At 71.4% G+C, this 57283-nt stretch carries 50 protein-coding genes and 2 pseudogenes (1 of these 52 cut by a window edge); 13 read left to right on the top strand and 39 right to left on the bottom strand.

Going from position 1 to position 57283, the window contains the following annotated elements; translation table 11 throughout:
* A protein-coding gene (locus tag Sri02f_RS32285; RefSeq protein ID WP_109004869.1) for a gamma-glutamyltransferase family protein crosses the window boundary here: on the bottom strand, window positions 1-969 show its 5' portion. 861 nt of this gene lie to the left of the window's left edge; only the first 969 of its 1830 coding nucleotides appear in the window; the start codon lies at window positions 967-969; its stop codon lies off the left edge, out of view.
* 303 nt (window positions 970-1272) lie between these two features.
* Here Sri02f_RS32285 and Sri02f_RS32280 point away from each other — a divergent pair, with 303 nt between their 5' ends.
* On the top strand, window positions 1273-1659 hold the full coding sequence (locus tag Sri02f_RS32280) for a hypothetical protein (RefSeq protein WP_109004868.1): 387 nt from the start codon (window positions 1273-1275) through the stop codon (window positions 1657-1659).
* Between the two features lie 9 nt (window positions 1660-1668).
* Here the strand turns inward: Sri02f_RS32280 and hypE are convergent, their stop codons facing one another.
* The 17 genes from hypE to Sri02f_RS32200 form a co-directional block, all read right to left on the bottom strand.
* A complete protein-coding gene (gene hypE, locus Sri02f_RS32275; protein WP_109004867.1) occupies window positions 1669-2748 on the bottom strand; it encodes a hydrogenase expression/formation protein HypE in 1080 nt (359 codons plus the stop codon).
* Window positions 2741-3868 (bottom strand): hydrogenase formation protein HypD, encoded by a 1128-nt coding sequence (gene hypD / locus Sri02f_RS32270; protein ID WP_109004866.1) that lies wholly within the window; start codon window positions 3866-3868, stop codon window positions 2741-2743. Before hypD ends, hypE begins: the two co-directional genes overlap by 8 nt.
* Entirely contained in the window at window positions 3865-4170 is a 306-nt protein-coding gene (locus tag Sri02f_RS32265; protein WP_109004865.1) for a HypC/HybG/HupF family hydrogenase formation chaperone, read from the bottom strand. Before Sri02f_RS32265 ends, hypD begins: the two co-directional genes overlap by 4 nt.
* Window positions 4171-4201: 31 nt before the next feature.
* On the bottom strand, window positions 4202-6598 hold the full coding sequence (hypF, locus tag Sri02f_RS32260) for a carbamoyltransferase HypF (protein ID WP_109004864.1): 2397 nt from the start codon (window positions 6596-6598) through the stop codon (window positions 4202-4204).
* Window positions 6595-7362, bottom strand: coding sequence for a hydrogenase nickel incorporation protein HypB (gene hypB, locus Sri02f_RS32255; protein WP_109004863.1), 768 nt, complete (start codon window positions 7360-7362; stop codon window positions 6595-6597). Before hypB ends, hypF begins: the two co-directional genes overlap by 4 nt.
* A 3-nt stretch (window positions 7363-7365) precedes the next feature.
* A complete protein-coding gene (gene hypA, locus Sri02f_RS32250) occupies window positions 7366-7764 on the bottom strand; it encodes a hydrogenase maturation nickel metallochaperone HypA (protein ID WP_109004862.1) in 399 nt (132 codons plus the stop codon).
* Window positions 7765-7907: 143 nt separating this feature from the next.
* The gene (locus Sri02f_RS44180) at window positions 7908-8012 is read right to left on the bottom strand and encodes a DUF6893 family small protein (RefSeq protein ID WP_370745891.1); all 105 of its coding nucleotides are present in this window, start codon (window positions 8010-8012) and stop codon (window positions 7908-7910) included.
* Between the two features lie 11 nt (window positions 8013-8023).
* Window positions 8024-8575 (bottom strand): hydrogenase maturation protease, encoded by a 552-nt coding sequence (locus tag Sri02f_RS32245; protein WP_109004861.1) that lies wholly within the window; start codon window positions 8573-8575, stop codon window positions 8024-8026.
* On the bottom strand, window positions 8572-10002 hold the full coding sequence (locus tag Sri02f_RS32240; RefSeq protein ID WP_109004860.1) for a hypothetical protein: 1431 nt from the start codon (window positions 10000-10002) through the stop codon (window positions 8572-8574). Before Sri02f_RS32240 ends, Sri02f_RS32245 begins: the two co-directional genes overlap by 4 nt.
* Window positions 9999-10694 (bottom strand): DUF6084 family protein, encoded by a 696-nt coding sequence (locus tag Sri02f_RS32235; RefSeq protein WP_109004859.1) that lies wholly within the window; start codon window positions 10692-10694, stop codon window positions 9999-10001. The genes Sri02f_RS32240 and Sri02f_RS32235 overlap by 4 nt, the downstream gene beginning before the upstream one ends.
* Entirely contained in the window at window positions 10691-11347 is a 657-nt protein-coding gene (locus Sri02f_RS32230) for a DUF5947 family protein (RefSeq protein WP_109004858.1), read from the bottom strand. Before Sri02f_RS32230 ends, Sri02f_RS32235 begins: the two co-directional genes overlap by 4 nt.
* Window positions 11344-11880 (bottom strand): NifU-related iron-sulfur-binding protein, encoded by a 537-nt coding sequence (locus tag Sri02f_RS32225; protein ID WP_109004857.1) that lies wholly within the window; start codon window positions 11878-11880, stop codon window positions 11344-11346. The genes Sri02f_RS32230 and Sri02f_RS32225 overlap by 4 nt, the downstream gene beginning before the upstream one ends.
* On the bottom strand, window positions 11877-13658 hold the full coding sequence (locus Sri02f_RS32220) for a nickel-dependent hydrogenase large subunit (protein ID WP_109004856.1): 1782 nt from the start codon (window positions 13656-13658) through the stop codon (window positions 11877-11879). The genes Sri02f_RS32225 and Sri02f_RS32220 overlap by 4 nt, the downstream gene beginning before the upstream one ends.
* 114 nt (window positions 13659-13772) lie before the next feature.
* Entirely contained in the window at window positions 13773-14846 is a 1074-nt protein-coding gene (locus Sri02f_RS32215) for an NADH-quinone oxidoreductase subunit B family protein (RefSeq protein ID WP_109004855.1), read from the bottom strand.
* Window positions 14847-14948: 102 nt separating this feature from the next.
* Window positions 14949-16691: an enoyl-CoA hydratase-related protein gene (locus Sri02f_RS32210; protein WP_109004941.1), complete on the bottom strand. Its 1743-nt coding sequence runs from the start codon at window positions 16689-16691 to the stop codon at window positions 14949-14951.
* Between the two features lie 275 nt (window positions 16692-16966).
* Complete coding sequence (locus Sri02f_RS32205) at window positions 16967-17224, bottom strand: hypothetical protein (RefSeq protein ID WP_109004854.1); 258 nt, start codon at window positions 17222-17224, stop codon at window positions 16967-16969.
* Window positions 17211-17522 (bottom strand): DUF6400 family protein, encoded by a 312-nt coding sequence (locus tag Sri02f_RS32200; RefSeq protein WP_109004853.1) that lies wholly within the window; start codon window positions 17520-17522, stop codon window positions 17211-17213. Before Sri02f_RS32200 ends, Sri02f_RS32205 begins: the two co-directional genes overlap by 14 nt.
* A gap of 282 nt (window positions 17523-17804) precedes the next feature.
* Between Sri02f_RS32200 and Sri02f_RS32195 the strand changes: the two genes are divergently transcribed.
* Entirely contained in the window at window positions 17805-18473 is a 669-nt protein-coding gene (locus Sri02f_RS32195; RefSeq protein ID WP_109004852.1) for a hypothetical protein, read from the top strand.
* A gap of 88 nt (window positions 18474-18561) precedes the next feature.
* Here Sri02f_RS32195 and Sri02f_RS32190 read toward each other — a convergent pair whose 3' ends face one another.
* From Sri02f_RS32190 to Sri02f_RS32150, 9 genes are all read right to left on the bottom strand, one after another.
* Window positions 18562-20100, bottom strand: a complete 1539-nt coding sequence (locus Sri02f_RS32190; protein WP_167467664.1) for an NCS1 family nucleobase:cation symporter-1 — start codon at window positions 20098-20100, stop codon at window positions 18562-18564.
* Window positions 20101-20271: 171 nt separating this feature from the next.
* The gene (locus Sri02f_RS32185) at window positions 20272-21291 is read right to left on the bottom strand and encodes a TIGR03842 family LLM class F420-dependent oxidoreductase (RefSeq protein WP_109004850.1); all 1020 of its coding nucleotides are present in this window, start codon (window positions 21289-21291) and stop codon (window positions 20272-20274) included.
* Window positions 21292-21302: 11 nt separating this feature from the next.
* Entirely contained in the window at window positions 21303-22706 is a 1404-nt protein-coding gene (hydA, locus tag Sri02f_RS32180; RefSeq protein WP_109004849.1) for a dihydropyrimidinase, read from the bottom strand.
* A gap of 94 nt (window positions 22707-22800) precedes the next feature.
* Complete coding sequence (locus tag Sri02f_RS32175; RefSeq protein WP_109004848.1) at window positions 22801-23643, bottom strand: nitrilase-related carbon-nitrogen hydrolase; 843 nt, start codon at window positions 23641-23643, stop codon at window positions 22801-22803.
* Between the two features lie 181 nt (window positions 23644-23824).
* The gene (locus Sri02f_RS32170; RefSeq protein WP_109004847.1) at window positions 23825-25408 is read right to left on the bottom strand and encodes a PucR family transcriptional regulator; all 1584 of its coding nucleotides are present in this window, start codon (window positions 25406-25408) and stop codon (window positions 23825-23827) included.
* Window positions 25409-25438: 30 nt separating this feature from the next.
* On the bottom strand, window positions 25439-26722 hold the full coding sequence (locus Sri02f_RS32165) for an aspartate aminotransferase family protein (RefSeq protein ID WP_109004846.1): 1284 nt from the start codon (window positions 26720-26722) through the stop codon (window positions 25439-25441).
* Window positions 26719-27561: a nitrilase-related carbon-nitrogen hydrolase gene (locus tag Sri02f_RS32160; RefSeq protein ID WP_109004845.1), complete on the bottom strand. Its 843-nt coding sequence runs from the start codon at window positions 27559-27561 to the stop codon at window positions 26719-26721. The genes Sri02f_RS32165 and Sri02f_RS32160 overlap by 4 nt, the downstream gene beginning before the upstream one ends.
* Before the next feature lie 207 nt (window positions 27562-27768).
* Entirely contained in the window at window positions 27769-29295 is a 1527-nt protein-coding gene (locus Sri02f_RS32155; RefSeq protein ID WP_109004844.1) for a hypothetical protein, read from the bottom strand.
* A gap of 147 nt (window positions 29296-29442) precedes the next feature.
* Window positions 29443-29694 (bottom strand): helix-turn-helix domain-containing protein, encoded by a 252-nt coding sequence (locus tag Sri02f_RS32150; RefSeq protein ID WP_109004843.1) that lies wholly within the window; start codon window positions 29692-29694, stop codon window positions 29443-29445.
* Between the two features lie 32 nt (window positions 29695-29726).
* Between Sri02f_RS32150 and map the strand changes: the two genes are divergently transcribed.
* Window positions 29727-30497 carry a type I methionyl aminopeptidase gene (gene map, locus Sri02f_RS32145; RefSeq protein ID WP_109004842.1) on the top strand — a complete coding sequence of 257 codons (771 nt, stop codon included), beginning with the start codon at window positions 29727-29729 and terminating at the stop codon, window positions 30495-30497.
* A gap of 454 nt (window positions 30498-30951) precedes the next feature.
* Window positions 30952-33510: an ATP-dependent Clp protease ATP-binding subunit gene (locus Sri02f_RS32140; RefSeq protein WP_109004841.1), complete on the top strand. Its 2559-nt coding sequence runs from the start codon at window positions 30952-30954 to the stop codon at window positions 33508-33510.
* Window positions 33511-33513: 3 nt separating this feature from the next.
* On the opposite strand, the gene ggt is transcribed toward Sri02f_RS32140, so the two are convergent.
* On the bottom strand, window positions 33514-35340 hold the full coding sequence (ggt, locus tag Sri02f_RS32135) for a gamma-glutamyltransferase (RefSeq protein WP_109004840.1): 1827 nt from the start codon (window positions 35338-35340) through the stop codon (window positions 33514-33516).
* Window positions 35341-35483: 143 nt separating this feature from the next.
* On the opposite strand from ggt, the gene Sri02f_RS32130 reads away from it, so the two are divergent.
* Together Sri02f_RS32130 and Sri02f_RS32125 are read left to right on the top strand one after the other, a co-directional pair.
* Window positions 35484-36230, top strand: coding sequence for a hypothetical protein (locus Sri02f_RS32130; RefSeq protein WP_109004839.1), 747 nt, complete (start codon window positions 35484-35486; stop codon window positions 36228-36230).
* Window positions 36231-36309: 79 nt separating this feature from the next.
* Window positions 36310-37878, top strand: coding sequence for an alpha/beta fold hydrolase (locus tag Sri02f_RS32125; RefSeq protein ID WP_109004838.1), 1569 nt, complete (start codon window positions 36310-36312; stop codon window positions 37876-37878).
* Window positions 37879-37929: 51 nt separating this feature from the next.
* Here Sri02f_RS32125 and Sri02f_RS32120 read toward each other — a convergent pair whose 3' ends face one another.
* The 6 genes from Sri02f_RS32120 to Sri02f_RS32095 form a co-directional block, all read right to left on the bottom strand.
* A complete protein-coding gene (locus tag Sri02f_RS32120) occupies window positions 37930-38673 on the bottom strand; it encodes an amino acid ABC transporter ATP-binding protein (RefSeq protein ID WP_109004837.1) in 744 nt (247 codons plus the stop codon).
* A gap of 135 nt (window positions 38674-38808) precedes the next feature.
* Entirely contained in the window at window positions 38809-39228 is a 420-nt protein-coding gene (locus Sri02f_RS32115; RefSeq protein WP_109004836.1) for a DUF6278 family protein, read from the bottom strand.
* A 194-nt stretch (window positions 39229-39422) separates the two neighbouring features.
* The gene (locus tag Sri02f_RS32110) at window positions 39423-40202 is read right to left on the bottom strand and encodes an exodeoxyribonuclease III (protein ID WP_109004835.1); all 780 of its coding nucleotides are present in this window, start codon (window positions 40200-40202) and stop codon (window positions 39423-39425) included.
* Window positions 40203-40232: 30 nt separating this feature from the next.
* Complete coding sequence (locus Sri02f_RS32105; protein WP_109004834.1) at window positions 40233-40868, bottom strand: MBL fold metallo-hydrolase; 636 nt, start codon at window positions 40866-40868, stop codon at window positions 40233-40235.
* A gap of 34 nt (window positions 40869-40902) precedes the next feature.
* Complete coding sequence (gene pcaDC / locus Sri02f_RS32100; RefSeq protein WP_109004833.1) at window positions 40903-42231, bottom strand: bifunctional 3-oxoadipate enol-lactonase/4-carboxymuconolactone decarboxylase PcaDC; 1329 nt, start codon at window positions 42229-42231, stop codon at window positions 40903-40905.
* A 32-nt stretch (window positions 42232-42263) separates the two neighbouring features.
* Window positions 42264-42731, bottom strand: a complete 468-nt coding sequence (locus Sri02f_RS32095) for a transposase (RefSeq protein WP_245970904.1) — start codon at window positions 42729-42731, stop codon at window positions 42264-42266.
* A gap of 231 nt (window positions 42732-42962) precedes the next feature.
* Between Sri02f_RS32095 and Sri02f_RS32090 the strand changes: the two genes are divergently transcribed.
* The 3 genes from Sri02f_RS32090 to Sri02f_RS32080 all read left to right on the top strand — a co-directional run bounded on the left by Sri02f_RS32090 (window position 42963) and on the right by Sri02f_RS32080 (window position 46324).
* On the top strand, window positions 42963-43271 hold the full coding sequence (locus Sri02f_RS32090; RefSeq protein WP_245970903.1) for a transposase: 309 nt from the start codon (window positions 42963-42965) through the stop codon (window positions 43269-43271).
* Window positions 43268-44185 carry an IS3 family transposase gene (locus Sri02f_RS32085; protein WP_109004831.1) on the top strand — a complete coding sequence of 306 codons (918 nt, stop codon included), beginning with the start codon at window positions 43268-43270 and terminating at the stop codon, window positions 44183-44185. Before Sri02f_RS32090 ends, Sri02f_RS32085 begins: the two co-directional genes overlap by 4 nt.
* 261 nt (window positions 44186-44446) lie before the next feature.
* Entirely contained in the window at window positions 44447-46324 is a 1878-nt protein-coding gene (locus Sri02f_RS32080; RefSeq protein ID WP_109004940.1) for an N-acetylmuramoyl-L-alanine amidase, read from the top strand.
* 168 nt (window positions 46325-46492) lie between these two features.
* On the opposite strand, the gene Sri02f_RS32075 is transcribed toward Sri02f_RS32080, so the two are convergent.
* The 3 genes and pseudogenes from Sri02f_RS32075 to Sri02f_RS43705 form a co-directional block, all read right to left on the bottom strand.
* Entirely contained in the window at window positions 46493-47989 is a 1497-nt protein-coding gene (locus tag Sri02f_RS32075; protein WP_307721057.1) for an N-acetylmuramoyl-L-alanine amidase, read from the bottom strand.
* A gap of 345 nt (window positions 47990-48334) precedes the next feature.
* Window positions 48335-48676, bottom strand: a pseudogene (locus Sri02f_RS44420) (N-acetylmuramoyl-L-alanine amidase); the annotation flags it as partial.
* A gap of 644 nt (window positions 48677-49320) precedes the next feature.
* On the bottom strand, window positions 49321-49449 hold the full coding sequence (locus tag Sri02f_RS43705) for a hypothetical protein (RefSeq protein ID WP_281261909.1): 129 nt from the start codon (window positions 49447-49449) through the stop codon (window positions 49321-49323).
* On the opposite strand from Sri02f_RS43705, the gene Sri02f_RS43160 reads away from it, so the two are divergent.
* From Sri02f_RS43160 to Sri02f_RS32065, 3 genes are read left to right on the top strand one after another with little or no spacing between them, the layout of a single operon-like run.
* Window positions 49414-49674, top strand: a complete 261-nt coding sequence (locus Sri02f_RS43160) for a transposase family protein (RefSeq protein WP_307721056.1) — start codon at window positions 49414-49416, stop codon at window positions 49672-49674. The two genes, Sri02f_RS43705 and Sri02f_RS43160, sit on opposite strands and share 36 nt — an antisense overlap.
* Complete coding sequence (locus Sri02f_RS43700; RefSeq protein ID WP_307721055.1) at window positions 49566-53759, top strand: RHS repeat-associated core domain-containing protein; 4194 nt, start codon at window positions 49566-49568, stop codon at window positions 53757-53759. The genes Sri02f_RS43160 and Sri02f_RS43700 overlap by 109 nt, the downstream gene beginning before the upstream one ends.
* A complete protein-coding gene (locus Sri02f_RS32065; protein ID WP_245970900.1) occupies window positions 53756-54268 on the top strand; it encodes a hypothetical protein in 513 nt (170 codons plus the stop codon). The genes Sri02f_RS43700 and Sri02f_RS32065 overlap by 4 nt, the downstream gene beginning before the upstream one ends.
* A 131-nt stretch (window positions 54269-54399) precedes the next feature.
* On the opposite strand, the pseudogene Sri02f_RS32060 reads toward Sri02f_RS32065, so the two are convergent.
* A pseudogene (locus Sri02f_RS32060) lies at window positions 54400-55169 on the bottom strand (transposase).
* A gap of 93 nt (window positions 55170-55262) precedes the next feature.
* On the opposite strand from Sri02f_RS32060, the gene Sri02f_RS32055 reads away from it, so the two are divergent.
* The gene (locus Sri02f_RS32055) at window positions 55263-55814 is read left to right on the top strand and encodes a hypothetical protein (protein ID WP_109004829.1); all 552 of its coding nucleotides are present in this window, start codon (window positions 55263-55265) and stop codon (window positions 55812-55814) included.
* Window positions 55815-55968: 154 nt separating this feature from the next.
* Here Sri02f_RS32055 and Sri02f_RS32050 read toward each other — a convergent pair whose 3' ends face one another.
* Entirely contained in the window at window positions 55969-57249 is a 1281-nt protein-coding gene (locus tag Sri02f_RS32050; protein WP_109004828.1) for an IS701 family transposase, read from the bottom strand.
* Window positions 57250-57283: the final 34 nt, after the last annotated feature.

The following is a 57283-nucleotide window of genomic DNA, read 5'->3' as shown; positions in this document are numbered from 1 at the left end:
GTCGCCGTACCAGGCCTCGCGGTCGGCCATGGCGAGCTTGCAGCCCTCGATCAGCAGATGGACGTAGTCGGCGGAGCCCTGGGCGGGCAACTCGGGCGGGAGCAGGGCGAGTTGCTGGAGGAGGGCCGGCCCCTGGCTCCAGGGTCCTGCTTTGCAGACGGTCCAGCCGTTCCAGTCGAAGGCCGCCGGCGTCTCGTACGTCGCGGACCAGGCGGCGAGGTCGGCGGCCGTGAGGGCGCCGGTGTGGCGCGCGCCGCTGGTGTCCAGGGTGGGCCGGGCGGACTGCCGGACGAGCGCCTCGGCGACGAATCCGGTCCGCCACACCTCCCGGGCGGCGTCGATCCGCGCCTCCCGGCCGCCCGCCCCGGCGGTCTCGGCGAGCAGCCGCTTCCAGGTGGCGGCGAGGACGGGGTTGCGCAGCAGCTCTCCGGGCCGCGGCGGCCTCCCGTCCGGCAGGTACACCTCCGCCGACGAGGTCCACTCGGTCTCGAAGAGCTCCCGTACGGCTTCGACGGTCGCGCAGACGTTGTCCACGGGTGCGTGTCCGTGCTCGGCGTAGCCGATGGCGTACTTCAGGACGTCGTCGAGGGACTTGGTGCCGTGGTCGCGCAGCAGGAGCATCCAGGCGTCGAACGCGCCGGGCACCGCGGCGGCGAGCGGTCCCGTCCCGGGCACGAGGTCGAGGCCCAGTCCGCGGTAGTGCGCGACCGTCGCGCCCGCCGGCGCCACGCCCTGCCCGCACAGCACCCGCACCTCGCCGCCGGCCGGGGCGATGAGGACGGGCGCCTCACCGGCGGGCCCGTTGAGGTGCGGTTCGACGACGTGCAGGACGAAGGCTCCGGCGACGGCCGCGTCGAAGGCGTTGCCGTCGTCCTCCAGGACGGCCATCGCCGACTGGGAGGCCAGCCAGTGGGTGGCGGACACCATGCCGAAGGTTCCCTGAAGCGTGGGGCGGGTGGTGAACTGCATCCCTCGCGGCCTCCCCGTGATGCGTCGTCGGAGAACGCGTCACAGTATGCATGAGGCCGGAAAACACCGGGCCGAGCAGCGAGGGGCGGCCTCCGGCGGGCCGCGCGGGGGGCTACAGGGCGATGACCGAGCACCGCTGCCGTCCGCGCGCCGGGTGACCCGTCACCGGCCCGCGTGAGCGGCCGAGAGGCGCGCGATGTGCACTTACGGGCAAGGAAAGGGATGATTTAGACAGCTCGGTGATGCGCAACCGCTCCCGCCCCTCCCCCGCTCCCCACGGACCATGAACAGGCAGGTCGGACCATGTCGAAGAATCCACGTTCGTCCGAGCCACCGCACGGCAAGGGCCCGAGCCGTCACGAGGGCGCCGGACAGCACGGCTGGTCACCCGATGTGGACGAGACCCGTCAGCAGGACAACCCGAGCGCCCGGCGCTCCTTCCATGCGGCGGAGCACGCCGACGACAGAGGCCCGGGCCGGACCAGGTCCGCCGAGGAGACGAAGTCCGTTCCGGGCGACACGGTCAAGAGTCACGGCGCACGCGGCGAGGAGTACGGCGACGCGGACGAGAAGGGCCGCCGCGACACCGGACGCAAGGGCCGCGCCCAGCGCCCCAGCGGCGCCAGGGACGCCTCCGCCACGACCGGCGTGGACCCGCAGGATCCGCCGGCCGGGCGCCGCCGGGGCTGACGGCCGGTATCAGCAGATCCGGGGCAGCTGCTCGCCGATCGGCAGATCGACGACCCGTGTCCCGCCCAGTCCGGTGGCGGCCACGACCATGCCGGGATGCGCCTCGACGGCCTCGCCGATGATCGCGGACTCCGCGCCCAGCGGATGCGCCCGCATCGCTTCGAGGACGGCGTCGGCGTGCTCGCGCGGGACGAAGGCCACCAGCTTGCCCTCGTTGGCGATGTACATGGGGTCCAGGCCGAGGATGGCGCACGCGTTGGCCACGTCCGGCGGCACCGGGACGTCACGCTCCCGGACGACCACCCCCGCACCGGAGGCCTCCGCGATCTCGTTGAGCGCGGCGGCGAGGCCGCCCCGGGTGGGATCGCGCAGCACGTGCAGATCCCGGGTGACGCCGAGCATGGCCTCGACCAGGCCGCCGAGCGCCGCGCAGTCGCTCTGGACCTCCACCCCGAATTCCAGGCCCTCGCGCACGCTCATGACCGCCACCCCGTGCGCGCCGACGGCGCCGCTGACGATCACGACGTCGCCCGGGACGACCCGCTGCGGCCGCAGGTCGACGCCCGCGGGGACGAGCCCGATGCCGGCGGTGTTGATGTAGATCCCGTCGCCGTGTCCGGCCTCGACCACCTTGGTGTCGCCGGTGGCCACCTCCACACCGGCGGTGCGCGCGGCCGCGCCCAGCGCCTCGGACACCCGCCTGACCACGTCCAGCTCGACGCCCTCCTCCAGGATGAATCCGCAGGAGAGGTAGGCGGCGCGGGCGCCGCTCATGGCGAGGTCGTTGACGGTGCCGTTGACCGCCAGGTCGCCGATGCTGCCGCCGGGGAAGAACAGCGGCCGCACCACATAGGAGTCGGTGGAGAAAGCGAGCCTGGCGCCGCCCAGGGAGAGGACGGCGGCGTCGCCCAGCTGGGCCAGGACCTCGCCCCCGAAGGCGGGGGCGAAGATCTGCCGGACCAGTTCGGCGGAGAGGACTCCGCCGCCGCCGTGGCCCATGACGACGCGGGGCCGGTCGCGTACCGGCGCCGGGCACGTCCACGCCTCCAGGTCCAGCACGGGGACGGGGTGATCGGTGGTGTCAGACAACGGGGCTCGCCTCCCGGGCCGCGGTGGTGGGCACGTCCAGACGGCGGTAGAGGTAGTAGGCGGCGCAGGCGCCCTCGCTGGAGACCATGGTGGCTCCCAGGGGGTTGCGGGGGGTGCACAGGGTGCCGAAGGCCTCGCACTCGTGCGGCTTGAGCAGCCCCTGCAGTACCTCTCCGCTGCGGCACTCGGCGGGCTCCTCCGTGCGGATCCCGCCGACCGAGAAGCGGTGCTCGGCATCGTGGTCGCGGTACTTCGGCGCCAGCCGCCAGCCGCTGTCGGGGATCACCCCGATGCCGCGCCAGGCCCGGTCGGTGACCTCGAAGACGTCCTCCAGCATGGCCCGGGCGGCCGGGTTGCCCTCCGGGCGGACGGCACGGGCGTAGGCGTTGTCGACGCTGTGATCGCCGCGTTCCAGCTGGCGCACGGCCCGGCGCACGCCCTCAAGGATGTCCAGCGGTTCGAACCCCGTGACGACGATCGGGACGCGGAAGCGTTCCGCGAGTTCCGGGTACTCCTGCACGCCCATCACGCTGCACACGTGCCCGGCCGCGAGGAAGCCCTGCACCCGGCAGCTCGGCGACGACATGATCGCCTCGATGGCCGGCGGCACCCGGACGTGGGACACCAGCATGCTGAAGTTGCGGATGCCCAGCTTGCGGGCCTGGTGGACCGTCATGGCGTTGGGGGGCGCCGTCGTCTCGAAGCCGATGCCGAAGAACACCACCTCGCGGTCGGGGTTCTGGCGCGCGATCCGCAGCGCGTCGAGCGGCGAGTAGACGACGCGCACGTCGCCGCCCTCCCCGCGGACCTGGAACAGGTCCCGCCCGGTGCCCGGCACGCGCAGCATGTCGCCGAAGGAGCAGAAGATCACCCCCGGCCTGGAGGCGATCTCCAGCGCCTTGTCGATGACCTCCAGCGGGGTCACGCACACCGGGCAGCCGGGCCCGTGGATCAGTTCGACCTCGTCCGGCAGGAGCTGGTCGATGCCGTGGCGGATGATGCTGTGCGTCTGGCCTCCGCACACCTCCATCAGCGCCCACGGCCTGGTCACCGTGGCGTGGATGTCGTCGAGGAGCCGGCGTGCCAGCTCCGGGTCCTGGAACTCGTCGATGTACTTCACTTCCGTACCTCCCGCACCGCGTCCTCGCCCGCTTCCACGGCCGCCGCCTCTTCCCAGGGATCGCCGAACTCCTCCTGGAGCATGCCGAGTTCGGCGAAGAGTTCGAGCGTCTGCCGCGCCGACTCCTCGTCCAGGCGCTGGAGGGCGAAGCCGACGTGGACGATCGCGTACTCGCCGACCTGGAGGTCGGGCAGGTACTCCAGGCACACCTCCTTGACCACGCCGCCGAAGTCGACGGTGGCCATCCGGGTACCGTCCCGGTCCTCGATGTCCAGCACTCTGCCGGGTACCGCCAGGCACATGGGCCTCTCCTCGCTGTCGGTCGCGCGTTGTTCAGTCGGTTGCTCGGTCGGCGGGCGCGGCCCGGGCGGCCACCATCAGCTGGCCCAGCGCCAGGCCGCCGTCGTTCGGCGGCACCAGGCGGTGCCGCAGGACCGTGAAGCCGTCCTCGCGCAGGGCGGCGGCACAGGCCGAGGAGAGCAGCGTGTTGGCGAACACGCCGCCCGTCAGGGCGACCGTGTCCAGCCCGTGCCGCTCCCGGGCCAGCGCGCAGATCCGGTGCACCAGATCGGTCACGCCGCGGTGGAAGCGCGCCGCCACCAGGGCCGGTCCGGCGCCGGCGCGCAGGTCGTCGACGATCGCCGCGAGCACGGGCGCCGGGTCGGCCCGCAGGGCGCCGCCGGTGTTCTCCTGCGCCGCGTGCAGGGCGAAGGCGTACGCGGCGGTGTCCGCGGCGGGTGCGCGCAGGGCGGCGCCCTCCAGCTCGACGGCGGCCTGCGCTTCGTATCCGGCGTGGTGGCACACCCCGGCGAGGGAGGACACGGCGTCGAAGAGGCGGCCCATGCTGGAGGTGGGCACGCAGTGCAGGCCGCGCTCCAACTGCTGTTCCAGCAGCCTCAGTTCGTCGGGCGGACAGGCGCTCGTGCAGGCGAGGTCCGCGGACCGGGCGATCCCGGCCGCCCTCAGGTGGGCCAGCGCCATGCGGTACGGACGGCGCACCGCGGCGTCGCCACCGGGCAGCGGGACGTACGCGAGGCGCCCGAACCGGGTGAAGCCGTCGTAGTCCGCGAGCAGGAACTCCCCGCCCCACACGGCTCCGTCGTCGCCGTGGCCGGTGCCGTCGAAGGCGACGCCGATCACCGGCCGGGCGCCGTCCAGCCCGTGCTCGGCCATCGCGGAGGCGATGTGCGCGTGATGGTGCTGGACGCGCACGACGGGACGGCTCGCCGCGTTGCGGTCGGCCCACCGGGCGGAGCGGTAGCCCGGATGCCGGTCGGACGCCACGGTCCGCGGCTGCACCCCCGTGATGAACTCCAGCTGCTTTACAGCCCGTTCGAAGGCGCGCTGCGTGCCGACGTCGTCCATGTCGCCGATGTGCGCCGACAGCCAGGCCCGGCGGCCCTCCCCCAGGCAGAAGGCGTTCTTCAGGTCTCCCCCGACGGCGAGGGCCGGCTGCACGGGCAGCGGCAGCGTGAGCGGCAGCGGGGCGTAGCCACGGGAACGGCGGATCACCAGCGGCTGTCCGTCGCAGACGCGGACCACGGAGTCGTCGCACGGGACATGGATCGGGCGGTCGTGCGCGAGCCAGGCGTCGGCCAGGTGCGCGAGCCGCTCCAGGGCCTCGGCGTCGTCGGTGACGATCGGTTCGCCGGACACGTTGCCGCTGGTCATGACGAGCAGCCGCGGCCCGTCCGGGTCGCCCGGCAGGCCGAGCAGCAGATGGTGCAGGGGTGTGTAGGGCAGCAGTACGCCGAGGTCGGGACTGCGGGGTGCGACGGCTTTGGCGGGCTGCGGGGCCCCGGCCGTGCACGACGCGTCCGGACGCCGCCTCATGAGGACGACCGGCCTGGCCCGGCCTTCGAGCAGGCTCCGCTCCTCGGGGCCCAGCCGGACGAGGTGGCGGACGTCGTCCGCGGTCCTGGCCATCACGGCGAACGGCTTGTCCCCGCGCGCCTTGCGGCGTCGCAGCAGAGCGACCGCCGCCGGGTCCGTGGCATCGCAGGCCAGGTGGTAGCCGCCCAGGCCCTTCACGGCGAGGATCGCGCCCCGGGCCAGCAGTGCGCGCGCCCCGGCGACCGGGTCCCCCTCGACGGCGCTCGGGGGCCCCGGCCGCCGGGCGGCGAGCAGCCGCAGCCGCGGCCCGCAGGCCGGGCAGGCGACCGGCTGCGCGTGGAAGCGGCGGTCGGCCGGATCGGCGTACTCGCGGGCGCAGTCGGGGCACATCGCGAAGCCGGCCATGGTGGTGTGGGCCCGGTCGTACGGGACACCGGTGACGATGGTGAAGCGCGGGCCGCAGTGGGTGCAGTTGACGAACGGGTGACGGTGGCGCCGGTCCGCGGGGTCGGCCAGCTCGGCGAGGCAGTCCGCGCAGGTGGCGGAGTCCGGGGAGACCAGGGTGCGGGCCGGTCCGTCGGTGCGGGAGGTGAGGATGGCGAACCCGGCGCCGCCGACGGGAGGCAGCTCCCGGTGGTGGACGGAGTCGACGCGGGCCAGCGGGGGCGCCTGGGCGGCGATCGCGTCGCAGAACCGGGCCACCGCCGAGGCGGCGCCCTCGACCTCCGCGACGACGCCCTCCGGGGTGTTGGTCACGTGCCCGGCCAGGGCGAGTTCGGTGGCGAGGCCGTACAGGTAGGGCCGGAAGCCCACGCCCTGCACCACTCCCCGGACGGTGACCAGGCGGCGTAGCGGGGTGTCCTCGGTGACGGCGTCCCGGGCCTGCGGAGCGCTCACGGGTGGGTGTGGGCCATGGTGCCGGCGGCCTCCGGATGCGCGTGGGCGTGACCGTGACCGTGACCGTGGTGGGGCTGCGACCGGGCCATGACGGGCGCATGGACGGGTGCGCCGTCCGCGGCCGCCAGCGCCCGGTCCAGCAGCGCGCCGACTCCCTGTCCCCGGCGCGCCGAGGTCAGGATCACCTCGACCCCCGGGTTGACCTGCTCCACGTTCGCGCGGAACGCGTCCTCGTCGAACTCGACGGCCTGCGCGATGTCGGTCTTGGTGACCACGACGAGATGGGCGAGACCGAAGGCGGTGGGGTACTTGAGCGGTTTGTCCTCGCCCTCCGTCACCGAGGCGAGGGCGACCCGCAGCGTCTCGCCCAGGTCGTAGGAGGCCGGGCAGACCAGATTGCCGACGTTCTCCACGAACAGCAGCCGGGTGCCGTCGGGCAGCCACCCCTCCAGATGCCCGGCGAGCATCCCCGCCTCCAGATGGCACAGTCCGTCGGTGAGCACCTGCTTGACCGGGACGCCCGAACGCGCCAGGCGCGCCGCGTCGTTCTCGGTGGCGAGGTCGGCGCTCAGCGCCGCGACGGGAACGGACCGCTCCCGCGCCCGCAGCAGCTCGCGTTCCAGCAGCGCGGTCTTGCCGCTGCCCGGACTGGACAGCAGGTTGACGACGGCGGTGCCCCGGCCGGCGAGGTGAGCGCGCAGTTCGTGGGCGCTCGCGTCGTTCTTCGCGAGTACGGCCCGGCGCAGGTCGACGACTCGGCACATGGTTCAGCGCTCCTCGGAGATGGGTTCGCGGGTGGGCGCGTCCGCGGGGCCGCCGTCCGCCCAGTGCACGTCGGCGATCTGCAGTTCCCGGCCCGCGAGCAGCTCGGTGTCCGTCCCGTCGCAGACGGGACAGGTCAGCCGGGGTGGCATGCCGACGGCCCATTCGTGTGCGCAGGGCGCGCAGCGGGCCCGTCCCGGCACCGCCTCGGTGACCAGTTCGGCGCCTTCCAGCAGGGTTCCGGCGCAGACCAGTTCGAAGCAGAAGGCGAGCGCGTCGGGGACGACGCCGGCCAGTTCGCCGACCCGGAGCCGCACCGACCGCACCGCCGTGACGTCCCCGGCCCGCTCGGCGGCTTCTGCCACCTGGTCGACGACGGCCAGCGCGACGGACATCTCGTGCATGGTTCTCCGTCCCTGTGCGGCCTGCGTCCGGTCGGCCTTCATTACAGGCGTGCGCCGCCGGGTCGCACGGCCCGGCGCGCCGTCACCGGCCGGCGGGTACGCCGTTCGACGCAACCGCACGGCACACCGACGGCGCCCGCGGTTCACATCCGGCGGATCCGCAGATAGCGCCGCACGTCGGGAAGCACCTCGACGCCGAGGGCCACCAGGGCCGCCAGGGCCGCTCCGCCGATGACGAACTTCTTCATCCCGTCTCTCCTCATGTCGAGATCCCACCGGCCGTGGCCCGCGGCGCGGACTCTCCCGGCTCTCCGCCGCACAGCAGCTCTTCGATCAGCCGGACGGCCTCCGCCACGGCGGCGGACACCGGCGCGCTGAGGCCGATGCCCTCGTCCACCGAGGCCGGTTCGCAGCCGACGACCAGGACGCGGCGGGGCGGCTCGCCGCCGGTCCCGGCGCACAGGGCGCCCAGCAGGGCGAGGACGGTGTCCGGGGTCATCCGGTGGCCGTCCAGCGCGGGCGCGCAGGGCGGCGGGCTCCCGCCGCCCACGTCGTGTTCGATCACGTACAGCGTGCCTGGGGCTTCGCCGCGCGCCGTGGCGTCCGCCAGGACGAGGGTGTCGTAGCCGTCCAGGAGCTGGTACGCGAGATGCACTCCGCGCACGCCGATGTCCACGACCTCGACGTGCCCGGGCAGGTCGCGCTCGGCGAGCCGGCGGGCCGTCTCCACGCCGAAGCCGTCGTCCGAGAGGAAGATGTTGCCGATGCCCGCCACGAGCGCCCTGGGGCCGGCCGGTGGGGAGGAGTTCATGCGTCGTCCTCCAGCGGGGTGACCTCGTCGGGCTGGAAGTACAGGAACCGTCCCTGCTCGCGGCGGATGTCGGCGCCCGGGTCGCCCTCGACGGTGACCGCCAGGTGCACCGCGCCGTCGACGTCGTGCAGCACCGCCTCGACCGTCGCGGTGCGGCCGTGCAGGAAGATGTCCTGCGCGTCGGTGCGGCGCCGGCCCGGGCGCAGCTCGACGCGGCTGCCCTTGCCCACCCGCCGGCCGTCCACGACCACGTGGTCGCGCGCCGGGTCGAAGCCCGCCTCGCTCGCGGGGTCCCACCAGGGTGTGTCCGGGCGCCGCACCCCGTGCTCGTCGGGGAAGCCCTCGTCCGGGGCCGCGGGGCGGGGGCCGGTCGCCTCGCGCAGACCGCGCACCGCCCCGTGCAGGCGCTCCAGGACCTCGGCCGGCATCGAGTCCGCCAGCTCGATCACGGCGGCCGCCCGCTCGTCGGTGCCCCGGGCCTCGCGCTTCTCCTCGTCGGTGAGGGCCGCCGTGCGCAGCGCGAGGATCTCGTCGATCTCGGTGGCGTCGTAGAGCGCGCCGGGACTCTCCGGCGCGATGGCCGGATGGTCCTCCAGGATGATCGGCGAGGACAGCACGAGGTCGGCGCTGCCCCTCTCGCCGGCGAGCACGGGCCAGGTGTGCAGGTTGCGGCAGGCGGCGACCGCGCCCTTCGCCCACTCCGGGGGGTCGGTCATCGACAGGAACGAGCCGGCGCTGAGGGCCATGAGGGTGTGGGTGGCCACCAGGGAGTGCGGCAGGGCCGCGTCCCGGCCGGCGTCACGGCCGTCGGAGGGCGTCCAGTCGCTGGTGTTCTCGACGACGGCGGTCAGCCGCACGGCCCGGTAGGGGCCGTCGAGTTCGCGGGCGGACAGCCGGATCGTCCCGCTGATCTCCTCGCGCCGCCGCAGCAGCCGGCCCACGGTGCGGCCGGCCGCGTCCAGGACCGGTTCGGCGTCCTCCCCGGCGGGGCGGCGGAAGGGATGCGTGACGCCGTCGCCGAGGAGGTCGTCCACCGAGGCGACCACCTCGACGCGTTCCTCGGTCCCCTCGTCCCAGGGCATCAGGACCCGGTCGTCGAGGCGGAGTTCGGCGACCGTGTCGAAGCCGCCGTCCGGGCGGGCCCGCTGCACCGTGCGCCGCCGGGCGTGCAGGAAGCGCACCTCGACGGAGAGGGTCGCGCCCGCCCTCGGTTCCATCAGGCATTCGGTGTGCTGGAAGTCGTGCTCCTCGCACTCGGCGCCCCAGCCGGGCGGCACCAGCACCCCGAACTGCCAGCGCAGCCGGTTCTTGGCCGCCGAGGCGCGGTACGGGTAGAGCACATAGCCCTCGAAGAGGACGGCGTCGGCCACCTGCCGGGCGAGGGCGAACCGCGCCTCCGTCTCGGAGGCGAACGCGGTGACGGTCACGGGTCCGTCCTTCCGGTGGCGCCGGTGAGCGCGCGCAGCGGGTCGCCGCGGGGCGGGTCGGCCGGGCCGCCGTCGTCGTCGAGGAGGGCCTTGAGGGTCGCCTCCCAGGAGGGCAGCGCGTGCCGGGAGCGGTAGGCGAGGAGGGCGTCCATGGTGTCGCGGGGCAGCCGGATCCAGCCGCATCCGGGGAAGTGCTGCTCGACCATCTCCCGCCAGGTCGCGACCGGCATCCGGAAGACCGCCTCCCGGTCCCACGGGACCGGCTCGACCCGGAAACCGCCGGCTCCGGTGAACGCCGTGCCGGAGAACAGCATCAGCAGCGGGACCTCGCCGCCGGTGAGCGCGGTGAGGTAGCGGGTGGCGGCGATGTCCATGTCGTAGGTGCAGGGCACCACGAGGTCGGCTTCGGTCTCGCCGGTGAAGCCGGGGATCATGAGGGAGATCTGGGCGAACTGCACGGGCTGGAGCGTGCTGCCCCAGCGGGAGCGCTCGCCGAAGAGGTCCGCGAGGCCGTCGGCCTCGGCGGCCCCGTAGCCGCGGCGGGCGGGTTCGACGCGGATCTGGCAGCGCAGCGCGAGGGCGTGCACGGGGGTGTCGCCGGACGCGGTGACGCGCAGCCGGAAGACCAGGGTCGGTCCGGCCGCGTACCGGTCGGCGCGCACGCCGGTGCAGGCGAAGGAGAACTCCGTCACGGGCGCACCGCCTCGTCCACGGGCCGGGCGCGCCGCGAGACGTCCGCGAAGAAGGCCTCCAGCGCGGCGCGGGCCTCGGCCCCGCCGTCGAAGCCCTGCCACAACAGGCGCATCCGGCCGACGAGTTCGTAGCAGACGTCGATCGGTACGAGGTGGCACTCGAAGCGTCCTTCGGTGCGGCGCAGCAGCAGCGCCTCCACGTCCGGTTCGAGGAGTCCGGCGAGGGGGCTGCGGCCGAGGGCGGCCGTCCAGGTGGCCGGTTCGAGTTCGCTCTCGGTGGCTCCGGCCGGGCTCGGGTAGAGGGCGACCAGCCGGTCGAGCGCCGCGTTGCGGAACAGGAAGGCGACGCCGACCGGGATCTGCAACGCGTCCCACGCGCTCTCGTCGATGCGGTGGGCGGGGTCGGTGAGGTAGCGGGAGGGGACCGTGCGGAAGCGTCCCGCGGCGGCGCCCGGCTGTTCCATCAGCAGCGCACAGGCGGCGCAGGCGCAGACCAGGGCGCGTTTCTCGGTGTCGACCAGGTGGCGGTGGTCCGCCTGGGGCACGGTCGCCGCGCACAGTTCGCATCGCTCGGGCCGGGGCGTGCGCTCGGTGCGGAACCGGCGCAGGCCCACGGGGTGCGCGCGCCGGACGGACGCCGGGGATGCGCTCATCGGGTCCCCGTGGACGCCGGACCGGTACCGATCTGCAGGAGCGCGGGCCCGGCGGGCGCGGTCCGCACCTCGACGGCGGTGACCTCCGGGGCGAAGCAGGCGAGGGCTGCCCGCGCGGCTTCCCCGGCGCCCGCGCCGGAGCCGCAACCGCAGCCGCCGGCCTCCCGGGCCCGCAGGGTCAGGACGCCGCTTCTTTCGTCGAAGTCGACGATGTCCAGGGCGTGTTCGCGGACGCTGTCCAGAGCCCGGGCGATGCGGGTGTCGCGGTCCTCGGGGTGCAGGTCGTGCAGGACGAGGAGGCTCGCGACGAGTTCGTCGCCGAGCAGGGCGGCGAGGGCGTCGCCCTGCTCGGCGGACACCAGGTGCAGGACGCGGGCCAGGCCGGAGCCGTAGAAGTCCATGAGGGAGCGGACCAGTTCCTCGGCCGCCGTCGCGGCGGCCGGGTCGCTCCCGGCCAGCCGGTCCAGGACCTCCTCGACACGGCGCCCGGTCTGTTCCGCGTCGACGGGTCGCGCCGCCGTCGGCGCGCTCATCCGCCCAGTCCGCTCAGGCCGGTGGGCACGTGCATCGACTTCACCGTCTTGCCGCCGCCGACGTACATGTGGACGCCGCAGGGCAGACAGGGGTCGAAGCTGCGGACGGCGCGCATGATGTCGATGCCCTTGAAGTTCTCCGGGGTGTTCTCCTCGAAGATCGGGGTGTTCTGCACGGCGTCCTCGTAGGGGCCCGGGGTGCCGTAGGAGTCGCGGACGCTGGCGTTCCAGGGGGTGGGCGGGTACGGGTGGTAGTTGGCGATCTTGCCGTCCCGGATCACCATGTGGTGGGAGAGGACCCCGCGGACCGCCTCGGTGAAGCCGACGCCGATCCCCTCCTGCGGCACCTCGAACTTCTCCCAGGTCTGGGTGCGTCCGGCGCGGACCTCCGCCAGGCCCTTCTCGGCGCAGTGCAGCGCGACGGCGGCGGCGTACGCCTGGAAGTAGGTGCGCGCGCGGTTGCGCTCCAGCGCGTTGGACCACTTCGGGATCTTCCACTCGAAGGTGGTCTCCGGCTTGGTCATGGTGCGCGGGAGGTTGATCACCACGCTGTGCCCGGTGGCCTTGACGTACCCGATGTCGACGAGCCCGGACAGGGCGGTGGACCACAGGCGGGCGATGGGGCCGCCGCCGGTGTCCAGGGCGAGGTGGTCCTTGCCGTCGAACCAGCGCGGGGACATGACCCAGCTGTACTTGTCGTCGAAGTCCCGCTTCTGCGGGGCGGGGATGGTGTGCTGGTTCCACGGGTGGCGCGGGTCCACCGGGTTGCCGAGCGGGTCGTGGGTGACGAACTGCTGCTGGCCCTGCCAGTCCTCGTAGTAGGAGCTGCCCAGCAGGATGCGGATGCCGAGGTTGATCTCGGTGAGGTCGTTGGTGACGAGCTTGCCGTCGACGATGATGCCGGGCGTGACGAACATCCGCCGGCCCCAGTCCGTCATGTTGGCGTAGGTGAAGTCGCAGTACTCCGGGTCGTTCAGCGCGCCCCAGCAGCCGAGCAGGACCCGGCGGCGGCCCACCTCCTCGTAGCCGGGCAGCGCCTCGTAGAAGAAGTCGAACAGGTCGTCGTGGAGCGGGACGACGCGCTTCATGAACTCGACGTAGCGCATCAGCCGGCTGAGGTAGTCCGTGAAGAGCTGCACGGAGGCGATGGTGCCGACGCCGCCCGGGTAGAGCGTGGAGGGGTGCACATGGCGGCCCTCCATCAGACAGAACATCTCCCGGGTGTAACGGCTCACCTGGAGGGCCTCGCGGTAGAACTCGCCTTCGAGGGGGTTCAGCGAGCGCATGATGTCGGCGATGGTGCGGTAGCCGTGCTCGGCCGCGTGCGGGGCCTCGGTGCGCTCGGCGAGTTCGAGGACGCCGGGGTTGGTCTCCCTGACCATCTTCTCGCAGTAGTCGACCCCTACCAGGTTCTCCTGGAAGATGTTGTGGTCGAACATGTACTCCGCGGACTCGCCGAGGTTGATGATCCATTCGGCGAGGTGCGGCGGCTTCACGCCGTAGGCCATGTTCTGCGCGTACACCGAGCAGGTGGCGTGGTTGTCGCCGCAGATCCCGCAGATGCGGCTGGTGATGAAGTGGGCGTCGCGCGGGTCCTTGCCGCGCATGAAGACGCTGTAGCCGCGGAAGACCGACGAGGTGCTGTAGCACTCGGCGACCCGCTTCTGCTTGAAGTCGATCTTCGTGTGGATGCCCAGGCTGCCCACGATCCGGGTGATCGGGTCCCAGGCCATCTCCACCAGGCCACTGCCGTCGCCGGCCGCCTTCGTCGTTGCCATCGTCTTTGCCGTGCCCTTCGTTGCGCGGGGGGTTCGGGTGTGGGGTGCGCGAAGCAGAAGCGGGTCAGTCGTGGATCGGTCGCGGGTCACGCGCGGGTCGGTCGTGGCGGGGCGTCACCAGGGCGGCCGGTAACCGGTGGTGATCTTCTCTCCGGTACGGCGCCACCTGGGCTCCTTGTCCACCGTCTTCGCCGTGATCGAGCGCAGCTTGCGGACCACGGCTCCGTAGGCGCCGCTGGCGGTGCTGGAGACCTTGGCGCCGGGGGGCTCGTCCATGAACGGCATGAACTTGTCGGGGAATCCGGGCATGGTGCAGGCGATGCAGATGCCGCCGACGTTCGGACAGCCGCCGATCCCGTTCATCCAGCCGCGCTTGGGCACGTTGCACTTGACGACGGGACCCCAGCAGCCCAGCTTCACCAGGCACTTCGGGGAGTCGTACGACAGGGCGAACTCGCCCTGCTCGTAGTAGCCCGCACGGTCGCAGCCCTCGTGGACGGTCGCCCCGAACAGCCAGGTGGGCCGCAGCTTGTCGTCGAGCGGGATCATCGGCGCGGCGCCGGTCGCCTGGTAGAGCAGATACGTGAGCGTCTCGGAGAAGTTGTCGGGCTGGATCGGACAGCCGGGCACGCACACGATGGGGATGCCGGCGTGGGACTTCCAGTCCCAGCCGAGGTAGTCGGGCACGCCCATCGCGCCGGTCGGGTTGCCCGCCATGGCGTGGATGCCGCCGTAGGTGGCGCAGGTGCCGATCGCGACGACCGCCAGGGCCTTCGGGGCCAGCCGGTCGATCCACTCGCTGGTGGTGATGGGCTGGCCGGTCTCCGGGTTGTCGCCGAACCCGCACCAGTAGCCCTCGGGCTTGATCGCCTCGTTGGGGATGGAGCCCTCGACGACCAGGACGAACGGATCGATCTCGCCCCGCTCCCCCTTGAAGAACCACTCGATGAAGGTGTCCGAGCCGCCGACCGGGCCGCACTCGAAGTCGATGAGCGGCCAGTGCACGGCGATCTTCGGAAGTCCCGGCAGCACGCCGAGCACGATCTCCTCGATGCTCGGCTGCATGGCCGCCGTGAGCGCGACCGAGTCGCCGTCGCAGCTCAGGCCCGCGTTGATCCAGAGAATGTGGATCGTGGGTGTCTCGTCGGCGGGCGCAGCGCCGTCCGTCTTCGCCGTCGCCTCAGTCATGGGACCGCCTCCTGGGGAGGTAAGGGATGAAAGCCTGCATTTCGGGCCGTCGACTTCTTCGTAGCAGCTGTCGGGCCGTGATGGGACGGCAGCGAGGGCCGTTCAGGTGACGTCCGCGGCAGTGGGGTCCGGGCCGGTTTCCGCAACCGCGGCCGGGCCGAGGTGCGGCGGGGTGCACGAGGGCCGCTCCTTGTGGACGAAGGCCCGGCGCAGAGCGTGGTACGGGGCGTCGGGATCGTCGAAGGTCCGCCGCATCCGGGCGAGCTCGCGCTCCCGGAAGGCGGCCAGCGGCGTCGCGCTCTGCAGCCGGTCCAGCTCCGTCTTCTTGGCGGCGATGCGTGACGCGGTCGCCGGCAGCGCCGCCAGCCGCACCGCCAGGCCCCCGACCTCCCGCGCGAACTCACCGGGACCGCTGTCGACCACGCGGTCGACGAGCCCGAGGCGCAGTGCGCCCGCCGAGCTCACCGGCAGGGCGTCGCGCATGAGCCGCTCGGCCGTCTCGCGGCCCACCCTGCGCGGCAGCGTGTGGGTCCAGTACTCCGAGCCGTACAGGCCCATCAGGCGGTAGTGCGGGTTCAGCACGGCGCCCGAGCGGCACCACACCTCGTCGGCCGCCAGGGCGAGCGTGACCCCGCCCGCGGCGGCGTTGCCCGCGACCGCCGAGACCACCAGCCGGTCCGTCGTCGTCAGGACCGCCTCGACCAGGTCGTCGACGGCGTTGATGTTCGCCCAGGACTCGGCGGCGGGGTCGTCGGCCGCCTCGATGACGTTGAGGTGGATCCCGTTGGAGAAGAAGTCCCGCTCGCCGCCCAGCACCAGCACCGACGTGGGCCGCGCGCACGCTTCCCGGTAGGCGTCCAGCAGCCGTCGGCACTGCTCGGCGCTCATGGCGCCGCCGGGGAAGGAGAACGACAGGAAGCCCGCGTCGCCGTCCTCCCGGTAGCGGATGTCCGCCCAGGTGCGGTGCCGGTCGCCGGGCGAGAGGGGCGCCGGCTTCTCGGGCAGCGGCGGCAGCCGGTCCCCCAGGGCCCGCACGGCGGGCAGTCTGAACGTGGGCGGCTGCCCGGGCCGGCGCCGGGGCCGCAGTTCGGGGATCCACACGGCGCCGTCCCGGGTGGCCCGGCAGACCGCCCCGGCCCTGGTCGCCAGCAGCTCGCCGGGCCGGCCGCGCAGCACGCCCTCGGGGTGACCGCCGTGCAGGTACCACTCAGCCCCGAGCAGCGTGTCCAGCACTCCGGGCTGCGAGTCCGCCGCCCTCAGCTTGCGCAGCACGGTGCGCGTGGAGTCCTCGGCCCAGTCGATCCGCCGGACGCTCTGGTCGAGGTACGGACGCGGGCGCAGGCGAGCGTCGGCCGCACATGCCGTGTCCTGCTTGCGCGGCACGTACGCGCCCCCGGCGAAGCGCTCCACCGCGAGCAGAACGGCCTCCAGCGCGGCGTCGGCGATCTCGCCCCGGTACAGCTCGCTCTTGGACGCCTCGGGAAGCATGCAGGGCGCCTCGGCCCACACGTCGCCGGCGTCCATCTCCGCGTCGGCCTGCAGGACGGTGACGCCCCAGCGGTCGACGCCCTCGTGGATCGCCCAGTCCAGGGAGGACGGTCCACGGTCGCCCACGGGCCCCGGATGCACGATGAAGCAGGGGTGCGCCGCCCAGACCTCCTCGGGGATCGCCGACTTGAGCATCGGCGCCACGATGAGCTGCGGCGCGTGCCGCCGCACGGCGTCCGGCAGCGAGACGCCCGGCAGGGCGAGTTCCACCGCCACCCGGTGGCCGCGGTCGCGCAGTTCGGCGTGGACGCGCTGGGTCAGGCTGTTGAACGCACTGGCCACGATCAGGATGTGCACGGCTGCCTCCGGGCGGACGAACGGCAGGCAGCGGTGGCCGCCGGAGCGATCCTCGGCCACGGCGGACCGCCGTCCCCGGCGGCAGGCGGCACGGTCATCCGAAAGCGGGCCCCGATCCGCCGTCCGGCCTCACCGGCCACCGCCCGCAGTGGCACGGCCGCCCGGCGGTACCGGCGTCCTGGCGCTACCGGCGCCCTGGCGCTACCGACGCCCTGGCGCTACCGGCGCCCTGGCCCTACGGGCGTCCGGGCAGCGGGGTCAGCGGTTCTCGGCGGTCACCGTCGGCGCAGACCGCTGGTGACGCGCTCCCACGGGGAGCGGGTGGCGCCGAAATGGGTCTCGTGCGCCCAGATGTGGGTGCACGAGCGGCACTGGAGGTGGAGCAGGCTGCCCACGTGGGAGAGCAGGTAGCGCCAGTGCTCGGAGCAGGTGCGCCCCTGCTCGCACGTCGCGCACCCGCGACGGTCGTCGCAGTTCGGGCAGGGCACCCAGGCGCGGCGCCCCATGTCGGCCTGCGGGTCAAGCGGCAGCATGGCCGTCTCCTCGCCGCGGAAGCACGCCGGCCGAGACCAGCTCGTCGTACACGCGCTGCTGGTCCGCGCTGAGGCCGGAGTACAGCAGCGCGTGCGCCGCCTCCTCGCCGCGCAGCGCGGCCACGGGGTCCCAGTCGGAGCCGAGGGCGTCCAGGACGTGGGCGCGCCGGAGCATCTCGTGCGCGCTCAGGTCGACGACCAGGTCGACCGTGGGCGGGGCGTCGGGCCGGTCCGCCGCGGGCCCGCTCGCGGCGGGCTCGTCCGGGTCGCCGGGAAGGGCGCGGTCATGGGTGGACATGCGACCGAACGTAGGGAAGCGATCCTCGCCCCGGCAAGAGCGGGTGGGAGACGTCACAGCGGACCCGCCCGCGGGCGGGCCGGGCGGCCGGGCGGTTTCCCCAGGTCCGATTCCTCCGGATGCACACCAATTGGAGGGCTATGACGGTCACTTGACGCGGCCCTTCGTCACCGCCCGTGCACGCAGCGAGATTTCGCTTCCGCCCCACAGGGAGTCGTGTGACACTGACGTCCACTGTCCGCACTGCGGACTCGTCCGCACCGTCCCCCACGAAAGTGCGCCGTGCGCTCTCTCCCACTGCCGCTCGCCCTCACCGCACGCCTGTCCCCGGTGGCCGTGCTCGCCTGCGCGGGCTGGGCGCTGACGTCCGGGCCGCTCACCGCGACACAGGACACCGCGGCCAAGGACACGCAGAACACCCGGTCCGAGAAGCCTTCGGGGCCTTCCACGACGGCCGTGTCCAAGACGTACGGCGCCGCGCCGGCCCCCTGCACGAGTGTGGCCGCGAAGACGATCACCGTGCTGGTGCCGGGCGTCAAGCCCGCCGGCAAGGAGATCCCGTCCACGGACGCCGGTCTGCGCCGCACCTGCTCCTGGAACGCGCTCAAGGGCTACGACTACCGCTGGCTGGACATCTCCTTCGAGATCATGGACTCCGACGACGCGGCGCAGAGCTCGTACACGGAGCGCATCAAGGAGAAGAGCGGCGGCGGGGCGGTGCCGGGGCTCGGGAACGCGGCCTATTCCGTGGTCAACCTGACGACGCAGGACAAGCAGCAGACCCGAGAGGGCGTCGTCGTCGCCCAGGTGTCCAACGCGCTGGTCGTCGTCAACTACAACGGCAGCGACTTCGAGTCCAAGAAGGCGCCTTCCACCGACGAGATCAACAAGGGTGCGATCAGGGCGGCCAAGGAAGCGGTGGCCGCCCTGCAGAACGGGCCCAAGAGCTGAGCCGACCGTCGTGCGAGGGCGCGACCGGCACACGACGGCCGCAGGAGCGTGAGCGCTCCTGCGGCCGTTCTCCGTGGCGCGTGCACCGTCACGCGCGCGGGGCGGCGGCTTCCTCCTGGCGTCCGCGCAGCAGCATCAGGGCCAGGTACACGACGCTCGAGGCGCCGAGGCCGACCGCCCAGCCGTAGTCGGCGAGGGGTTCCAGGGCCGGGATCGGCCGGCCGTCGATCAGCGGCTTGAAGCTGGCGCCGCCGACGGCGAGGACGCCGCCGGTCACGAAGGCCGCCACGGCCCGCCAGTTCCAGCCCGCGTCGTACCAGTAGCGGCCGCCCGCGCGGTACAGGTCGGTCAGGTCGAGCTTTCCGCGGCGCAGGATCCAGTAGTCGGCGATGAGGATGCCGGCGACCGTGCCCAGCAGACCGCCGACCAGGCCGAGCCAGGTGAAGATGTAGCCCTGCGGGTCGGAGTACAGCTTCCACGGGAAGATCAGCACGCCGAGGACGCAGGTGACCAGGGCGCCGGAGCGGAAGCTGATCTTCCGCGGCGCGATGTTGGAGAAGTCGAAGGCCGGCGAGACCAGGTTGGCGGCGATGTTCACCGACAGGGTCGCCACCAGCACGGTCACCAGCGCGAACAGCAGCCCGAAGACGTTGTCCGTCTTCGCGGCGAGCTGTACCGGGTCCCAGATCGTCTCGCCGTACACGGCCTGGGAACCGGAGGTGACCAGCACCGACAGCAGCGCGAAGAGCGTCATGGTGGTGGGAAGGCCGAGGGCCTGGCCCCGGGTCTGCGCTTTCTGCGACTTTCCGTACCGGGTGAAGTCCGGGATGTTCAGCGACAGCGTCGACCAGAAACCGATCATGCCCATCAGGGACGGCCAGAACAGCTTCCAGAAATCGCCGCCCCAGCCCAGCTTGGAGGGCTGGTCCAGCAACGGGCCGAACCCGCCTGCCTTGTCGCTCATCCAGATCAGCATCACCAGCGCGCCGACGAGCACGAAGGGCGCCGCCCAGTTCTCGAAACGGCGGATCGTCTCCATGCCCCGGTAGATGATCGCGACCTGGAGCGCCCAGAAGAGCGCGAACGACAGCCACATGGTCCAGGCGTACCCGCCGATCTTCCCGGCGTCGGACCAGCCGTTGCCGATCAGCTTCCCGGCGAGGAAGTAGATCGCCTCGCCGCCGATCCAGGTCTGGATGCCGAACCAGCCGCACGCCACCAACGCCCGCACGACGGCGGGCAGGTTGGCCCCGCGGACGCCGAAGGAGGCACGCGCGAAGACCGGGAAGGGGATGCCGTACTTCGGTCCCGCGTGTCCGGTGAGCAGCATCGGGACCAGCACGATGAGGTTGGCCAGGCCGATGGTGAACACCGCCTGTTTCCAGTCCATGCCGACGGCGATCAGACCGGAGGCCAACGTCCACGACGCCGTGTTGTGGGCCATGCCGACCCACAGCGCGGAGAAGTTGTACGTGGTCCAGGTGCGCTTCTCCACGGGGACCGGCAGCAGGTCCTCGTTGGCGTAGGGGCCGCTGGGCTGCGGCGAACCAGGGGCGATCTCCACCCGGCCGTCGGCCAGGGTGACTTGAGAGGTCGGCGGTATGGCCGTGGGAGCGGTGTCGGTCATGGGCAGGCCAATCAAACGAGGGGCGGATCCGGAAAGGCCGTGCGGGTCTCCGGTCCCCTCCTCCGGGGAGGTGGAGGAGGGGAGAACTGGAGTGGGGGGATGGGGAGTTGCTCCTGAGGACGAGCGCGCGGGGCCCCTGGGGACGGGCGGGGTCGGGCGGTGACGGCGGGGTCAGGCGTTGACGGCCGGGATCACCGTCGTGCCGTACGCGTCGATGGTGGCCTCCTGCGCGTCGTGCATGTCGTAGACGGCGAACTGGTCGACGCCCAGCTCGCGCAGCGCGGCCAGCTTCTCGATGTGCTTGTCGACCGGTCCGATGACGCAGAACCGGTCGACGATCTCGTCGGGCACGAACGCGGTGTCGGGGTTGTCGGCCCGGCCGTGGTGGGAGTAGTCGTACCCCTCGCGGGACTTGATGTAGTCGGTGAGCTCGTCGGGGACGGCGGCGGAGTGCGCGCCGTACTTGGACACGAGGTCGGCGACGTGGTTGCCGACCATGCCCCCGAACCAGCGGCACTGCTCGCGCGCGTGGGCGAGCGCCTCCGGCGAGTCGTCCTCGGTGACGTACGCCGGGGCGGCGACACAGATCTTCACCTCGTCGGGGTCGCGCCCCGCGGCGACGGCGGCGTCCTTGACGGTCTTCACCATGTACTCGGTGAGATAGAGGTCGGCGAGCTGGAGGATGAAGCCGTCGGCCTCCTCGCCGGTCATCTTCAGTGCCTTGGGGCCGTAGGCGGCCATCCAGACGGGGAGGTGCGCGCCCTCCTTGATCCAGGGGAACCGGACGACCGTGCCGCCGAGGTCGGCCTCCTGGCCCGAGCCGAGCGCCCGGATGACCTTCATGGCCTGGCTGATCCGGGCGAGGGTGTTCGGGGGGCGGCCCGCCACGCGCATCGCGGAGTCGCCGCGGCCGATGCCGCACACGGTGCGGTTGCCGAACATGTCGTTGAGGGTGGCGAAGGTGGAGGCGGTGACCTCCCAGGTGCGGGTGCCGGGGTTGGTCACCATCGGGCCGACCGTCAACTCGCTGGTGTTCGCCAGGATCTGACTGTAGATCACGAACGGCTCCTGCCAGAGCACGGCGGAGTCGAAGGTCCAGCCGTGGGTGAAGCCGTTGCGCTCGGCGCGCTGCATCAGGCTGACGACCTTCGAGGCCGGCGGGTCGGTCTGCAGGACGAGTCCGAAGTCCATGTGCGCTGCTCCTAGTCGAGGTACTGGCAGGTGGAGCGCGGGGTGTAGACGCCGTGACCGGCGTGTCCGGTGTACTCCCGCTCGGTGATGACGAGTTCGCCGCGTGACAGGACGGTCTGGACGCGGCCGGTGAGCCGTTTGCCCTCGTACGCCGAGTAGTCGACGTTCATGTGGTGGGTCTCGGCGGAGACGATCTGCTCGGCGTGCGGGTCGTAGACGACGATGTCGGCGTCGGCCCCGGGGGCGATGGTGCCCTTCTTCGGGTACATCCCGAACATGCGGGCCGGGGTGGCGCAGGCGATCTCGATCCAGCGGCGGCGGCTGATGTGCCCGTCGACGACGGCCTGATGGAGCAGGTCCATGCGGTTCTCGACGCCCGGCAGACCGTTGGGGATCTTCGAGAAGTCGCCCCGGCCGAGCTCCTTCTGGCCCACGAAGCAGAAGGGGCAGTGGTCGGTGGAGACGACCTGGAGGTCGTTGGTGCGCAGCCCCTGCCACAGCTTGGCCTGGTGTTCCCTGGGCCGCAGCGGGGTGGAGCACACGTACTTGGAGCCCTCGAAGCCGGGCTCGGCGAGGTTGTCCGTGGACAGGAACAGATACTGCGGACACGTCTCGCCGAAGACGGGCAGCCCCTCGTCGCGCGCCCGGGCCAGTTCCGCGACCGCCTCCATCGCCGACACGTGCACCACGTACAGCGGGGCCCCGGCGACCTGCGCGAGCTTGATGGCGCGGTGGGTGGCCTCGGCCTCCAGGAGGGCCTTGCGTACCTCGCCGTGGTACCTCGGGTCGGTCTCGCCGCGCGAGAGCGCCTGCTCGACGAGGACGTCGATGGCGATGCCGTTCTCCGCGTGCATCATGATCAGTCCGCCGTTCTCGGCGGAGCGCTGCATGGCGCGCAGGATCTGACCGTCGTCGCTGTAGAAGACGCCGGGATAGGCCATGAACTGCTTGAAGGAGGTGACGCCCTCCTCAACCAGCAGGTCCATCTCCTTGAGCGTGTCCTGGTTCACGTCGGAGACGATCATGTGGAAGCCGTAGTCGATCGCGCAGTTGCCCTCCGCCTTGGCGTGCCAGGCGTCGAGGCCCTCGCGCAGGGTGCGCCCGACGCTCTGCACGGCGAAGTCGACGATCGTCGTCGTGCCGCCCCAGGCGGCCGCCCGGGTGCCGGTCTCGAAGGTGTCGGAGGCGGAGGTGCCGCCGAACGGCAGCTCCATGTGGGTGTGGACGTCGACCCCGCCCGGGATGACGTACTTCCCGGTGGCGTCGATGACCTTCTCGGCGGTCCAGGCCCCGGCGGCCGGGGTGCCGGAGGCGGCGAGGGCGGCGACACGGCCGTCCTCGATCAGGACGTCGGCGTGGATCTCGTCGGACGCGGTGATGACGAGGCCACCCCGGATGACGGTACGGCTGCTCATACTCCCTCTCCTGCCGTGTTCAACACTGGTGTCGTGCCTGGAGGGCGCCGCCGGCCCGGCCCCCGTGCGCCGGACCGGCGGCGGCTGCGGCCGGTTACGGTGCGGTCAGCGGGGGGTAGGCGTCGGGTCGGCGGTCCCGGTAGAACTGCCAGCGGTCGCGCACCTCGCGCAGCTTGGCCATGTCGAGGTCGCGGACGACGAGTTCGCTCTCCTTGTCGCTCGCCACCTCCCCGACGAACTGGGCCTCCGGGTCCACGAAGTACGAGGTCCCGTAGAAGTCGTTGTCGCCGAGCTCCTCGACGCCGACCCGGTTGATCGCGCCGACGAAGTACTCGTTGGCGACCGCGGCCGCCGGCTGCTCCAGCTGCCACAGGTACGCGGACAGCCCACGCGAGGTCGCCGACGGGTTGAAGACGATCTCCGCGCCCTCCAGTCCCAGCGCGCGCCAGCCCTCCGGGAAGTGCCGGTCGTAGCAGATGTAGACGCCGACCTTGCCGACGGCGGTGTCGAAGACCGGCCAGCCCGCGTTCCCGGGCCGGAAGTAGAACTTCTCCCAGAAGCCCTTCACCTGCGGGATGTGGTGCTTGCGGTACTTGCCGAGGTAGGAGCCGTCCGCGTCGATCACGGCGGCCGTGTTGTAGAGGACGCCCGGCTGCTCCTCCTCGTACATCGGCAGCACCAGGACGATGCCGTGCTCCTCGGCGAGCGCCTGGAACCGCCTGACGATCGGCCCGTCCGGGATCCGCTCGGCGTACTCGTAGAACTGCGGGTCCTGGACCTGGCAGAAGTACGGCCCGTAGAACAGCTCCTGGAAGCACAGGACCTGAGCACCCTGCGCGGCCGCGTCGCGGACCGCCTGCTCGTGGACCTGGATCATCGATTCCTTGTCGCCGGTCCAGGCCGTCTGGAAGACGGCGGCACGGATCACTTGGCTCATCGGGACCTCCGGTCGCTCGGTGTACGAGGAGCCTAGGAAGCCGGCCGTCCTGCTCTGAGTGGCACGCTGTCACGCCTGAGGGCGTCCGGCGTGCCACCGTGTCACGTCTTCGTCGCCCCATGTTTCACCACCGTTTTCCCAGGTCGTTCCATGTTTCCGGGCGGTTGCCCCGCGCCCGCGGTCAGCTCTGCTGCGCGTCGTGCGCGAGGAGCGCGATATGCACCGAGGCGGCCTGTTCGAAGTCGTCGAGGTCCACGCCGAGCCTGCCCTCTATGGCCTCCAGCCGGCGGTACAGCGCGGGCCGGGAGACATGGTGGAGCTGCGCGGTGCGGGACTTGTTGCGGCCGGTGGCCAGATAGGTCCGCAGGACGGCGAGCAGGTCGTCGCCGGCCGCGCACAGCAGCCCGTCCAGCTCGCGCTCGGCGAAGGACTGCACATGCGGGTCGTCCCGCAGCAGCCGCACCAGGCCCCGCAGATGGACGTCCTTGAGCCGGACGACGGCCGGGAGGTCGAGCGCGGCCGTGGAGTCCGCCACGGCGTCCGCGACGTGCTGGGCCTCGCGCAGCCCCGCCGGCACCTCGTCCCACTCGGTGCGCGGGGCGGCCGCCGCGACGACGGTGCGGGGCTGTCCCGACTCGGTGCGCAGCCGGGCGGCGAAGTGGACGGCGAGCGCCTCGGCGTCCTGGTCGCGGGCGAGGCTGAGCAGCACGGCGGTGGCCCCGTCGGCGAGCTCGGCGACCAGCCCCGGCAGGCCCAGCAGCCGCAGCAGCCGTTCGAGGCGGGCCAGGTCGCCGTCGCGTACGACGAGCGGGACGAAGGTGCGCCGGTTGACGGGCAGGCCGGCCGCCCGGGCCCGGGGCAGCAGGTGCCGCGCCGGGACGACGCCGGAGACCAGGTCGGTGAGCAGGCTCTGCGCGGACTGCTCCTCCCAGGTATGGGCGGAGGCCCCGCCGAGCATGCGGTGCAGGACGAGGGCCTCGGCGGCCCGGTCGGCGAGCAGCCGTCCGCCCGCGGTGTCCCCGCGGTGGCCGCAGAGCATGATCTGCCCCCACCGCTCGCCGCGTCCGCCCAGTTCGGCGCGGATCCAGCCGTCGCCCTCGCTGCCGCCGGCCTGGCGCGCGATGCGCTCCCAGTCCCGCAGCACGTCGTCGACCGCCGAGCGCTCCCCCGCCGTCGCCAGCACCCGGTGGGCGAGATTGGTGACGACGACGGGACAGGCGGCGTGCTGGGCGATCTCGTCGAGCAGCAGTTGCAGCGGAGCGCCCGCGGTGATCAGTGCCGTCAGCGCGGTCCGCACGGCCTCCGACAGGCTGACGGCGGCGAACTTGCGGCGGACCAGACGGGACTGGACCTCCTCGGTCAGCTCGGCGAAGGGGAAGGGACGGTGCAGGACCACCATCGGCAGTCCGCACCGCTCGGCGGCGCGCCGCATCACGTCCGGCGGGGTGGGGAAGGCCCGGCCGAGGCCCAGCACCACGGCCGCGGCCTCCGCGCGGTGCAGGGAGCGGATGTACTCGGTCTGCGCGTTGTCGTCGCCGGCGAGCAGCACTCCGGTCGTGAGGACCATCTCGCCGCCGCTGAGCATCACGCCGACGTCGGCGGCCTCGGCGACGTGCACCCAGCGCACCGGCCGGTCGAGCTGGGACGCGCCGGCCACCACCTCGGGCTCACCGGCCAGCACCCTTTCCAGGGCCAGGACCTGACGGACCGACAGTGCGGGTTCCAGCGGCTCCACGGGGCCCCAGGGCTCCAAGGCGATGGTCATGACGATGTGTTCCCTTGGCTCAGGCCGGCGCTACTGCGTGCTCCTCAGCGCGCTTTCGAGGATCGCGGCGCCCTCCTCGGCCTCCGCCACGGTCAGGGACAGCGGCGGGGCGATGCGCAGCGCGCTGGTGTCGTGACCGCCGCCCTTGCCGATCAGCAGCCCCCCGGCACGGGCGGCCTCCAGCACGGCGGCCGCGCGGCCGGGGTCGGCCAGGCCGGTGCCGGGCCGGGTCAGCTCGACGCCGATCATCAGCCCGCGCCCGCGCACCTCCCGTACGCCCGGATCCTGGGCGGCGACGGCCCGCAGCCGCTCGATGAGCAGTCCGCCGACCCGTCGGGCGTTGCCCTGGAGGTCGTGTTCCAGCAGGTAGGAGAGGTTGGCGAGACCGGCGGCCATGGTGACCTGGGTGCCGCCGAAGGTGGAGATGCTGTTGGCGTCCAGGCAGTTCATGATCTCGGAGCGGGCGACGACCCCGCCGACGGACATGCCGTTGCCGATGCCCTTGGCGAAGGTGACGATGTCCGGCGGACCGTTCTGCGCGTGCGCCTGCCAGCCCCAGAAGTGCTCGCCGGTGCGCCCCCAGCCCGTCTGCACCTCGTCGGCGATCCACAGGATCCCGTGGGCGTCCAGCACCTCGCGGAAGGCCGCGTACAGTCCGTCCGGCGGCGAGGTGAAGCCGCCGACGCCCTGGATGGGCTCCGCGATCAGGGCCGCGGGCGCGCGGGTGTGCCCGAGCAGGTCCTTCAGGTCCGCGACGCACGCCTCGATGAAGGCGTCGTCGTCGAGGGCGGCGAACGGGCCGCGACTGCGCACCCCGCCGTGCACGTACAGCGTCTGCAGCGGGGACAGCGAGGTCGGCGACCAGCCGCGGTTGCCGGTGATGCCGACGGCGCTGAAGGAACGCCCGTGGTAACTGTTGCGCATGGCCAGGACGGTGTTGCTGCGCCGGTGGGTGGTGGCGAGCAGCAGCGCCGTGTCGTTGGCCTCGGTGCCGGAGGTGGTGAAGAAGACGCGGGCGTCGGGAATGCCGCTGACGTGCGCGATCCGCTCGGCCAGCTCGACCATGGGCCGGTTGAGGTAGAGCGTGGAGGAGTGGATGATCCGCCCGGCCTGCTCGCTCACCGCCTTGGTGACCTCGGGCAGCGCGTGCGCGGTCATCGTGGTGAGGATGCCGCCGAAGAAGTCGAGGTACTTGTTCCCCTCCGCGTCCCAGACGTGCCGGCCCTCCCCGTGGGTGATCTCCAGCGGGTCCTCGTAGTAGAGGGCCAGCCAGTCGGGCAGGACGACGCGATGGCGGTCGTGGAGTTCGCTCACGGCTGCACCAGCCCGTCGTAGGCGTCGGGCCGGCGGTCGCGGTAGAAGGCCCACTGCTGCCGGACCTCCTCGACGAGGTCGAAGTCGAGGTCGCGGACGACGAGTTCCTCGTCCTTGTCGCTCGCGATGTCGCCGACGAACTTGCCGCGCGGGTCGACGAAGTAGGAGGTGCCGTAGAAGTCGTTGTCCCCGTACTCCTCGACGCCGACCCGGTTGATCGCGGCGACGAAGTACTCGTTGGCGACCGCGGCCGCCGGCTGCTCCAGCTGCCACAGGTGGGCGGAGAGGCCTCGGTGGGTGGCGGACGGGTTGTAGACCAACTGCGCGCCCTGGAGGCCGAGTTGACGCCACCCCTCGGGGAAGTGACGGTCGTAGCAGATGTACACGCCGACCCGGCCGACGGCCGTGTCGAAGACGGGCCAGCCGGCGTTGCCCGGCCGGAAGTAGTACTTCTCCCAGAAACCCTTCACCTGCGGGATGTGGTGCTTGCGGTACTTGCCCAGATAAGAGCCGTCGGCGTCGATCACGGCGGCCGTGTTGTAGTAGAAACCGGACTGCTCGACCTCGAAGAGCGGCACGACGATCACCATGCCCGTCTCGCGCGCGAGCTCCTGCATACGACGCACGGTCGGCCCGTCGGGGACCGGCTCGGCCCAGCGGTAGTGCTCCGGCTCCTGGACCTGGCAGAAGTAGGGAGCGTTGAAGACCTCCTGGAACCCGATGATCTTCGCGCCCCTGCGGGCCGCCTCGCGGGCGTGCTCCTCGTGTTTCGCCACCATGGACTCGGTGTCGCCGGTCCAGGTGGCCTGGACCAGTGCGGCACGTACGACGTTGGCCATGAGCTGCTCCTTCGACAGGACGTCAGAGCCTCTACGCCCGTAGACGAAGGTCGTAGAGGGACGAACGTAAGCCTCCTGGACGGGCTTGCCAAGACCATCGTCGTTAACCCGCGGAGTCGATCGCGTTTCACACTCGCGTGGGTGAGTCGCGCAGCGTCCGGCCCAGCGCCGGGCCCGCCGACGGGTCCCGCGAGCGCGGCGGCCCGCTCAGGCGGTGAACCCGGCGACCCTGAGGGCGTGCACCAGATCCCAGCGGCACTCCTCGGAGACGGCGCGGGCGGCCTGCAGCAGCAGCGGGACGAGGGCCCGCGGGTCCGGGGCGGCGCTGCGGGCGGCCTCCTCCGGGGTGCGCACCCGGACGTAGGCGTCGAGCAGCGCGCGGGCCTCGCGGTGCCGGCCGTCCCCGACCAGGGTGAGGACGGCCTGCCCGATCTCGGCGGCCGGGCGGGCGACGCCCTGCCGCAGGATCTGCGCGCCGTCCCCCGTGCGTCCGACCGCGACCAGCGCGTCGGCCGCGGCGACGAGCCGCTCGGCCGGCAGGGAGGCCGCCTCCCAGAGCAGAGTGGTCCAGTCGGCGGCGAGCCCGTTGCGCTGCAGCTCGGCCGCGAGCAGCGGGATGCGGGCGGCCTGCCAGCAGGCGAGCTCCGCCAGGAGGGCGTGCGCCTCGCCGCTGCGGCCCTCGGCGCGCAGCCGCACCAGCCGCTGCACCGCTTCGACGGTCTCCCGCCGGGCGGCCGCGTCCAGCGGCTCGCGCTGCGGCTCTGCGTCGGGCACCACGCTTTCGGCGGCGGCTCCGGCGAAGCGGGCGCCGCGCAGGGTGCGGCGCGCGGGCGCGGCGGGCGCCGGCTGCGCCGGTGCGGCGGCGTCGGGCGGCACGACGGCGGGGGCCGCGTCCTCCTCGGTGAGGCCTGCGAACCGGGCGCTGCCGCGCCGGCGCTTGCGCTGCTTGGGCACGGGGGCGGAGGCGGGGCCTGCGACGACGTCACCGGCTGCCGGACGCGCCGCGGTTTCACCGGCTCCCGGACGCGCCGCGGCCTCACCGGACCCGGGGCGCTCCGTGGCTGAGCCGCCAGGGGCGGGACCGTCGACGAAGACACCGCGCACCGCCCCCACCGCGGCCTCCTGACCGGTCCGGCGCACGCCGCCGGAACCGGGCCCGGGCTCGTCGCCGGGGCCGAATCGGGCGTCGTGGCCGGTCGGCCGGCGGGGGTGCGGCGGAGGCGTCGGGATGCGGTCCAGGTCCGTCATGCGCCGGCGGAGCTCGGCGCACCGGGCGGTGGCGCGTTCGTGGTCGTCGCGGGCCCAGGCGAGGTCGAGGCGGATGGCCTCGGCCTGCTCGTGGGTGGCCGCGGAGGCGAGCAGGCGGCCGAGGTCGGCGAGACGGTCGGCCGCGTAGCGCTGTTCGCGGAGCATCACGTCGAGCCGGTCCCCGAGCGCGTCGCGCCCGCCGGGGCGGGCGTCGTGGGCGGCGAGCGCGCCTTCGTGCAGGGGCCGGAGCCGCTGCGCCTCCTGTGCGCAGGCCTCGGGGCCGTGAGCGGCGGCGAGGTCCTGGAGGAGCGCCTCCACCACGTCCCAGGGCAGCACCTCACGTCCGTCGAGGCATGCCTGCATACCGTCGGGATCGCGCTGCCAGAACACCGCGCACCAGCCGGCGCCCTGGTCCAGGCGCGCCAGCAGTCCGTTCAGGTGGTTCACGAACTCCCGCACCCGGCCCGGGAGTTGATGCACAGTCATCACTGGACTCCCGCCCCCGACCGGAACACTCCGGTTCGTAGAAAACACCAGTCGTGTTACAGGGCGGCTACGGGGAGTTTTCGAAGCGGACGCGACCGCGTCACCGTGCGGCCCCGAGCGGCGCGCGACGGCGGCGGGAACCGGGCCTCAGGCGGGGGCGAGCGCGCACAGCCCCGCCAGCTCGTCCATGGACAGACCCAGCACGCGGGCCAGGGCGGCGACCGTGAAGAACGCCGGTGTCGGCGCCCGTCCGGTCTCGATCTTACGGAGGGTCTCGGCGGAGACGCCCGCGCTCGCCGCGATGTCGGCCATGCTCCGGCCGCCGCGCGCTTCGCGCAGCAGTCGTCCGAGCCGCTCGCCGCGCTCGCGCTCTTCGGGGGTCAAGGGGGTGCGCACCATGGCACCATTCTAATACCGGTATAGTAATTGGCATGGTAGAGCTGAAGACGGACACATCGATCGACGCCATGTACGAGGCGGGCCAGGTGGTCGCACAAGCCCTGACGGCCGTGCACAGGGCCGCCGACGTGGGCGTCTCCCTGCTGGAGCTGGACGAGGTGGCGCACGACGTGCTGCGGGAGGCGGGGGCGTCGTCGCCCTTCCTCGGTTACCGGCCGTCCTTCGCGCCCACGCCCTTCCCCGCGGTGATCTGCGCGTCCGTGAACGACGCGATCGTGCACGGCGTCCCCACCGGCCACCGGCTGCGCGACGGCGACCTGGTCTCGATCGACTGCGGCGCCGAACTGAACGGCTGGGTGGGCGACTCCGCGATCAGCTTCACCGTGGGCCGGGCGCGCCCGGAGGACGTCCGGCTCGTCGAGACCGCCGAGCGCGCACTGGCGGCCGGCATCGAGGCGGCGGTCGTCGGCAACCGGGTCGGCGACATCGCGCACGCCATCGGCACGGTCTGCCGGGGAGCCGGCTACGGGATCATGGACGACTTCGGGGGCCACGGCGTGGGCCGCCACATGCACGAGGACCCGGCGATCCCGAACGAGGGCCGCCCCGGCCGGGGCCTGGCGTTGCGCCACGGCATGGTGATCGCGATCGAGCCGATGCTGATCGCGGGCGGCGGGGACGACTACCACGTCGCTCCCGACGGCTGGACCCTGCGCACGAACGACGGTTCGAGGGCAGCCCACACGGAACACACGGTGGCGATCACGGAGAACGGCCCGAGGGTGCTGACGCACCGGGGCTGAGAAGAAGGGAACAGGCGGGGCAGACGGAGACGGCCGGAGCCCGCCGGGGGCCCGCCGGAACCCGCCGGGGAGGCCTGCGACGCCCCGCCGGGGCGGGGCGTCACGGGCAGGCCGGCCGGGGCGGGCCTTGCGGCAGCGGGGTCAGGGCGGGCCCGCCGCGGCACACCGACCGAGGCGAGGCCCGCCAGGTCCGGCCCGCCAGGTCCGGCCTGCCGGCGCAGGCCTGCCCCGGCAGGCCTGGCCGCCGGGGCGGCGCGGGATCGCACTGCGGTCGCTGTCGCTGCGGGGGCCTGGGACGCCTCGGACGGGCCGGGGCGGCCCACCGTGTGCGGCCCCCCGCTCCACGGACGTTCCTGCGCATGCCCATGGTGGGCGACCGTGCGAAGGTGGGTGGGTGTGACCGCCCCAGCCGAGGGCGCCGGCACCGCATCGCACGTCCATGGAACGGAACGCCATGACCAACGGCTTCACCGGCCCGGAGGGCTACGGCGACTACGGAGACCCCTACGGCGAGTTCCTGGCCCGCTTCTTCGGCGGGCCCCGCCCCGGCCCCCGTCAGATCAACATCGGCCGGCTCCTCAGCCAGCCCGCGAGAGACCTCGTCAGCGGCGCGGCCCGGTACGCCGCCGAGCACGGCAGCAGGGACCTCGACACCGAACACCTGCTGCGCGCGGCCCTGACGGCGGAGCCGACCCGCAGCCTGCTCAGCCGGGCCGGCGCCGACCCCGACTCGCTGGCGACGGAGATCGACGAGCGGTCGGGCCCGGCCCAGCACCCGCCGGGCGAGGCGCCGCCGCCCACCTCGCTGTCGCTGACCCCGGCCGCCAAACGCGCCCTGCTGGACGCGCACGACCTGGCCCGCTCCAGGGGCTCGGGGCACATCGGCCCGGAGCACGTGCTCAGCGCCCTGGCCTCGAACCCGGACTCCGCGGCCGGGCACATCCTCAACGCGGCCCGCTTCGCCTCCACGGGTATGCCGCCCGAGCCCCCGGACACCGCGGCCGCGGCCCGTGCCGCGGACCGTCAGCAGGCGACCGGCACGCCCACCCTGGACAGATACGGGCGCGATCTCACCGAACTGGCCGGTCAGGGCCGGATCGACCCGGTGATCGGCCGCGACGACGAGATCGAACAGACCATCGAGGTCCTCTCGCGGCGCGGCAAGAACAACCCGGTGCTCATCGGCGACGCGGGCGTCGGCAAGACCGCCGTCGTGGAGGGGCTGGCCCAGCGGATCACGGAAGGGGACGTGCCCGACGTCCTCCTCGACAGGCGGGTGGTCGCCCTGGACCTGACCGGCGTGGTCGCGGGCACCCGCTTCCGCGGCGACTTCGAGGAGCGGCTGAACACCATCGTCGACGAGATCCGCGCCCACTCCGACCGGCTGATCGTCTTCATCGACGAGCTGCACACGGTCGTCGGCGCGGGCGGAGGCGGCGAGGGCGGCTCGATGGACGCCGGCAACATCCTCAAGCCGGCGCTGGCCCGCGGCGAACTGCACATCGTGGGCGCGACGACGCTGGAGGAGTACCGGCGGATCGAGAAGGACGCGGCGCTCGCCCGCCGCTTCCAGCCGATCCTCGTGCCGGAGCCGTCCGTCGCGGACGCGCTGGAGATCCTGCGCGGGCTGCGCGACCGTTACGAGGCCCACCACCAGGTCCGCTACACCGACGGCGCGCTCGACGCGGCGGTGCAGCTGTCCGACCGCTATCTCACCGACCGCCGCCTGCCCGACAAGGCCATCGACCTGATCGACCAGGCGGGCGCCCGGGTGCGGCTCGGCGCGCGCACGAAGGACACCGACGTGCGGGCCATGGAGCGCGAGGTGGAGCAGCTCGCCCGTGACAAGGACCAGGCGGCCGCGGACGAACAGTACGAGGAGGCCACCCGGCTGCGCGACCGCATCGTGGAGCTGAAGGAGCGCATCGCGCAGGCGAGCGGCGAGGTCACGGTCGACGAGGGCCGGGATCTGGAGGTCACCGCGGAGGCGATCGCCGAAGTCGTGTCCCGGCAGACCGGCATCCCCGTCGCGAGCCTGACGCAGGAGGAGAAGGACCGGCTGCTCGGTCTGGAGGAGCACCTGCACGAGCGGGTCGTCGGCCAGGAGGAGGCCGTGCGGGTCGTCGCGGACGCGGTGCTGCGCTCGCGCGCCGGGCTCGCCAGCCCGGACCGGCCGATCGGCAGCTTCCTGTTCCTCGGCCCGACCGGCGTCGGCAAGACCGAACTGGCCCGTGCGCTCGCCGAGTCCCTCTTCGGCAGCGAGGAGCGCATGGTCCGCCTCGACATGAGCGAGTACCAGGAACGGCACACCGTCAGCCGCCTGGTGGGCGCCCCGCCCGGCTACGTCGGTCACGAGGAGGCCGGACAGCTGACCGAGGTCGTCCGCCGCCACCCGTACGCGCTGCTCCTGCTGGACGAGGTCGAGAAGGCCCACCCCGACGTCTTCAACATCCTGCTGCAGGTCCTCGACGACGGCCGGCTCACCGACTCGCAGGGCCGCACCGTGGACTTCACCAACACCGTCATCGTCATGACCAGCAACCTGGGCTCGGAGGCGATCACCCGGCGCGGCGCGGGAATCGGCTTCGGGCCGGGCGGCGCGGACGCCGACGAGGAGGCGCGCCGCGAGCAGATCCTGCGGCCGCTGCGCGAGCACTTCCGACCGGAGTTCCTCAACCGGATCGACGAGATCGTCGTGTTCCGGCAGCTCACGAGCGAGCAACTGCGCCGGATCACCGACCTGTTGCTGGACAGGACGCGCCGGCTGGTGCAGGCGCGGGGCATCACGGCCGAGTTCACCGACACGGCCGTCGACTGGCTCGCCGGGCGCGGCTACCAACCCGAGTACGGGGCCCGGCCGTTGCGCCGCACGATCCAGCGCGAGGTCGACAACCGGCTCTCGCGGCTGCTGCTCGACGGGCGGGTCGCGGAGGGCGACCGGGTCACGGTGGACGTCGAGGACGGGCAGCTCGCGTTCCGCACGCAACCGCCCGTCCCCGCCGCCGAACTCTGAGCGCTACGGCGCCGGACGGACCACCTGGGCCGAACCGCCGCCGCGTCGTACGGTCTCGGCGGCGGCCAGCCACTTGCCGTCGGGCAGCCGCTGCACGCCGGTGGCCGCGCCGATCTCCGGGTTCAGCTTGAAGGAGTGCCCGATGGCCTCCAACCGCGCCCGCAGTCCCTGCGGGCTGGTGTCGTCGTAGAGCGCGGGCTCCAGTTCCGTCTGGGCGGCGTTGCGCTGGCTGGCGCGCGGCGCGGCGATCGCGTCGACGAGCGGCAGCCCGCGGTCGAGGAACTCGGTCAGGGTCTGCAGCACGGTGGTGATGATGGTCGCGCCGCCGGGCGAGCCGAGCGCCACCACCGGCTTGCCGTGCCGGTCCAGCACGATGGTCGGCGAGATCGACGAGCGCGGCCGCTTGCCCGGGCCGGGCAGGTTCGGGTCGTGGACGGCCGGGTTGGCCGGGGCGAAGGAGAAGTCCGTCAGCTCGTTGTTGAGCAGGAAGCCGCGGCCGGGCACGGTGATGCCGCTGCCGCCGGTCTGCTCGATGGTGAGGGTGTAGGAGACGACGTCGCCCCACTTGTCGGCGACGGTGAGGTGGGTGGTGTTCTCGCCCTCGTAGGTCGTGGGCGCCGCCGTGCCGCCGGCGCCGCAGGGCGCCGGGTGGCGCGGGTCGCCGGGCGCGAGCGGGCTGGTGAGCACCGCGTCGTCCTTGATGAGGCAGGCGCGCGAGTCGGCGTACTTCTGCGACAGCAACTGCCGGGTGGGGACGTCCTCGAAGGCGGGGTCGCCGACCCAGCGGCCGCGGTCGGCGAACGCGATGCGGCTGGCCTCGATGTAGCGGTGCAGGTACTGCGTCTCGCTCGCCTTCGCCAGGTTCGTGCGCTCCAGGATGTTGAGGGCCTCGCCGACCGTGGTGCCGCCCGAGGACGAGGGGGCGATGGAGTAGACGCCGAGGCCGCGGTACGAGGTCTTCGTGGGCGCCTGGAGCTTGGCGCGGTAGGCGGCGAGGTCCTTCGCGGACAGCGCGCCGGGCCGCGCGTTCCAGCCCGAGGCCGGGTCCACGGGCGGGTGGTTCACCGTGGAGACGATGTCCTCGCCGAGGTCGCCGCGGTAGATCGCGTCGACGCCGCGGTCGCCCAGCTCCTTGTAGGTGCGGGCCAGATCGGGGTTCTTGAACGTCGAGCCGACGACCGGCAGTTGGCCGCCGGGCAGGAACAGCTTCGCCGTGTCCGGGAAGGCGCGGAAGCGGGTCTCGTTGGCGGCGGTCTGGGAGCGGAAGGTGGCGTCGACGGTGAAGCCGTCGCGAGCGATGCGCTCGGCGGGCCGCAGGACCGTGCCGAGCCGTTCGCTGCCCCACCGGCTCAGCGCCGTCGCCCAGGTGGCGGGCGTTCCCGGGGTGCCGACGCCGAGGCCGCTGGTGACGGCGTCCGCGAAGGCGAGCGGTTTGCCGTTCTCCAGGAAGAGATTGGAGTCCGCGGTCAGCGGGGCGGTCTCGCGGCCGTCGATGGTGTGCACCGTACGGGACTTGGCGTCGTAGTAGACGAAGTAGCCGCCTCCGCCGACGCCGGAGGAGTAGGGCTCGGTGACGCCGAGGGCCGCGGCGGTGGCGACGGCCGCGTCGACGGCGTTGCCGCCCTTCCTCAGCACCTCGATGCCGGCGGCCGTGGCGTCCGCGTCGACGCTGGCCACCGCGCCGCCGTAGCCGACGGCGACGGGCGTCTTCCCGACTGCCGTCCGGTGTGCGGCGGGTGGCGCGGCCGGGGGCGGCGCCGCGGCCCCCAACGTGACCACGGCGGCCGAGACCGCCAGGACCGACAGCTTCCGCGCGACAGGGCGACGCATCCGTACCTCCAGTGCGGGACCGTCCGCGCAGCGTAACCACATTCGACGGGTCCCGACAGACTCCTTCGGGGCACTGTCATACGACTGCCACACCTCGAACACGGGTACGTCTCGGGCGGGCTCGCCCGCTAGCATGCGCGCCCATGAACGACGACGTGCGCAACATCGTCCTGGGCGTGATAGCCGCGGGTGTCAGTGCCGCGCTCGGCTGGCTGGCCCGGACCTATCTCTGGAGGCGGAAACTGCGGCGCAAGCAGGCGTTCTTCGGGCTGCCGGACAACTCCGAATCACTGCTCGTGGTGAACCGGGAGGCGGGCGGCGCCGAGCTGTCAGTGATGCGCAACGACGTGTTCGCCCTGCTGGAGCTCTCCGCACTTATCAAGGACTGCAACGCCCACGCCCAGGTCGTCGGTCATGACACGGCCCGTCAGGGCTTCGGGGACCGCACGGAGTTCTGCGTCGGAGGACCGTCTTCGAACCGCCGAATGGCAGCGCATCTCTCCTCCCTGCTGCCGGGCGTGCGGGTGAACGCCGACGCCGAGCCCGGGCCGGACCGCGGGGCCTTCCAGATCGGCGGCGAGCACTACCGGGTCGAGGCGGGCATCACCGAGTACGTGCTGCTGGCCCGGCTGACCATGGGCCGGCGCCGCGGGGAGCGGCCGGTGTTCCTCTTCTGCGGGCAGCGCGCGATCACCAACCAGGCGGCTACCCGCTACCTCGCCCGCCACCACGAGCGGCTGGCGCGCAAACACGGCGACAACTCCTTCGTCCTGCTGCTGAAGGTCGTCAACTCCCAGGCTTACGGCCCTGACGTCGTCGAACTCGTCGCCGACGTGACAGGACAGGCCCAGGCGCCCCTGCCGGACCCACCAATTGTTACCGCCACGTAACTTACTGGCGGGTTACCTCCGGTACGAGATGCGGTTACCGTCGGGTCACTTTGCAACGCGGGAAGTTGAGGAGTGAATCGTGGGACAGCACCGCAGGGCTCTGCGCACGACCGCCGCGGGCGCCGTCTCGGCCTCCCTGATCGCCGGCGGGATCCTGGGCCTGGCGCCCGCGGCCCACGCCGCCGCGAACGACGTGCGCTACGTCGACATCGCCGGGGACGGCGGCACCGTCCTCAAGGCGAACGTCGTCACCCCGACCGGGGCCGACGGCGCCCGCCGCTACCCGCTCGTCGTACTGCCGACGAGCTGGGGCTTCCCCCAGGTCGAGTACCTCGCCCAGGCGCAGCGGCTCGCCGACTCGGGCTATGTGGTGCTCAGTTACAACGTGCGGGGCTTCTGGCAGTCCGGCGGGGAGATCGACGTGGCGGGCCCGCGCGATGTGGCCGACGCCTCCAAGGTCGTCGACTGGGCCCTCGCCCACACCCCCGCCGACGTCCGGCACATCGGCATGGCGGGCGTCTCCTACGGCGCCGGGATCAGCCTGCTGGCGGCCGCCCACGACCCGCGCGTGCGGGCCGTCGCCTCGCTCAGCGGCTGGGGCGACCTCATCGACTCGATCTACTCGGGCCGCACCCAGCACCTCCAGGCCGCCGCCGTGCTCGACACCGTGGGCACGGTCGCCGGGCGGCAGAGCGCCGAGTCCCGGGAGGTCTTCTCGGCCTTCTACTCCGGCGACCTGACGAAGGAGAAGGACCTCGTCGCCTGGGGGAAGAAACGTTCCCCCGCGACCTATGCGGACCAGCTCAACCGCAACGGCGCGGCGGTGCTGATGGCCGGCTCCTGGGGCGACACCATCTTCCCGCCCCGCCAGTCCGCCGCCTTCTACGAGCAGCTGACCGGCCCGAAACGGCTGGAGTTCCGCCCCGGCGACCATGCGACCGCCGAGATCACCGGCCTGTTCGGGCTGCCCAACGACGTGTGGACGGACACCGAGCGCTGGTTCGACCACTACCTCAAGGGCGAGGACAACGGCGTCGACCGCGAGGCGCCCGTGCGGCTCAAGTCCCGTACGGGTGGCGGATACGAGGGGTACCCGGACTGGAAGTCGGTGGGCGCGACGCGCAGCAGGATCGCCCTTGGCGGCGACACCACCCTCCACACGAACGTGGACTCCGGCGCGGACGGCGGGATCGTCTTCCTGTCCAGCATCCTCGACCAGGTCGCCCAACTGCCTCCGGTCGCCTCGATCCCCCTGCTCCCCCGCCGCTGGGCCGCGGTGTGGCAGTCGCAGAAGTACGCCACGGCCCAACGGGTGCGGGGGGCCGCGACGTTGCACACCACCGTCACCCCGACCGAGGAGAGCGGCACCCTCGTCGCCTACCTGTACGACGTGGGGCCGCTCGGCCTCGGCAAGCTGGTCGACAACGCGCCGTACACCTTCCACGGGCGCACGCCCGGCCGGCCGTTCGGTCTCGACCTGGAGATGTTCTCCACGGCCTACGACGTCCCGGCAGGGCACCGGCTCGCCCTGGTCGTCGACACGGTCGACCCGCTGTACATGGAGCACAACCCGTCCGGCGCACGGCTGACCTTCTCCTCGCCGGCGAACGACCCGTCGTACGTGTCGGTCCCGCTGCGCGAGCAGTGATCTCCGGCCGCTGCCGGGGCGGGCGCGCCCCGTGGCTGCCGCCGTCCGGGTTCAGTGCTTGAGGATCTTGGAGAGGAAGTCCTTGGCGCGGTCGCTGCGCGGGGCGGTGAAGAACTCCTCCGGGGTGCGGTCCTCGACGATGCGACCGTCGGCCATGAAGAGCACCCGGTTGGCGGCGGAGCGCGCGAAGCCCATCTCATGGGTGACGACGACCATCGTCATGCCGTCGTGGGCCAGTTGCCGCATCACCTCCAGCACCTCGTTGATCATCTCGGGGTCGAGGGCGGAGGTGGGCTCGTCGAAGAGGAGCGCCTTGGGGTCCATGGCGAGGGCGCGGGCGATGGCCACGCGCTGCTGCTGGCCTCCGGAGAGCTGGGCCGGGTACTTGTCCGCCTGGTCCGCCAGGCCCACGCGGTCGAGCAGTTCGCGGGAGCGCCGGTCCGCCTCGTCCTTCTTGCGCCGGCGGACCTTCACCTGCCCGAGCGAGATGTTCTGCAGGACCGTCTTGTGCGCGAAGAGGTTGAACGACTGGAAGACCATGCCGACCTCGGAACGCAGCCTCGCCAGGCTCTTGCCCTCTTCGGGCAGCGGTTCCCCGTCGAGGGTGATCGTGCCGGACGCGATGGGCTCCAGCCGGTTGATCGCCCGGCACAGCGTCGACTTGCCCGACCCCGAAGGGCCGATCACCACGACCACCTCCCCCCTGCCGACGGTGAGAGAGACGTCCTGCAGGACATGCAGCTCCCCGAAGTACTTGTTGACGTCACGCAGCTCGATCAGCGGATCGACGGCCATGCGCAGCCCTACTCACTCTCAGCTGTGTCGTGGTCGCCGCAAACTATCCACATAAGGACCAGGTGAAGAAGCGACACGCATTTTTCGGCTATTAGCCGTATTTACCGCAGTCATGGAAGTCATTCCGCGTGCGGCTCAGCGCTCGGCCACCTCGGCGTACAGCCGGGACAGTTCGGGGGTTCCCGTCGAGGCCCACTCGAACCCCGCCGCGACCACGTCGATCTCCCGCCCGGACGTCAGCCGTACGACCGCCTCCCCGCCGGCCTTGAGCACCCACGCGGCGCCGGGCACCGTGCGCACGACGACCGTCCCCAGATAGAGCCCCGCGTCATGGCCGAACGAGGGCAGATTCTCCTCGTCGTCGCGCCAGCGCGGCGGGAGCTGGTCCAGCGCCTCCAACGACTCGGCGCTGTCGTCGAGCCCGATCCCCTCCCGGGCCGCGTGCGAGCGCAACACCTCGCATTCGGAGAGGAGTTCGGCGATCCCCTCGGGGTCCTCGGCCAGCACCGCCGCCCGGTGCTTCTTGCTCTTGTTGCCCAGGAAAGGGATGTTCATGAACCCAGCGTGACACCGGCCCGGTCATGCGCACCACAGGCGCGCTGCACGAGCTCGGGCCCGGGCTCGCGACCCGGAGGCCGCGCGGCGCCGGGACGCCGGGCCGACGCGGTCGCCCAGCGTCTGTCGTCCGGGTCAGGTCGCAGGGCATCGGCGGGGCCTGTCGAGCCCTGTGGGGTGATCCGGACGACGCCCTAGACGTCCAGGTCGACGACGACCGGCGCGTGGTCCGAGGCGCCCTTGCCCTTGCGCTCCTCACGGTCCACATAGGCGTCCTCGACCGCCTTGGCGAACGGCTCGTTGCCGTACACCAGGTCGATGCGCATGCCGCGGTTCTTGGGGAAGCAGAGCTGGCGGTAGTCCCAGTAGGTGAACGGGTGCTCGTACTTCAGGGGGCGCGGGACGACGTCCGACAGGCCGGCCTCCCGCAGGGACGCCAGCGCGGCCCGCTCGGCCGGCGTGACATGGGTGGAGCCCTCGAAGGCCGCCACGTCGTAGACGTCGTCGTCGGTCGGGGCCACGTTGTAGTCGCCCAGCACCGCGAACGGGCGGCTGCCCGCCGCGTCCCCGGCGACGGCCGCCTTCAGCGCCTCGAACCACTGCAGCTTGTAGGCGTAGTGCGGGTGGTCGACCTCACGGCCGTTGGGCACGTACACCGACCAGACGCGGACCGGACCGCAGGTCGCCGAGATCGCCCGGGGCTCCGGCGCGCCGTCGAAGCCGGGGTCGCCGGGCAGCCCCTTCACGACGTCCTCGACGCCCACCCGGGAGATCACCGCCACGCCGTTCCACCGGCCGGTGGCGTGCACCGCGGCCTCGTAGCCCAGCTCGCGCAGCTGGTCGAGCGGGAACTGCTCCTCGGCGACCTTGGCCTCCTGCAGGCACAGCACATCGGTGCCGCTGCTCTCCAGCCAGGCCAGGAGCCTCGGCAGGCGGGCGGTGATCGAGTTCACGTTCCAGGTCGCGATGCGCATGCCTCACAACCTACCGGGCCCCACTGACACTCACAGGGCCGTGCTCTCCCCCGGCGCCAGCCGCAGGTGCTCCGCGCCGCCGAGGGCGCCGATCTGCCGGTCGTAGATCGGCCGGGCGAGGTCGGTGAGCAGGGCGTCGTGGATGTCGTACGCGCGCTGCGGCTTCACCTCGCGCACGTAGTCGATGACCTCGGAGATCTTGCTCCAGGGGGCCATCACCGGCAGCATCAGCGTCTCGACGGGCCGGCCGGGGACGGTCAGCGCGTCACCGGGGTGGAAGACGCGGCCGCCGTCGACGAGGTAGCCGACGTTGGTGATGCGCGGGATGTCCGGGTGGATGACCGCGTGCAGCTCGCCGTGGACCTGCACGTCGAACCCCGCGGCGGTGAACGAGTCGCCGTGGCCGACGGTGTGCACGCGGCCCGGGAAGGCGGCGGAGATCTTCTCCGCGACGGACCTCAGAGTCCAGACCTCGACGGCCGGGTCGGCCTCCAGCGCCGTCCGCAGGCGCTGCTCGTCGAAGTGGTCGGGGTGCTCGTGGGTGACCAGGATCGCCTCGGCGCCGAGGGCCGCGTCGTGCTCGCTGAACCCTCCCGGATCGAGAACGAGGGTGCGCCCGTCCTTCTCGAGACGGACGCAGGCGTGCGACATCTTGGTGAGCTTCATGGGTCCATCCTGCCCCCCGCGCGGGAACGGCTGCTCACTCGGTGGGCGTCGTCTCGTCCCGGATGACCTGCTGCGCCACCCGGAACGCGCTGTTGGCCGCCGGCACACCGCAGTACACGGCCGCCTGGAGCAGGACCTCCTTGATCTCCTCCGGGGTGAGGCCGTTGCGCAGCGCGGCCCGCGTGTGGAAGGCGAGCTCCTCCAGGTGGCCGCCCGCGACCAGCGCGGTGAGCGTGACGCAGGAGCGGGAGCGCCGGTCGAGGCCGGGACGGCCCCAGATCTCGCCCCAGGCATAGCGGGTGACGAACTCCTGGAAGTCGCCCGAGAAGTCGTCGGCCTGTGCCAGCGCCCGGTCGACATGGGCGTCGCCGAGAACCTCGCGGCGCACCTTCAGACCCGCGTCGTAGGGGTCGGGGCGGCCCATGGCCTGCGGCGGTTGCGCAATCGGGGCCGGCGCGATCTCCGCGATGGCCAGCGGCTGCGGAGGCTGCTGCACCTGCTGGGACTGCTGGGGCGTGTTCGGCAGCGCTCTGACGGGGATGCCCGGGACCGCCGTCTGGCCGGTGGCGGAGTCGTAGGCGGGCTGCCAGGCGGTGGAGAAGTGCCGGACCAGCAGGTCGGTGACGGCCGTCGGCTGCTCCACCGGGACCAGGTGCGAGGCGCCCGGCACGACGGCGAGGCGGGCGTCCGGGATGCCGGCCACCAGGGTGCGCGCCTCGGCGGGGCCGGTGACCTGGTCGTCGGAGCCGACGAGGACCAGGGTCGGCGCGCCGACGAGGCCGATCTCCGCCCGCACGTCGAACGCCGCCAGGGCCTCGCAGGCCGCGATGTAGCAGCCGGGGTCGGTGGTGCGCACCATCTGCACGGCCCACTCGGTGATCGCCGGCTGCGCGGCGGCGAAGCCGCCGGTGAACCAGCGGTCGGGCGAGGTGCGGGCGATGGGGTCGAGGCCGTTGGTGCGCACGATCACGCCGCGCTGACGGAACTCGTCGGCCGTGCCGAACCGCGGCGAGGCCGCGATCAGCGCGAGGGAGGCGACGCGTTCGGGGTGCCGCAGGGCCAGCTCCACGCCCACCGCGCCGCCGAGCGCACAGCCCGCGTAGCCGAAGCGCTGCACTCCGAGCCCGTCGAGGGTGGCGAGCAGCCGGGCGGCCAGATCGGCGACCGAACCCGCCGGGTAGGCCGGGGCGCCGCCGTGGCCCGGCAGGTCGAACCGGAACACCCGCCACTGCTGGGCCAGTTCGGGAACCTGGCGGTCCCACATGTGCCATGTGGTACCCAGTGAGGGACCGAGGATCAGGACGGGAGCCTCTTCTGGCCCGTCAAAGCGGTATTGCAGGGTGTTCGACGGTGTCTCACTCACGCCCCAGACCCTCTCACGTCTCACAGACGCCCCTATAACGCGGGGGTACGGGAAACCGGTCTGACCAGGTTGAAGACCTCGCGGGCTGCATATCGCTTGAGGCATCGGATGATCTCACGTCGGGTCTTGCCCTCCTGGGTGCGGCGTTCGTGGTACGCCTGGGTGCGGGAGTCGAAGCGCAGCCGGGTGAACACGATGCGGTGCAGGGCGGCGTTGGCCTGCCGGTCGCCGCTGTAGTTGAGCCGGCGCGTGCTCCGACGGCCGGAGGAGTACTCGATGGGGCTGACTCCGCAAAGGGCAGCAAAGGACGCCTCGGTGTTCAGCCGCTCGGGATTGTCTCCCATGGTGATCAGGAGAGTGACGGCGCTGTCCGGGCCGATGCCCACCGGTACGAGCAGCTGCGGGGCGTGGCGTTCGACGAGCAGGGTCAGGCGCCGGTACAGCTCATCGATCTGCCCGGTGAGCTGCTCGATGCGCTCGGCGAGTATGCGTAACGTCATGTGGGTGGCCTGGGCCACCGCGTCCTCGTCTCCCCCACCATCGGGCGGGCTGAGGGTCGCGCAGGTGCGGAACAGCTCGGCGTTGCCCAGGCTCGACAACCGTTCCCGCAGGGCGGGGTCGGCGATGACCAGGACGGCTTTGAGTTGGTTGATCGCCTGGGTTGAGGTTCCCCCGAGATGCGGAGTGTGTTGACAGAGGGTCAGATGGTTCTCATGAGAGGAACATCGACCATGGCTGCCCCCAGGAAGTACTCGCTGGAGTTGCGTGAGCGTGCGGTGCGGATGTACCGGGCCTCCGAGCCGAAGCCGCAGATCAAGAAGCTGGCCGTCGATCTCGGTGTGCACCCGGAGGCCCTGCGGGGCTGGATCCGGCAGGCCGAGGCCGATGCCGGCGAGCGCGACGACCGGCTCACCACTGACGAGCGGGCCGAGCTCGTGGCGCTGCGCAAGGAGAACGCCCAGCTCAAGCGGGCCAACGACGTGCTGCGGACGGCCTCGGCTTTTTTCGCGGCGCAGCTCGACCCGACCCGGCCCAGGTGACGGGGCTCCTCGACGAGCATCCCCGCCTGGGGGTCGAGCGCGTACTGCGGGAACTGCACATCGCCTCCTCCACCTACTACCGCTGGCGCCGCGCGGAGAAGGAGCCGTGCGAACGGCGTCGCCGCGACGTCGAGCTGACCGAGCGGATCAAGGAGATCCACGCGGAGTCCGGCGGCAACTACGGCTCGCCGCGCGTGCACGCTGTGCTGAAACGCGAGGGCGTCCATGTCGGCCGCAAACGGGCCGAACGCCTGATGCGCGAGGCCGACATCGCGGACGTCAGCCCGCGGCGCAAGGGCTTCACGCGCCGGGATCCGAAGGCCACGCCCGCCCCGGACCTGGTCGAGCGGGACTTCACCGCACCGGCGCCGAACCGGCTGTGGGTCACCGACCTGACAATGATCCCGACCGGCGAGGGACCGTTGTGGCTCTCGGCGATCCGGGACGCGTTCTCCCGCCGGGTGGTGGCCTGGGAGACCTCTGCCCGCGCGGACGCCGACCTGGTCCTGACCACGCTGGAGTACGCCCTCGCGTCCCGCGAGGCCGAGCCCGGCAAGCTCGTCCATCACGCCGACCACGGCTGTCAGTACACGTCCATCAAGCTCACAACTCGTCTGGTGCGAGCGGGAGTTCAGGCGTCCATGGGGTCGGTCGGGGACTCGTTCGACAACGCGCTCGCGGAGAACCTGTGGATGCTGATCAAGACGGAGTGCGTGCGCGGCCGGGTCTTCGCCACACGTGCCGAGGCGAACCTCGCGCTCTTCGAGTACATCGACGGTTTCTACAACTCCCGCCGCATCCAGGAACGGCTCGGCTTCCTCAGCCCGATCGAGTTCGAGGAGAAGCACTACGCCGAGCAGACGACGGCCGATCCAACGAATCTGAACACCCGTCAACCCTCTCTGACCAGCTGATCAGCACCTCCCGCGTGACGGGGGAACCTCAGTCCGGGCCGAGTGCGGCCGGATGCCGGCTGAGCTTTGACATAAAAGCGGCAAATGCATCTTGCGTGATGAATGTGCGCGCGTTCAGAACGGCTTGTTACGTGTCAAACAGCGCCATTAAAGGGCCGCGGTGTCCCTTCAATGGAGATTCGGGGATCCTTGATTACGACAGAGACAGAACTGCGCCGACGGGATGTCTCACGACGTCGGCCGCTTTTGCTGGCGGTGGCGATGCTGGCGATAGCCGGGACCATTGCCGTTCCTGCGGCAGCACAGGCGACGATGGGGAAGATCCCCGGCGGGGTGGTACGACAAAAGGATTTCGCGGCTGCGGCGGCGGAATTCGATGTGCCGGAGCGGGTTTTGCTGGCGGTGGCCTATCAGGAGTCGGCATGGGACGCGCATGCCGGCGGGCACAGCGCTGGTGGCGGGTACGGTCCGATGCATCTGACGGACGTGACGGCATCCATGCTGGCCGCCGGGGACGCCGGTGCGGCGGGCCGGGCGGATCTGGCGAGGACCGCCACGGATCCGGCGTTGCACACGTTGCAGGCGGCGGCACGGCTGACCGGGCTTTCGGAACAGCGGCTGCGCACCGACGCGGCAGCGAACATCCGCGGTGGGGCGGCGCTTCTGGCCTCGTACCAGAAGACGGTCGGCGACCGGTCCTCAGCCGATCCGGGGCAGTGGTACGCAGCCGTGGCGCGCTACAGCCAGCCGACCGGGCGGCAAGGCGCGCGGGCCTTCGCCGACCGCGTCTTCGCCACCCTGAAGAAGGGCGCCGGGCGCACCACGGCGGACGGGCAGCGCGTGACGCTGACGGCCGACCCCCAGGTCAGCCCGGACACCGGCCAGTTGTCCCGGCTGCCCTTGACCTCGGCGACGGTGACCAGCACCGAGTGCCCCCCGACGGTGGACTGCACGTTCGTGCCGACGGCGGCCTCCAACGGCCAGGTGTCCAACCGGCCGGCCAACGGCATCAGGATCGACTCGATCGTCATCCACGACACCGAGTCCTCGTACGCCTCGACCATCACCACCTTCCAGACCCCCGGCGGCGGAGCCGCGCACTACGTGATGCGGTCCGCGGACGGCGCGGTGACGCAGATGGTGCCCCTGAAGGACCTCGCCTTCCACGCGGGCAACTACTCGACGAACATGCACTCCGTCGGCATCGAGCACGAGGGATACGCCGCGCACGGCGCGACCTGGTACACCGAGGCGCAGTACGAGGCGACCGCGGACCTGGTGAAGTATCTGGCGGGGCGGTTCGGTATCCCGCTGGACCGGCAGCACATCGTCGGCCACGACAACGTTGTTGGCCCGACCTCGGGGACCGTGTCCGGTATGCACTGGGACCCGGGCCCGTCCTGGGACTGGGAGCACTTCATGGCCCTGGTCGGCGCCCCGATCACCGGTGAGCACGGAGTCGGCGATGTCGGGTCGGTGGTGACCCTCGCCCCCGGCTTCGCCGGCAACCAGCAGACCGTCCAGATCTGCCCCGCCGACGATCCGACCGGAGCCATCACCACGTGCACACGCGGGGAGCAGCCGTCCAACTTCGTCTACCTGCGCACCGCCCCCAGCGAGGCGGCACCGCTGTTCGGCGACCAGGCAGTCCACCCCGGCGCCGTCGGTACCGACCGCATCAACGGCTGGGGAAGCACCGTCCAGGCCGGCCAGCAGTTCGTCGTCGCTGACAAGAGCGGCGACTGGACCGCGATCTGGTACAGCGGCACCAAGGTCTGGTTCCACAACCCAGGCGGCTCCAACACCATCCCCGCCAACGGCGTGACCATCGTCAAGGGCGGCCAGACCTCCGTCGGCCCGCCCGTCAAGGTCTACGGCTCCAGCTACCCCGACGCCGCCGAGTACCCCGCGGGTCTGTCACCGTCCACCCAGGCTGCGTTGAGCATGTACACCATCCCGTCTGGTCAGGCTTACGTCTCCACGGCGCCTGCCGCTCCCACCGACGACTACTTCAAGTCCAGCGGCACCGTCGTCATCGGCGGCAAGTCCATGTACACCATCGAGTACAACCACCGCACCGCCCTGGTCTACGAAGGCGACGTCACCGCCACCACCGTCGCTCCGACACCGACCGCATAGCCCGCGCCTGATCCCAGACCACCCGCAGTGGTGTCCTCGGGAAAACGGCGTACCGCTCGTGCGCTGACCAGCGGGAGAACCCCACGAAACGAAAGGGCTCGTGCCCGACCTTGGTCGGGCACGAGCCCTTTCGGTTTTGCCGAGGGTGCGGTTGCGTTCTTCAGGCTCCTACCGCAGGTAGGCGATGCCGTCGGTGGTGACGGCAGGACGCCCGCTCGTCGCGGAGACAACGATCTTTACGGTGTGCTTGCCGGCGGAGGACCAGCTCTTGGTCCAGAGGGCGTTGCGGTAGGCCGTGGCGCTCGACTTCAGGTCGACGGTCGCGGTCTTGGTTCCGTCGACGTAGATGACGGCTTGTCCCGAGGTGGCGGCGCGCGAGACGATCCAGGCCACCGAGCGGCCGGTGAACGTCCAGCTCAGTGAGGCGTTCTTCGCGGAACTGCTGAGCGAGGCGCCGCCGAGGTAGCTGCTGGACGCCTTGTTGGTCCAGGTGCCGGTCTTCGTGGCGGCCGTCTCCTGGACGATCACCGGAGTGCCCGACGTCGCAGCGGCGGCGGTGTTGCCCGCCAGGTCCTGGGCGGTGAGGCTGAAGGAGGTGGCCGCGCCGGACTTGGCAGTGAGCGGGGCGCTCGCCGTTGTGGGACCGTATGTCTTCGCTGCGGGGGCGGTCAGGCGGACCTCCTTCAGGCCCGCGGCGTCGGTGGCCTTCCAGGCGAGGGTGACCGGGACGGCGGTGGTGTCGACGGTTCCCGTACGAAGGGACAGCGTCGGCTTGGTGCTGAACACCGGCGGGGCGGTCTCCGCCGTCACCGCAATGCTGGATGTGGTGGTGGTCTTGCCGGACTGGTGGGTCGCGCGGACCTGCACGGTGTGGCCGCCGGCCGCGAGGGTGACGGCTGCGGAGGTTGCGGTCCCGGTCTTGGCGGCGACACTCTTGCCGTCGACGAGGACCTCGTACTTCGTTATGAGGGAGGTCGGCGTGGTGGCAGTCCAGTTGACGGTGATGGATCCCTTGGTCAGGTAGGTGCTCCCCGACAGGCTCGCGCCGGTGACCGTCTTGATGGCGAGTCCGGCGACGGGGCCGGCGGCCCAGGCGCGCAGGGTCGGCAACTGGTTGTACAGGGTCGTGCCCGGGCATTCTGTTGCGTAGGCGTCGCGGTGGCCGGAGACCCGGTTGAAGACTGCGGACTGCCCGAGTGCGAACTTGCCGTTGGCCTTGCCGGCCGTCAGCGTCACCTTCCCCAGGGGATCCACCTTGTACTGGCCGAGCTTCCAAGCCGCCAGGCGGGCCAAAGAGGCTTTTGCCGCGTTGGGGGCATCATCGGTCGTGTAGGTGCCGATGACGGCAATGCCCGTGGTGTTGGTGTTGAATCCCTCGGCCTGCGCACCGATCACCGGCCGGTCGACGCCGCCTTTACGGCCCTCGAAGATCGTGCCGCACTTGTCGACGACGAAGTTGTAGCCGATGTCCTTCCAGCCCTGGTTCAGATGCAGGGCGCGTAGGCCCCGCACGATGGCCGGGGAGTCGGCGCAGGAATACGTGTTGGTCTGGGCAGTGTGGTGGATGAACACGGCGTTGATGGTCGTGCCGTACTCGGGGGCATCGTTGTTGAGGGACTCGTCCGCTCCCCAGTCCGCCCGGCTCACGATGGAGGGCCGCGGCACGGTCGACGTAGGTCCGGCCGTCGTGCTCGGCGACGCCGTGGGCGTCTGCGACGTCGAGGGCACTGCCGACGTCGGAAGAGACGGACTGACCTGCGGAGAAGCCTCCGAGGCAGTAGGTGCGGGGGTGGCCGACGTTTCGTCCTCCGGCGTGGACGGTGTCGCTGAGGGCTCGAGCGTCTCCACCGGGGAGGTTGAGGACGCGACAGGGTCGGCGGGCGTGTCATCGGGCTCAGGGCTCTCCCCCGCCATCACGTAGGCCGCTGCCTCCATCCCCGCGTGAGGGGAGGCACCGGGATCGACCACGTCCAACCGCAGCCCATCCGGCAACGTGCCGTCGGCGGCGATCTTTATCTCCACTCCGTCCGACGGGCCGAACCAAGCCGGGTCCGTGGCCCCTCGCATCCCTTTGCGCGGAGTGTCCTCCCCGCCTCCACCGTCCGAGTCCAGCGTCACCCAGGAAGACCACTTCTGAGTCTCCACCGTATGGACCCGGGTCTCGACCTGACTTTGAAGACGCGCCCGAGGGTCGTCCCACGACAGCCGCAGCATGCTGAACGGTTCGACATCACGCTGGCTCAGCGAGACCCGGCCGGCGTCATCGGCACCCAGAGCGGTCGAACGTACATGTGTCACTACCGGCTCCCCTAGCCCCTTCGCCTCCGAATTCGAGCCAGGAACGTCCCCCATCTTGACGACGACTACTCCTGCTGACACCGCGGTAGCCACAGCCACCGCACCCCACACCACACGCCGCTTCACGCAGCCCACCCCATGCACAGTCGGATCTACAGATGACGGACCCACAGAAGGCAGCGCGTATCTCGGTCGCCTGGGTCCGAGAAGGGAATCTACATTGCCAACTAGCCCTGATGAGGGCGGGGTTGCTGTCGACTACGGTCCCCGATGCATGCTGGTCTCGACCTGTCCAGGACGGGCCCTCAGCACCTTGTCCGCGTGCAGGGTCTCCGGAAGCCAGGTAAGTAACGTCCCGCCGACCGGTAGGGCGGCCGTCGTCCGGCCGCGAGCAGCCCGACGGCCGGGACCTCCCAGCGCCAGGGTCGCAGTCCCGTGTGGCCGGCGAGTCTGGGGTGGCCGCTTGCCCTTGCCGAGATAGGGCCCGTCAGCTTGACGGGCCCTATGGGGAAACCTGGCCGTTGGTCACCCATCAGGTTTCGGGTTGTGGAGCAGGGCTTCGGCGTAGTCGCCGGGCATCCGGTTCCTGACGGTCCGCCAGGTTGTTCGGTCAGGGAGAGCGGAACAGGCACGGCTTCCAAGATCACGGAGTTCTCGACGCCCCGTGACCTGCCTGGAAGACCGCGCCTACCGAAGCATCATCGCTGATCCCGCCTGCCCTTGACCAACTCCGCGAGCATCCAGAGGTCGCGCAGGAAGAACTGCCCGGACTGCTGAGCCGCCTCGCCCGAGTGCCCGATCCGCGTGATCCCCGTGGAGTGCGCCACGCACTGGTCGGCGTCCTTGCCCTGGTCGCCTGCGCGGTGCTGGCGGGGTCGACGTCGCTGCTGGCGGTCGGCGAATGGATCACCGACGCTACGCCCCACATACTCGAACACGTCGCGTGCGACCCAAACGGTTTCTACCTGCGGAAACGACGGTCCGGCGGCTGCTGTCCCGAATCGGCGACGACGCTTTGGACCTGGCCCGCACCGCCGCCCGTCTGCCGCTGACCGCCGAGGCGGACGCATCGAAGTTCACCCAGGCCACCTTCTCCTGGCGCCGTGGCGAGGCCGACACCTGGACCGTCATCCCGGCCGGTGACGTGACCCTCGCAGGCCAGCCGCTGTCCGCCTGGCCGGTGGCTCTGACCAGCGGCAAGAGCCCGAAGCTGACGTGGAACGCCACCTCCACCGTCAACCCGGACGGGGCCGTGCAGATCCGGGCCGACTTCACGGGTCCCTCGAGTGCGTCCGCCTCGTCCGACCCCGTCAACGCCACCATCGACCGTGGCGCCGACGGCGCAGCGAGCGAGGAGGTGGGGCCGGGCTCGGTGAACCTGCTGACCGGTGACTACACGCTCTCCGACAACGATGCGTCCTACTTCGGCCTGTCGGTTGACCGCACCGCCTCCTCACGTTCCCCGCAAGCGGGCATCGGCGCTGGTCAGCAGGCGCCGATCTTCGGCAAGGAATGGCTCTACGGCGCCCAGACGTCCATCCCGTGGACGGGGCTGGCCAAAACCGCCGCGACTTCGGTGAGTGTCGGGGCAGCGGGCGATGACACCCGCCTGAACTTCACCCAGAACGCGGCGAAGACCGGCTGGATCCCCGAAGTTGGCGCCGAAGACTACGAGCTCACCGGCAGCTTCAGCAGCAGCTTCACCCTGAAGAGCTCCGACGGCGAGGTCACCACCTTCACAGCGGTGAGCGGCAGCACCACCTTGTGGAACGCCTCCACCTCCTACCTGACGGGCCTGGCCAACACCACGACCACCACCGTCAGCGAGCCGGTCACAGTTGGCGAGACCAAGACCTCCCGCCCCAAGCTCCTCATCGCCCCGACGTCTGCTGTCGCTGCCTCGGCATGCGCGACCGACCCGTCGACCAAGGGCTGCCGGGTGCTGGAGTTCGTCTACGCCACCGCCACCACGGCATCCGGTTCCGCGCTGGGAGACGTCAAGGACCAGGTCTCGGCGATCAAGCTGTGGTCGACCGCGCCCGGGGCCTCTTTGTCCACGGTGCAGACCATTGCGTCCTACGCCTACGACGCCAGCGGCCGGCTGCGTGAGCAGTGGGACCCCCGTGTGAGCCCCCCGCTGAAGACCGCCTACACCTACGACGACGCCGGTCGCGTCACCACCTTGACCCCGGCCGGACAGCTGCCGTGGACGTTCACCTACGGACAGGCAGGATCCAACCCGGCGGCCGGCACCGGCATGCTGCTGAAGGCCTCCCGCCCGACGCTCACACCGGGCAGCGCCGGCCAGACCAACGGCACGGCCGCCACCAGCATCGTCTACGGCCTGCCGCTGACCGGCTCCACCGCGCCGGAGGACCTCGGGACTTCGGCCCTTGCCTCATGGGGACAGACCGACCTCCCCAGCGACGCCACCGCAGTCTTCCCCGCCGACCAGGTGCCCGCCGGCAACGACGGCAGCGCCCTGAGCGCCGGCTCCTACACCCGGGCCGGTATCCACTACCTGGACGACTCCGGCCGTGAGGTCAACGAAGCAACCCCCGGCCACCACGTCACGGTCACCGAGTACGACCAGTTCGGCAACACGATCCGGTCGCTGACCGCGGGCAACCGCGAACTGGCCCTGGGGACGACCGCGGCCCAGAAGACGGAACTGACCGGGCTGGGCATCAGCAACCTCGCCTCGGCCGAGCGGGCCCAGCTGCTGTCGACCACCAGCGTCTACAACGACACCGGCACCCGCGAGGTGGAAGAGGACGGCCCGATCCACCAGGTCGTGCTCGCCGCCAAGCTGCTCAGCGGCACCACGACCGTCGCACAGGCCGGCAGCAAGGTCATCGCCCGCACCCAGACCCTCAAGGAATACGACAGCGGCCGCCCCACCGACGGCACCGCCGCGGTCAAGGACCAGGTCACCAAGGAGACCACCGCTGCCCAGCTGCGGGCCTGGCCGACCCTGGCCGCCGACCCGCGCGTGGTCGCGACCGGTTTCGACTGGGCCAAGGGCGTGGCCACCACCAGCACCCAGGACCCGGGCGGGCTGGCGCTGACGACGACCACCACTTACGACGACCAGGGACGGGTCATCAAGACCGCCCTGCCCGCCTCCACCGGCTCCGACGCGGGCGCGACGCAGACCACCTACTACTCCGCCACCGGCACGGGCACCTGCAACGGCCGCCCGGAATGGGCGGACATGGTCTGCCAGACCGGACCGGTCGCAGCGATCACCGGGGGCGGCTCCAACCCGACCCAGCTGCCGACCAAGACCACCGAGTACGCGGTCGAGGGACAGATAGCCAAGGTCACCGAGACCGCCAACAGCACCACCCGCACTACTGCCAACGGCTACGACGGCGCAGGCCGTCCGACCACCGTCACCGTCACCGGCGGTCTCGGCACGGCCGTCCCGGCCACCACCACCGGCTATGACCCGGCGACCGGTCTGGCGAACAAGCAGACCTCCACCGCCGGCGGCACCATCAGCAAGACCTTTGACCAGCTCGGCCGTCAGCTCACCTATACCGACGCCGACGCGGCCACCACCACCACCGAGTACGACGCCCTGAACCGCCCCTCGAAGGTCACCGACACGGTGCCCTCGACGACCACCTACACCTACGACACCGCCATCGACCCGCGCGGTCTGACCACCTCGGTCACCGACTCGGTCGCCGGCACCTTCACCGCCCGCTACGACGCCGACGGTGACCTGGCCACTCAGACCCTGCCCGGCGGCTACACCCAGAGCGACGAGCAGGACACCACCGGCTCAGCAACCGCCCGCACCTACACCCGCACCAGCGACGGCACCGTCCTGGCAGCCGACACGGTCAGCGAGAACACCCACAGCCAGATCGTCACCCACGGAGGCACCCCCGGCGTCACCGCCTCCCAGGGCTACACCTACGACAACACCGGACGCCTGACCCAGGTCCAGGACACCGGTGCCGATGCGGTGTGCACCACCCGCACCTACACCTTCGACAAGAACAGCAACCGCAAGTCCCTGGCCACCGCCGCTGCCGGCGTCGGCCTCGACTGCACCACCACGGGCGCCACCACTACCGGCTACGCCTACGACAGCGCCGACCGGCTCGTCGACACCGGCTACGTCTACGACAACCTCGGCCGCACGGCCACCCTTCCCGGCGCCACCCTCGCCTACTACAACAACGACCTCGCGCAGCAGCAGACTGCCGGTACCCAGCGCCAGACCTGGACCCTCGACTCCAACCTGCGCTTCCGCAGCTGGACCACTGAGACCAACACCTCCGGCACCTGGACCCAGACAGCCGCGAAGACCAACCACTACGACTCCGACAGCGACAGCCCTCGCTGGATCAGCGAAGACACCAGCGGCAACCTCACCCGCAACATCGACGGCCCCGCAGGCGACCTCGCCGCCACCAGCACCAAAACCGGCGGCACCGTCCTGCAACTCGCCAACCTTCACGGTGACATCACCCTCCAGCTCCCCCTGGACACCGCTGTTGCCCCGACCGTTCTGGACGCCGACGAATACGGCAACCCCCGACCCGGCCAACAGCCCACCCGTTACGGCTGGCTCGGTGGCAAAACCCGCTCCAGCGAAACCCCCACCGGACTCACCCTGATGGGCGTCCGCCTCTACAACACCACCACCGGTCGCTTCCTCTCCACCGACCCCGTCCCCGGCGGCAGCGCCAACGCCTACGTCTACCCCAGCGACCCCGTCAACCAATTCGACCTTGACGGCAAGCGATGGAGCTGGAAGTTCTGGCGCTACAAGAAGGTGAGACGCGCCGGAGCCCGAGCACTGGGATACGGGCTAGCAGGCGCCGGCCGCCTCATGGGCTACAAGTGCAGCTACCGCTACGGCATGAGAACGTGCGTCGGCGGATGGGGTCTGCATGCGCGCGGTGGCACAACACTCGGAACCACCTATTTCACGTCGAATAATTCCGACTTCCTCTCAAGGGCCCGGATTGCTCACGAAAAGAGGCACAGGTCCCAATGGCTGCGCTATGGTCTTGGTTTCGGCATCCGCTACTTGCGAGCAGGCAGTAATCCCTGCCGCAACCGGTGGGAGCGGTTGGCCGACTGGGGACAGGGAGGATACACACAGTGCTACCGGTGATTCGTTCCACGCGGCAGCAGGGCATCTTGTCAGGTCTCCTGACCGTGATCGCACTGTTGGGAGCATCCGGCTGCGGCATGTTTCCATCGGATCCAGCCGACCCGCCGGAGTTCGGGGCACGGGTCGAGGGCGACGCGATCTTCGTCAAGATACCCATGTGCCCCGCGGATGAAATCAGGCGCGTTGAGGTCTACGACTTCGACGATGTCAAGCACGAGAATCCGCGCGTCGTGTGGTCCGCCTCAGGACCGAACTCGACATCCACCCGGAAGGGTCTCATCACGCTTTGGTCCGGAGAGGGCTTCGCGAAGCACTCAGAAAAACCCAGCAAGTCCTCCATTCCGCCCAACATCGGAGTGAGCTACACGGATCCGACGGGCGATGGTCGCGACGACGTCTTCGCCCTGCGTACGATCGAGAGCGCGAAAGTGGAACCGGGCAAGTATTGGACCCGCGACGGTCCCATGACCGCCAAACAAATCGACGCGCAACTCCACTGCAGTGAGTAGCCGTAGCTCAACCGATCTCGAAATCCGCGAGTGAACGGAATTCCTGGTCGGGTAATCCGTCAGCCCTAAGGGCTGTCCCGTAAAGATCTTGAAGTCGCCTCGGGCCGCGGGCCGCCGGGCGGCCCGCTTGCCTATCCGGCGAGAGCGAGGTTGTGCATCCGGGCGATGCCGAGCATGGCGTGGTGGACGCCGTCGCCTTTGAGGCGGCAGTCGCGGAGGACCTTCCAGGTCTTCATGCGGGCGAAGACGTGCTCGATACGGGCCCGGACCTGCTTGTGGGTCTTGTTGTGCTGCTCTTTCCAGTCCGGGAGGTCACTCTGGCCGCGCTGTCGGCGGTGTGGGATGACGAGTCCGGTTCCCGGGTATCCGCCGTCGGCGATGGTCGGGGTGTTGCCGACGGCGGCCTTGGCGCCGGACTCCTCCCATGCCTTGCAGTCGTTGCGGTTCCCGGCGAGTGGCCGGCCGACCACGACGACCAGGCGGGTGTCGGCGTCAATGACGACCTGATGGTTGGTGGAGTACCGGTAGTTCTTCGACCGCTCGCAATCGTGTGGTCGCGGGTGGGCGCCAGGGTGCCGTCCACGATGAGCACGGTGCCCTTGGCAAACCGCTTACGGGGCTGGAGTGCGAGCAGGGGTCCGAGGTGGTTGATGACTCGGCTGGCCGTCGACTTCGAGACGCCGAACAACGGAGCAAGCTGCCGCAACGTCAGATTGGTGCGCCAGTAGGCCGTGACCAGCAACACCCGGTCCTCCAGCGGCAGACTCCACGGCCGGCCTCGGTGGACCACATCTGCTCCATCGCGCCGCAGCGTGGTCAGCAGTTTGCCGAAGCAGCGCGGGCTCAGCCCCGCGAACGGGGCTATCCAGGACGGCTCCGATGCCGTGATCACACTCGCCACACCATGATCATCACTCAGGCCGACCCAATGTCGAGACAATCCCACAGTTACGCTGATCGGGGCAGTCCACAGTGCGCAAGACGGGGGGAAACCGTGAACCGACCACTGCTGTTCCTCGACGTGGACGGGCCGCTCAACCCTTACGCGGCCAAGCCGGAGAGGCGTCCCGACGGCTACACCACACTCAGAGTCCCTCGGAACGACGCCCACGAGGACGACAGGGGCCTCTCGTCCCGACGACGCCCCCTACGTGTCTGGCTCAACCCGGAGCACGGACGAACCCTGCTCCGGCTCGGCTTCGAGCTGTGCTGGGCCACCACATGGATGGACGACGCCAACCGGTGGATCGCACCGGTCCTCGGCCTTCCGGAACTCCCCTTTGTGGACTTTGGCGACGTCCTACTCCGGGAACGCCCTGATGGGGTCCACTGGAAGACCGGGCCGCTGGTGGACTACGCAGGCGGCCGTCCTTTCGCCTGGGTGGACGACGAGCAGAGCGAGCTGGATCAGACGTACGTGACCGCTCACCATGAAGGTCCCGGGCTCCTCCACCACGTCAACCCGCGGATCGGCCTACGGGAGAACGACTTTCGCGCACTCGCCGACTTCGCCCGGTCCCTGAACACCTCACGAACCACCGGCTGAGCACCTCGCCGACTCTTCAGGCTGCTCCGTACTCGGAGCCAAGATCTTTTGCGGGACAGCGTAGGACTCCGTTAGGTCTGTCTCGGTCTTGGTGTCGTGTGGCCCCTGCTGGGCAGGGGCTGGTGGCAGGTGGTGCAGATGCCGGTCCAGCACCTCAGGACGTCTTGGAGGGCGTCGAGGGTCTGGTAGAGAGTGAGCCCGGTGTGGGTGCTTTTGGGGCCAGTCGCTGTTCGGTGAGGAAGGCGTGGGCGGCGGTCACGAGGGTGACGTGGTGGTGCCAGCCGGGCCAGGAGCGGCCTTCGAAGTGGTCCAGGCCCAGGCCGTGTTTGAGTTCGCGGTAGTCGTGCTCGATGCGCCAGCGGACTTTGGCCAGGCGGACCAGGTCGGCGATCGGGGTGTCGGCCGGCAGGTTGGAGAGCCAGTAGTCGGTGGGCGCCTCGGCGTCCTCGGGCCACTCGATCAGCAGCCAGCAGTCGGGCAGGATGCCGTCCCACCAGCCCTGTTCGGCCGATGCGGTAGCCCGGATCGGACGCTCGACGGCCTTGCCGGCCGGGCGGACACGCACGGCGGCGAAGCGGGACCGTAATTCTCCTCGCGAGCCCTGCCGCCAGGTGAGGGAGGTGAACGCCTCCTGCCCGAGCCCGGCCGCCAGGGCCGCAACCGAGGGTGCCCGGTGGCGGTAGCGGGGCTGGGGCCAGCAGCCGACCGGGCCCTTGCGCTCCGGGGTCACCGGCTTCACGTCGAACGGATGGGCGCTCACGTCCGCGCGGATGGCCAGCACATAGTCGATCCCCCGCTCTGCGAGGCCGGCCCGCAGGTGGGCATTGGCGCCGTAGGCGGCATCGGCCACCACGACCGGCGGGCTCATGCCCCAGCCCGCCAGGGTGTCGAGCATGTCCAGCGCCAGCCGCCACTTCTCGCGGTGCCCGACCTCGGGCGGGACACGGGTGGCGGTGCGGCGTTCGGTGTCCGCGGCCCACTCCCTGGGCAGGAACAGCCGCCACTGCAGCGGGCAGGACGCGGTGTCCGTCGCGGCGTGGACGCTGACGGCGACCTGGCAGTTGGCGCGTTTGCCCAGGGCTCCGCAGTACTGCGGAGCCACCCCGGCCGACATCCGGCCGTCCTTGGGCATCGACACGTCGTCGATCACCCAGGCCGTCGGGTTGATCAGCGGCAGCATGCGCTCTGCTATCCGCCGCTGCACGGGCACCGGGTCCCAGGTGGACTGGTTCACGAACTGCTGCAGGTTCTGTTCGTTGCCGTCCGGCAGCCGCGAGGCCATCGCCTGGATCGACTTGCGGCGGCCGTCCAGCATCAGTCCCCGCAGATAGCAGTCGCCCTTGGCCCGCTGGTCCTTGCGCGGCACCGAGGCGAACACATCAGCCACGTACAACGCCAACTTCGCCCGGACACGGTTCACTTCATGTGCGTCCATCCATCCAACATGCCCGAGAACAGGCCGAACACGA

The sequence above is a fragment of the Streptomyces rishiriensis genome (assembly GCF_003112535.1).
Taxonomy (GTDB): domain Bacteria; phylum Actinomycetota; class Actinomycetes; order Streptomycetales; family Streptomycetaceae; genus Streptomyces; species Streptomyces rishiriensis.
The sequence above is the reverse complement of the archived record's forward strand: the minus strand, read 5'-3'. Positions and strand labels throughout refer to the sequence as shown.

Bases quoted from the DNA above. Each gene is read 5' to 3' on its own strand.
- Sri02f_RS32280 (WP_109004868.1), top strand. From the start codon at position 1,273: ATGTCGAAGAATCCACGTTCGTCCGAGCCACCGCACGGCAAGGGCCCG.
- Sri02f_RS32265 (WP_109004865.1), bottom strand. From the start codon at position 4,170: ATGTGCCTGGCGGTACCCGGCAGAGTGCTGGACATCGAGGACCGGGAC.
- hypB (WP_109004863.1), bottom strand. From the start codon at position 7,362: ATGTGCCGAGTCGTCGACCTGCGCCGGGCCGTACTCGCGAAGAACGAC.
- hypA (WP_109004862.1), bottom strand. From the start codon at position 7,764: ATGCACGAGATGTCCGTCGCGCTGGCCGTCGTCGACCAGGTGGCAGAA.
- Sri02f_RS44180 (WP_370745891.1), bottom strand. From the start codon at position 8,012: ATGAAGAAGTTCGTCATCGGCGGAGCGGCCCTGGCGGCCCTGGTGGCC.
- Sri02f_RS32245 (WP_109004861.1), bottom strand. From the start codon at position 8,575: ATGAACTCCTCCCCACCGGCCGGCCCCAGGGCGCTCGTGGCGGGCATC.
- Sri02f_RS32230 (WP_109004858.1), bottom strand. From the start codon at position 11,347: ATGAGCGCATCCCCGGCGTCCGTCCGGCGCGCGCACCCCGTGGGCCTG.
- Sri02f_RS32225 (WP_109004857.1), bottom strand. From the start codon at position 11,880: ATGAGCGCGCCGACGGCGGCGCGACCCGTCGACGCGGAACAGACCGGG.
- Sri02f_RS32220 (WP_109004856.1), bottom strand. From the start codon at position 13,658: ATGGCAACGACGAAGGCGGCCGGCGACGGCAGTGGCCTGGTGGAGATG.
- Sri02f_RS32215 (WP_109004855.1), bottom strand. From the start codon at position 14,846: ATGACTGAGGCGACGGCGAAGACGGACGGCGCTGCGCCCGCCGACGAG.
- Sri02f_RS32205 (WP_109004854.1), bottom strand. From the start codon at position 17,224: ATGCTGCCGCTTGACCCGCAGGCCGACATGGGGCGCCGCGCCTGGGTG.
- Sri02f_RS32200 (WP_109004853.1), bottom strand. From the start codon at position 17,522: ATGTCCACCCATGACCGCGCCCTTCCCGGCGACCCGGACGAGCCCGCC.
- Sri02f_RS32190 (WP_167467664.1), bottom strand. From the start codon at position 20,100: ATGACCGACACCGCTCCCACGGCCATACCGCCGACCTCTCAAGTCACC.
- Sri02f_RS32185 (WP_109004850.1), bottom strand. From the start codon at position 21,291: ATGGACTTCGGACTCGTCCTGCAGACCGACCCGCCGGCCTCGAAGGTC.
- hydA (WP_109004849.1), bottom strand. From the start codon at position 22,706: ATGAGCAGCCGTACCGTCATCCGGGGTGGCCTCGTCATCACCGCGTCC.
- Sri02f_RS32175 (WP_109004848.1), bottom strand. From the start codon at position 23,643: ATGAGCCAAGTGATCCGTGCCGCCGTCTTCCAGACGGCCTGGACCGGC.
- Sri02f_RS32170 (WP_109004847.1), bottom strand. From the start codon at position 25,408: ATGACCATCGCCTTGGAGCCCTGGGGCCCCGTGGAGCCGCTGGAACCC.
- Sri02f_RS32160 (WP_109004845.1), bottom strand. From the start codon at position 27,561: ATGGCCAACGTCGTACGTGCCGCACTGGTCCAGGCCACCTGGACCGGC.
- Sri02f_RS32155 (WP_109004844.1), bottom strand. From the start codon at position 29,295: ATGACTGTGCATCAACTCCCGGGCCGGGTGCGGGAGTTCGTGAACCAC.
- Sri02f_RS32150 (WP_109004843.1), bottom strand. From the start codon at position 29,694: ATGGTGCGCACCCCCTTGACCCCCGAAGAGCGCGAGCGCGGCGAGCGG.
- map (WP_109004842.1), top strand. From the start codon at position 29,727: ATGGTAGAGCTGAAGACGGACACATCGATCGACGCCATGTACGAGGCG.
- Sri02f_RS32140 (WP_109004841.1), top strand. From the start codon at position 30,952: ATGACCAACGGCTTCACCGGCCCGGAGGGCTACGGCGACTACGGAGAC.
- ggt (WP_109004840.1), bottom strand. From the start codon at position 35,340: ATGCGTCGCCCTGTCGCGCGGAAGCTGTCGGTCCTGGCGGTCTCGGCC.
- Sri02f_RS32130 (WP_109004839.1), top strand. From the start codon at position 35,484: ATGAACGACGACGTGCGCAACATCGTCCTGGGCGTGATAGCCGCGGGT.
- Sri02f_RS32120 (WP_109004837.1), bottom strand. From the start codon at position 38,673: ATGGCCGTCGATCCGCTGATCGAGCTGCGTGACGTCAACAAGTACTTC.
- Sri02f_RS32115 (WP_109004836.1), bottom strand. From the start codon at position 39,228: ATGAACATCCCTTTCCTGGGCAACAAGAGCAAGAAGCACCGGGCGGCG.
- Sri02f_RS32110 (WP_109004835.1), bottom strand. From the start codon at position 40,202: ATGCGCATCGCGACCTGGAACGTGAACTCGATCACCGCCCGCCTGCCG.
- Sri02f_RS32105 (WP_109004834.1), bottom strand. From the start codon at position 40,868: ATGAAGCTCACCAAGATGTCGCACGCCTGCGTCCGTCTCGAGAAGGAC.
- Sri02f_RS32095 (WP_245970904.1), bottom strand. From the start codon at position 42,731: ATGACGTTACGCATACTCGCCGAGCGCATCGAGCAGCTCACCGGGCAG.
- Sri02f_RS32090 (WP_245970903.1), top strand. From the start codon at position 42,963: ATGGCTGCCCCCAGGAAGTACTCGCTGGAGTTGCGTGAGCGTGCGGTG.
- Sri02f_RS32080 (WP_109004940.1), top strand. From the start codon at position 44,447: ATGCTGGCGATAGCCGGGACCATTGCCGTTCCTGCGGCAGCACAGGCG.
- Sri02f_RS32050 (WP_109004828.1), bottom strand. From the start codon at position 57,249: ATGGACGCACATGAAGTGAACCGTGTCCGGGCGAAGTTGGCGTTGTAC.